The sequence below is a fragment of the Varibaculum prostatecancerukia genome (assembly GCF_943169825.2).
Taxonomy (GTDB): Bacteria; Actinomycetota; Actinomycetes; order Actinomycetales; family Actinomycetaceae; genus Varibaculum; species Varibaculum prostatecancerukia.
The window spans coordinates 1,383,052-1,440,722 of sequence record NZ_OW968402.1; the positions used below are offsets into that span (position 1 = coordinate 1,383,052).

General features: G+C 53.2%; 48 protein-coding genes, 3 tRNA genes and 1 pseudogene (2 of these 52 only partly in view). 12 read left to right on the top strand and 40 right to left on the bottom strand.

The window, feature by feature from the left end; translation table 11 throughout:
• The 3 genes in view from KO216_RS06025 to KO216_RS06035 are tightly spaced (at most 19 nt apart) and all read left to right on the top strand, a layout consistent with a single transcriptional unit that may run on beyond the window.
• On the top strand, positions 1-213 hold the 3' portion of the coding sequence (locus KO216_RS06025; protein ID WP_215523351.1) for a dimethyl sulfoxide reductase anchor subunit family protein. 801 nt of this gene lie to the left of the window's left edge; 213 of the gene's 1,014 nt are visible here — the last part of the coding sequence; its start codon lies off the left edge, out of view; the stop codon is at positions 211-213.
• A gap of 10 nt (positions 214-223) precedes the next feature.
• On the top strand, positions 224-955 hold the full coding sequence (locus KO216_RS06030; RefSeq protein ID WP_215523352.1) for a TorD/DmsD family molecular chaperone: 732 nt from the start codon (positions 224-226) through the stop codon (positions 953-955).
• A 19-nt stretch (positions 956-974) separates the two neighbouring features.
• Entirely contained in the window at positions 975-1,958 is a 984-nt protein-coding gene (locus KO216_RS06035; protein ID WP_215523353.1) for a hypothetical protein, read from the top strand.
• A gap of 48 nt (positions 1,959-2,006) precedes the next feature.
• On the opposite strand, the gene KO216_RS06040 is transcribed toward KO216_RS06035, so the two are convergent.
• The 3 genes from KO216_RS06040 to KO216_RS06050 form a co-directional block, all read right to left on the bottom strand.
• A tRNA-Val gene (locus KO216_RS06040) sits at positions 2,007-2,080 on the bottom strand.
• 1 nt (position 2,081) lies between these two features.
• A tRNA-Cys gene (locus tag KO216_RS06045) sits at positions 2,082-2,152 on the bottom strand.
• Between the two features lie 36 nt (positions 2,153-2,188).
• Positions 2,189-2,264 (bottom strand) — tRNA-Gly (locus KO216_RS06050).
• A gap of 229 nt (positions 2,265-2,493) precedes the next feature.
• Here KO216_RS06050 and KO216_RS06055 point away from each other — a divergent pair.
• Both KO216_RS06055 and KO216_RS06060 read left to right on the top strand, forming a co-directional pair.
• Positions 2,494-3,399, top strand: a complete 906-nt coding sequence (locus KO216_RS06055; RefSeq protein ID WP_215523354.1) for an SPFH domain-containing protein — start codon at positions 2,494-2,496, stop codon at positions 3,397-3,399.
• Between the two features lie 89 nt (positions 3,400-3,488).
• Positions 3,489-5,813: a BCCT family transporter gene (locus KO216_RS06060; protein WP_215523355.1), complete on the top strand. Its 2,325-nt coding sequence runs from the start codon at positions 3,489-3,491 to the stop codon at positions 5,811-5,813.
• Between the two features lie 121 nt (positions 5,814-5,934).
• On the opposite strand, the gene KO216_RS06065 is transcribed toward KO216_RS06060, so the two are convergent.
• Positions 5,935-6,924: a hypothetical protein gene (locus KO216_RS06065; RefSeq protein ID WP_215523356.1), complete on the bottom strand. Its 990-nt coding sequence runs from the start codon at positions 6,922-6,924 to the stop codon at positions 5,935-5,937.
• Between the two features lie 39 nt (positions 6,925-6,963).
• On the opposite strand from KO216_RS06065, the gene KO216_RS06070 reads away from it, so the two are divergent.
• Entirely contained in the window at positions 6,964-7,668 is a 705-nt protein-coding gene (locus tag KO216_RS06070) for a DUF4191 domain-containing protein (RefSeq protein ID WP_215523357.1), read from the top strand.
• A gap of 54 nt (positions 7,669-7,722) precedes the next feature.
• Here the strand turns inward: KO216_RS06070 and KO216_RS06075 are convergent, their stop codons facing one another.
• The 6 genes from KO216_RS06075 to KO216_RS06100 form a co-directional block, all read right to left on the bottom strand.
• Entirely contained in the window at positions 7,723-8,430 is a 708-nt protein-coding gene (locus tag KO216_RS06075) for a histidine phosphatase family protein (RefSeq protein WP_215523358.1), read from the bottom strand.
• Between the two features lie 11 nt (positions 8,431-8,441).
• Complete coding sequence (locus KO216_RS06080; protein WP_215523359.1) at positions 8,442-11,576, bottom strand: bifunctional [glutamine synthetase] adenylyltransferase/[glutamine synthetase]-adenylyl-L-tyrosine phosphorylase; 3,135 nt, start codon at positions 11,574-11,576, stop codon at positions 8,442-8,444.
• Positions 11,577-11,578: 2 nt separating this feature from the next.
• Positions 11,579-12,916 (bottom strand): glutamine synthetase family protein, encoded by a 1,338-nt coding sequence (locus KO216_RS06085; protein ID WP_215523360.1) that lies wholly within the window; start codon positions 12,914-12,916, stop codon positions 11,579-11,581.
• A gap of 62 nt (positions 12,917-12,978) precedes the next feature.
• A complete protein-coding gene (locus KO216_RS06090) occupies positions 12,979-13,767 on the bottom strand; it encodes an ABC transporter ATP-binding protein (RefSeq protein WP_215523361.1) in 789 nt (262 codons plus the stop codon).
• A 107-nt stretch (positions 13,768-13,874) separates the two neighbouring features.
• The gene (glgA, locus tag KO216_RS06095; protein WP_215523362.1) at positions 13,875-15,080 is read right to left on the bottom strand and encodes a glycogen synthase; all 1,206 of its coding nucleotides are present in this window, start codon (positions 15,078-15,080) and stop codon (positions 13,875-13,877) included.
• 132 nt (positions 15,081-15,212) lie between these two features.
• On the bottom strand, positions 15,213-16,043 hold the full coding sequence (locus tag KO216_RS06100; protein ID WP_215523363.1) for a hypothetical protein: 831 nt from the start codon (positions 16,041-16,043) through the stop codon (positions 15,213-15,215).
• Between the two features lie 343 nt (positions 16,044-16,386).
• On the opposite strand from KO216_RS06100, the gene KO216_RS06105 reads away from it, so the two are divergent.
• Positions 16,387-17,622 (top strand): glucose-1-phosphate adenylyltransferase, encoded by a 1,236-nt coding sequence (locus KO216_RS06105; protein WP_215523364.1) that lies wholly within the window; start codon positions 16,387-16,389, stop codon positions 17,620-17,622.
• 108 nt (positions 17,623-17,730) lie between these two features.
• On the opposite strand, the gene KO216_RS06110 is transcribed toward KO216_RS06105, so the two are convergent.
• Both KO216_RS06110 and KO216_RS06115 read right to left on the bottom strand, forming a co-directional pair.
• The gene (locus tag KO216_RS06110; protein WP_215523365.1) at positions 17,731-18,141 is read right to left on the bottom strand and encodes a hypothetical protein; all 411 of its coding nucleotides are present in this window, start codon (positions 18,139-18,141) and stop codon (positions 17,731-17,733) included.
• A 209-nt stretch (positions 18,142-18,350) separates the two neighbouring features.
• Positions 18,351-18,839, bottom strand: a complete 489-nt coding sequence (locus tag KO216_RS06115; RefSeq protein WP_215523366.1) for a SixA phosphatase family protein — start codon at positions 18,837-18,839, stop codon at positions 18,351-18,353.
• 51 nt (positions 18,840-18,890) lie between these two features.
• Between KO216_RS06115 and KO216_RS06120 the strand changes: the two genes are divergently transcribed.
• Positions 18,891-19,118, top strand: a complete 228-nt coding sequence (locus KO216_RS06120) for a hypothetical protein (RefSeq protein ID WP_215523367.1) — start codon at positions 18,891-18,893, stop codon at positions 19,116-19,118.
• Between the two features lie 52 nt (positions 19,119-19,170).
• On the opposite strand, the gene KO216_RS06125 is transcribed toward KO216_RS06120, so the two are convergent.
• Positions 19,171-20,835 (bottom strand): ABC-F family ATP-binding cassette domain-containing protein, encoded by a 1,665-nt coding sequence (locus KO216_RS06125; protein WP_215523368.1) that lies wholly within the window; start codon positions 20,833-20,835, stop codon positions 19,171-19,173.
• 146 nt (positions 20,836-20,981) lie between these two features.
• Here KO216_RS06125 and KO216_RS06130 point away from each other — a divergent pair, with 146 nt between their 5' ends.
• Both KO216_RS06130 and KO216_RS06135 read left to right on the top strand, forming a co-directional pair.
• Positions 20,982-21,935: a sugar-binding transcriptional regulator gene (locus KO216_RS06130; protein WP_215523369.1), complete on the top strand. Its 954-nt coding sequence runs from the start codon at positions 20,982-20,984 to the stop codon at positions 21,933-21,935.
• 201 nt (positions 21,936-22,136) lie between these two features.
• The gene (locus tag KO216_RS06135) at positions 22,137-22,925 is read left to right on the top strand and encodes an HAD-IIA family hydrolase (RefSeq protein ID WP_215523370.1); all 789 of its coding nucleotides are present in this window, start codon (positions 22,137-22,139) and stop codon (positions 22,923-22,925) included.
• A 69-nt stretch (positions 22,926-22,994) separates the two neighbouring features.
• Here KO216_RS06135 and KO216_RS06140 read toward each other — a convergent pair whose 3' ends face one another.
• The 22 genes and pseudogenes from KO216_RS06140 to dxs form a co-directional block, all read right to left on the bottom strand.
• The gene (locus KO216_RS06140) at positions 22,995-24,290 is read right to left on the bottom strand and encodes a MurT ligase domain-containing protein (RefSeq protein WP_215523371.1); all 1,296 of its coding nucleotides are present in this window, start codon (positions 24,288-24,290) and stop codon (positions 22,995-22,997) included.
• Positions 24,291-24,363: 73 nt separating this feature from the next.
• A complete protein-coding gene (gene argF / locus KO216_RS06145) occupies positions 24,364-25,362 on the bottom strand; it encodes an ornithine carbamoyltransferase (protein WP_215523372.1) in 999 nt (332 codons plus the stop codon).
• 49 nt (positions 25,363-25,411) lie between these two features.
• Positions 25,412-26,641, bottom strand: coding sequence for an arginine deiminase (locus KO216_RS06150; RefSeq protein WP_215523373.1), 1,230 nt, complete (start codon positions 26,639-26,641; stop codon positions 25,412-25,414).
• 43 nt (positions 26,642-26,684) lie between these two features.
• Positions 26,685-27,056, bottom strand: a pseudogene (locus tag KO216_RS06155) (metal-sulfur cluster assembly factor); the annotation flags it as partial.
• 175 nt (positions 27,057-27,231) lie between these two features.
• Positions 27,232-27,693 (bottom strand): Fe-S cluster assembly sulfur transfer protein SufU, encoded by a 462-nt coding sequence (sufU, locus tag KO216_RS06160; RefSeq protein WP_215523375.1) that lies wholly within the window; start codon positions 27,691-27,693, stop codon positions 27,232-27,234.
• Complete coding sequence (locus KO216_RS06165; protein ID WP_215523376.1) at positions 27,693-28,961, bottom strand: SufS family cysteine desulfurase; 1,269 nt, start codon at positions 28,959-28,961, stop codon at positions 27,693-27,695. Before KO216_RS06165 ends, sufU begins: the two co-directional genes overlap by 1 nt.
• Before the next feature lie 47 nt (positions 28,962-29,008).
• Complete coding sequence (gene sufC, locus KO216_RS06170; RefSeq protein ID WP_215523377.1) at positions 29,009-29,755, bottom strand: Fe-S cluster assembly ATPase SufC; 747 nt, start codon at positions 29,753-29,755, stop codon at positions 29,009-29,011.
• On the bottom strand, positions 29,756-30,100 hold the full coding sequence (locus KO216_RS06175) for a non-heme iron oxygenase ferredoxin subunit (protein WP_215523378.1): 345 nt from the start codon (positions 30,098-30,100) through the stop codon (positions 29,756-29,758).
• Positions 30,097-31,278: a Fe-S cluster assembly protein SufD gene (gene sufD / locus KO216_RS06180; protein WP_215523379.1), complete on the bottom strand. Its 1,182-nt coding sequence runs from the start codon at positions 31,276-31,278 to the stop codon at positions 30,097-30,099. Before sufD ends, KO216_RS06175 begins: the two co-directional genes overlap by 4 nt.
• Positions 31,278-32,732, bottom strand: coding sequence for a Fe-S cluster assembly protein SufB (gene sufB, locus KO216_RS06185; protein ID WP_215523380.1), 1,455 nt, complete (start codon positions 32,730-32,732; stop codon positions 31,278-31,280). The genes sufD and sufB overlap by 1 nt, the downstream gene beginning before the upstream one ends.
• Positions 32,733-32,769: 37 nt before the next feature.
• Positions 32,770-33,462 (bottom strand): helix-turn-helix transcriptional regulator, encoded by a 693-nt coding sequence (locus KO216_RS06190; protein WP_215523381.1) that lies wholly within the window; start codon positions 33,460-33,462, stop codon positions 32,770-32,772.
• Positions 33,463-33,651: 189 nt separating this feature from the next.
• Positions 33,652-34,320, bottom strand: a complete 669-nt coding sequence (locus KO216_RS06195) for an NUDIX domain-containing protein (RefSeq protein ID WP_215523382.1) — start codon at positions 34,318-34,320, stop codon at positions 33,652-33,654.
• Between the two features lie 32 nt (positions 34,321-34,352).
• Complete coding sequence (gene murJ / locus KO216_RS06200) at positions 34,353-36,017, bottom strand: murein biosynthesis integral membrane protein MurJ (protein ID WP_215523383.1); 1,665 nt, start codon at positions 36,015-36,017, stop codon at positions 34,353-34,355.
• On the bottom strand, positions 36,014-36,928 hold the full coding sequence (locus KO216_RS06205; protein ID WP_215523384.1) for a hypothetical protein: 915 nt from the start codon (positions 36,926-36,928) through the stop codon (positions 36,014-36,016). The genes murJ and KO216_RS06205 overlap by 4 nt, the downstream gene beginning before the upstream one ends.
• A 2-nt stretch (positions 36,929-36,930) precedes the next feature.
• Positions 36,931-37,854: a copper transporter gene (locus KO216_RS06210; RefSeq protein WP_215523385.1), complete on the bottom strand. Its 924-nt coding sequence runs from the start codon at positions 37,852-37,854 to the stop codon at positions 36,931-36,933.
• A gap of 16 nt (positions 37,855-37,870) precedes the next feature.
• On the bottom strand, positions 37,871-39,067 hold the full coding sequence (gene steA, locus KO216_RS06215) for a putative cytokinetic ring protein SteA (RefSeq protein ID WP_251451930.1): 1,197 nt from the start codon (positions 39,065-39,067) through the stop codon (positions 37,871-37,873).
• 9 nt (positions 39,068-39,076) lie between these two features.
• Positions 39,077-40,762 carry a DNA repair protein RecN gene (gene recN, locus KO216_RS06220; RefSeq protein WP_215523386.1) on the bottom strand — a complete coding sequence of 562 codons (1,686 nt, stop codon included), beginning with the start codon at positions 40,760-40,762 and terminating at the stop codon, positions 39,077-39,079.
• A gap of 3 nt (positions 40,763-40,765) precedes the next feature.
• Positions 40,766-41,599 carry an NAD kinase gene (locus tag KO216_RS06225; protein WP_215523387.1) on the bottom strand — a complete coding sequence of 278 codons (834 nt, stop codon included), beginning with the start codon at positions 41,597-41,599 and terminating at the stop codon, positions 40,766-40,768.
• Positions 41,592-42,458: a TlyA family RNA methyltransferase gene (locus tag KO216_RS06230; protein ID WP_215523388.1), complete on the bottom strand. Its 867-nt coding sequence runs from the start codon at positions 42,456-42,458 to the stop codon at positions 41,592-41,594. The genes KO216_RS06225 and KO216_RS06230 overlap by 8 nt, the downstream gene beginning before the upstream one ends.
• Before the next feature lie 2 nt (positions 42,459-42,460).
• Positions 42,461-42,658 (bottom strand): hypothetical protein, encoded by a 198-nt coding sequence (locus KO216_RS06235; protein ID WP_215523389.1) that lies wholly within the window; start codon positions 42,656-42,658, stop codon positions 42,461-42,463.
• A complete protein-coding gene (locus KO216_RS06240; protein WP_251451933.1) occupies positions 42,648-45,125 on the bottom strand; it encodes an HAD-IIA family hydrolase in 2,478 nt (825 codons plus the stop codon). Before KO216_RS06240 ends, KO216_RS06235 begins: the two co-directional genes overlap by 11 nt.
• Positions 45,126-45,330: 205 nt before the next feature.
• Complete coding sequence (gene dxs / locus KO216_RS06245; RefSeq protein ID WP_215523390.1) at positions 45,331-47,202, bottom strand: 1-deoxy-D-xylulose-5-phosphate synthase; 1,872 nt, start codon at positions 47,200-47,202, stop codon at positions 45,331-45,333.
• A 96-nt stretch (positions 47,203-47,298) separates the two neighbouring features.
• Here dxs and KO216_RS06250 point away from each other — a divergent pair, with 96 nt between their 5' ends.
• Positions 47,299-49,095, top strand: a complete 1,797-nt coding sequence (locus KO216_RS06250; RefSeq protein ID WP_215523391.1) for a chloride channel protein — start codon at positions 47,299-47,301, stop codon at positions 49,093-49,095.
• A 533-nt stretch (positions 49,096-49,628) separates the two neighbouring features.
• Here KO216_RS06250 and acnA read toward each other — a convergent pair.
• From acnA to KO216_RS06275, 5 genes are all read right to left on the bottom strand, one after another.
• A complete protein-coding gene (acnA, locus tag KO216_RS06255; protein ID WP_215523392.1) occupies positions 49,629-52,331 on the bottom strand; it encodes an aconitate hydratase AcnA in 2,703 nt (900 codons plus the stop codon).
• A gap of 291 nt (positions 52,332-52,622) precedes the next feature.
• Positions 52,623-54,065, bottom strand: a complete 1,443-nt coding sequence (locus KO216_RS06260) for a hypothetical protein (protein ID WP_215523393.1) — start codon at positions 54,063-54,065, stop codon at positions 52,623-52,625.
• A 9-nt stretch (positions 54,066-54,074) separates the two neighbouring features.
• On the bottom strand, positions 54,075-54,866 hold the full coding sequence (locus KO216_RS06265) for a metal ABC transporter permease (protein WP_215523394.1): 792 nt from the start codon (positions 54,864-54,866) through the stop codon (positions 54,075-54,077).
• Positions 54,863-55,528: a metal ABC transporter ATP-binding protein gene (locus tag KO216_RS06270; RefSeq protein ID WP_215523395.1), complete on the bottom strand. Its 666-nt coding sequence runs from the start codon at positions 55,526-55,528 to the stop codon at positions 54,863-54,865. The genes KO216_RS06265 and KO216_RS06270 overlap by 4 nt, the downstream gene beginning before the upstream one ends.
• On the bottom strand, positions 55,521-56,465 hold the full coding sequence (locus KO216_RS06275) for a metal ABC transporter solute-binding protein, Zn/Mn family (RefSeq protein ID WP_251451936.1): 945 nt from the start codon (positions 56,463-56,465) through the stop codon (positions 55,521-55,523). The genes KO216_RS06270 and KO216_RS06275 overlap by 8 nt, the downstream gene beginning before the upstream one ends.
• 261 nt (positions 56,466-56,726) lie before the next feature.
• On the opposite strand from KO216_RS06275, the gene KO216_RS06280 reads away from it, so the two are divergent.
• Positions 56,727-57,671, top strand: partial view of an ATP-binding protein gene (locus tag KO216_RS06280; protein ID WP_215523396.1) — the 5' portion only. Its footprint extends 330 nt past the window's final position; 945 of the gene's 1,275 nt are visible here — the first part of the coding sequence; its start codon is at positions 56,727-56,729; its stop codon lies off the right edge, out of view.

The following is a 57,671-nucleotide window of genomic DNA, read 5'->3' on the forward strand; positions in this document are numbered from 1 at the left end:
TACCTGACAATCAGGCTGATACTGCTGGTAATCACCATTTTGCTGATTGCATTGGTGTTGCGGAATTACCTCTCCAATACCGCCTATCCCAAGAAATTCTTGGTGGTTACCCTGTGGGTAACTTTCTTCCTAGCTTTAGCTACCGAGTTAATCGGGCGGGGTTTGCACTACGAGGGGCTGGTGCGTGCCGGTATCAACACGCTCCTGGGGTAGAAATTAACCTATGGAGCCCAAAGTACTAGATTCTTTTGCTGCTGCTTTTTGCGTCCTGGGAGCGCTGCATCTAAAGCCTCCCAGCAGCTCGGTGGTCAAAGAATTTTTATCCCAATCTAGTCAGTGGCCACTGCCCTTGACTCCCCAGGGTGAGGCCGCGCTGAAAGAGTTACGTTCCTCCCTCCCCAATAATCCCTCTGAAGAGGATGTTTACGCGCTGTGGGCGGATCAAAACCAGCTGTACGGAATCACTGGCGCCGCCCAGCTTTCCCCCTATGAGTCGGTACAACGCGGCGAGGACGGCCTAGTTTTTGATCAAGAGACTATTGAAGTTCGTCGCTACTATGGGGCGATGGGATTCGAAGCTCCCCACCTGGGCAGCGAACCTGATGACCATATCGGTCTGGAGATGGACTTTTTAAGTAAATGCCTCCTAAAAGCCGCCGATGATTTCGCAGCCGGTCAAGAGGAACAGGCCAAACAATCTTTAGGAGTCGCCCGTCAGTTTTGCGGCGAGCATCTTTTAAGCTGGGGACCCGATTTTTTTGCCGAGGGCGCGAAACTGGCTGTAACTCCCTGGCTGCGCGGCATTTGTATCCTATCTGTGCAGGCGCTTTCTCAGTGGCAGCAGGCGCTGATCGATGCCGGCTATCAGTTAGACATAGCTCCCCGTCAACGCCAATCTACCTTGGAAGATTCTTCTGGGGTCGTGCCCCTAGAACTTACCCGCCGTCCCCACTAAGAACAGAGGCGCTAGCATCTTGATTCCTCGTAAATTTTCCGCTTTATTGCGCTGGATCAGCGCCCAAGACCCGATTAACACCCTGGTTATTAGCTGCGAAAGCCTACCGGCGATAACGGTGGGGAAAAAGGATGCCCATCTGTATTGGCAAGGCTGCCTAGGGGAAAGTTTTAGCGCCGATCTGGCTGCTCAGCTGGTGGCAAGCGATATCGAAACTTTGCAAATTATTGGTTGTTCTCAGTGTGAGCGCTCCCTGGAAGAAAAGCTATTAGCGGCCAGGACGCGCCTCGGGAAGTTGTTGGAAAACTACCAGCCTCCAAAGAAAGCGGCGCGCCATCCCCGTGAGGTCACCTTGGAGGCTGTCCCCCTCCCCCGGCGTTTGTTGCTGCCGATTGCTTCTCGCGCACCCCTAGATTTGTCGCTCTCTCATGCGGGGCGTACTTTCCAGGCCTACCATCTTTTAGCCAAAGAACACCGGATCGAAAATCGAGTAGCTAAACCCACCGAGTCTTCCCCTAACAGTCCGGCGGTAGAATCTGCATCCTCCTCAAAGGTAAATACCCAATATGAGGGTACTAGCCAAGATACTGACTTTTTGCCGAAGTGGGAACGGATAGATATTATTCATCTGCTGCGTTGCCCGGATTGTAACGCACAGGTGCGCCAGTGTCCGGCCAATGAAGGTCTTAATCTCAACGCTGCGGGCAGTAACTGGCAACAGCTGTGTCCTGATTGCCGCCTGGCAGTGCGTTACTGTCCCCAGCACTCTGAGGCAGAAATAGCTAGCCAGGCTTCATTAGAGGTTTTCACCGCCCTTAAACACCAGCAAAATTCGGAAGAAATCACCGAATGCCAACGCTGCAAGAATCCCCATCCGGCCAGTGAGGGCGAGCTGTGTGCCCTCTGCAGTTACCAAGAGGAAAACCCGTTTTCTGCGGCCATGCCGCAAGCGGTACTAAAGACTCTCCCTGCCGAGTTACAAGAGAAGCTGCGCGGGGTATAGCCCGAAACTACAGAAAAATAAAAGCCGCTCCCTGGGGAGCGGCAAGAGTGGGCGATACTGGACTCGAACCAGCGACCTCTTCCGTGTCAAGGAAACGCGCTAACCAGCTGCGCCAATCGCCCGAGGTGGGTACGGGATTTGAACCCGTGTACACGGCTTTGCAGGCCGCTGCCTAACCACTCGACCAACCCACCATACCGAAAAGGCGCCGCACAGGCGACGCCCTCTCCTGGAGCGGATGACGAGACTCGAACTCGCGACCCTCACCTTGGCAAGGTGATGCTCTACCAACTGAGCTACATCCGCGTTGCGTATGAAAGTATATCTGGAAAGTTGTAGGTTTTACCAAACCATCTCTGCGTGGGTCTGCTCACAGCCACCTCTAGCTGGGGTTTCAGGACGCAAAATCCCTTATTAGCTAGCGAAAGACAACACAGAGAAAACTCATTGAATAAATTTCAAAGCGCACACCGCAAACAGGGTTGATATTCTCTAAATATCAACCAAGTCAGGATTATCTCTAGAGGAGTTACAGATGATGGGTATTTTAGGTAGCAGCATGATCGTATTTTTACTGCTGCTATTTTTTATTGGATATTTCTTGTTCTCCGCGATTTTTATCGTAAAGCAGCAAACTGAAGCAATCATCGAGCGTTTTGGAAAATATCGCCGGGTATGCACTCCCGGGCTAAACATCAAGATTCCAGTTATTGACCGCATCGCCAAGATCGTAGAACGGCGTATCCAACAGCTGGATCTGGTGGTAGAAACCAAAACTAAGGACAACGTGTTCGTAGCCATTCCAGTTTCGGTGCAGTTCCAGGTGCAAGACTCGGCGGCCTCGTTCTATTCCCTAGCTAACCCTGCCCAACAGATTACCTCCTATGTTTTTGACCGGGTACGTTCTTCCCTTTCCCAGTTGAACCTAGATGAAGCTTTCTCTTCCAAAGACACCATTGCCCAAGAAATTGAGATTTCTTTGGGTGAACAGATGGCGCGTTACGGTTTCAGAATCGTGAACTCGCTGGTAACTGACATTAACCCGGATAAACGGGTGCGGGATTCTATGAACTCTATTAACGCTGCCCAGCGGGAACGGGAAGCTGCGATCCAGCTAGCCGAAGCCGATAAAATCAAGCTGGTGAAACAGGCGGAAGCGGATGCAGAATCGAAACGCCTCCAGGGTGAAGGTATCGCTTTGCAGCGCCGCGCCATCGTAGAAGGACTGGTAGAGCAATACGAATCTTTACGCGATGCCGGTATCGGTGACCAGGCGCAACAGATTTTACTAATGACCCAGTATTTTGACACTTTGGCCGAGGTAGCCAAGTCTTCCAATACCCAAACCTTAATGTTGCCTTCTAATCCCACCGGGGTAACCAACACGATGGAGGAAATTCGCACCTCCCTAGTTGCCGGTCTAAAGGCTGCTGGGCAATAGCAAAACTGACTTCAGCCCGCTCGAGGGGTACCCTGGTAACGGTTCAGTTCCCAAAGATAGATAATAATAACTAAGTATCGTGAATAAGTATGACGAAGAATAATCAGCAAAAACCGACGCCATCAGAACAGGATCCCTCCAAGAAAAATAGGTTTCGCCAGCGCAGACGCCGCGGGCGTGGCGAAGAATTACGCGTCCTCTTAGACAAATACGATCGCCGGATTTCCCACCTCGAGCAGAGCGATCCCGAACGAGCGCAAATAGTAGCTTCCCGCACTCAACATTTACGGCAAGCTCTCGCAAATAAAGTTTCTGCCGAACTAGAAGATTCTTCGACACCCAAATCTGCTGTTTTAGGTGAGGACGCGAGTGTCGCAGATGGCACTAGCGACAGTCCAAGTACAAACGCTCCGGCACATGCCAGTGCTTGGCGACGGGGAACCCAGATTGCCCGGGAGCAAACCCAACATTTGCTGCATAAAGTACCTTACCCACACGGCATGCACCCGGGACTGGTTCGCGGAATCGCGATTGATGAACAGATCATCAAATACCGCACCGATAAAGTGGTGTTCTTGTGTACCGGGGCTTTGGTATTAGCTTTCATCCTTTGGGGGATAATTTCTACCGATTCCCTGCGCACTGTTTCTGATGTGGCATTGCAGTGGGTAGTAGATAATACCGGATGGTTATTCTCAATCCTGGCCGCAGTGATTTTACTGTTTATGCTGTTTGTGGGACTTTCCCGCTATGGAAATATTCCTTTGGGACGCGATAACGAAGAACCGGAATACTCTTATGGCTCTTGGATAGCCATGATGTTTAGCGCGGGGATGGGAATTGGTCTGCTATTTTTCGGCCCCTACGAACCAATGATCTACTTCACCAACCCCGCTCCTCACTCCAGCGCTAAACCCGGAACCTATCAGGCCTTAAATGATGCGATGTCGCAAACTATGCTGCATTGGGGATTAAATGCTTGGGCAATTTATGCCCTGGTGGGATGTGCGATTGCCTACGGCACCTACCGGCGGGGACGGGTACCCCTAATCTCCTCGGTTTTCGCACCCTTACTGGGTCATAAATTTTCCCAGGGTGGGATTGGGCAAGTAATCGATATGCTGGCGATTACCGCTACCTTGTTCGGCACCTGCGCTTCCCTGGGGATGGGCGGCATGCAGATTAGGCGGGGCATCGAATTAGTTTCCGGGATAGGCAGGATCGGTAACGCGGGCTTAATAATCATTATTTCTGTGCTGACCGCGGCTTTTATTGCTTCAGCGGTTTCCGGGATTTCCCGCGGAATCCGGCTGCTGTCCAATATCAATATGGGCTTGGCTTTTTGCTTAATGGCCTTTATTTTCTTGGCCGGCCCCACGGTATTCATCTTGAATCTGGTGCCTTCCACCTTGATGAACTATCTTTCTGACCTATTCGGATTACTGGCGACCTCCCCCTCCTACGGACCGCAGGCCGGCGAGTTTGCTTCTACCTGGACGGTTTTCTATTGGGCTTGGTGGATCTCCTGGTCTCCGTTCGTGGGACTATTTATCGCCCGGATTTCTCGCGGGCGCACTCTGCGCCAATTTGTGACTGGAGTTTTACTGGCTCCCACCTTGGTTTGCCTGATTTCATTTTGTATTTACGGGGGAACCACCATGTATCTGCAGATTCATGGAGCGGATATGCCTTTGCAGGAAGGCGCAGAAGTGATGTTATTTGCCCTTTTGCAGCAACTACCGCTAACAAAAATTACTTCTTTAGTGGCCATGTTTTGTTTGGCGATTTTCTTTATTACCTCCGCAGATTCTGCCTCGGTGGTAATGGGTTCGCTTTCACAACAAGGCAAACCAGTTCCCGACCGTAAAATCACCGTATTTTGGGGACTGTGCCTGGCCGGTATCGCGGTAGTCGGGATGCTGGTAGGGGGACAAGATGCCCTACAGGGGATGCAGAACTTGATTATCGTGGCTTCTCTACCTTTCGCGATTATCATAGCGGGGATGATTTTTGCGTTGCTGCGAGATCTATCTCGCGATCCTTTCACCATTAGGCGTAACTTTGAGCGTTCTGCCCTCTCCAAAGCGGTAATTGGGGGACTGAAGAGTTACGGAGATGATTTCAAGATCGTAGTGGTGCCCACGAAAGAGGGCGAGGGCGCCGGCGCAGATTTTGATTACACTACTCCCGAGATGACCGAATGGTATCGGCGTACTGACACCGAGGGAAATCCCATCGACTATGACTATGCTTCCCAAACCTACCTGGACAAGCAAGGTAACCCGGTGTACTGGAATGAGGAAGAGGAAACCTACGAGGATGCCGCCGGTAACCCGGTTCCCTGGGAAAGCGTGGAAGATACCTCTAAAGACGAGGAATCCTCAAAAGAGATCACAGCCGACACTGAGAAATAGCCGCTAGCGTTTCTCACCTTGCTGACTGCGCCGAGGGGCACTCCGCGACGCCTAGCGGCTCTGTGGCTGCCGTCCCTATTTGCTAGTTGCCAGCTTGGCGAGGCCCTTTTCGCGCGTGTTTTTATAAACCGCCCGCCAGTTGCCAAGATCCCGCAGCTAGTAGCGCGATCGATGCCGCAGGGAGCAGCCGGCGCACCCATAGTTTCCAGGCGGCAGGGGGCTGGGTAAAAATCTCTATATCAGCTGTTCCCGATGCCTCATCTAAATCTGCAGTCTTATGCTTAGTGGCTTTAGCTTTTAACCTTTCCCAGGCCGGTTTGGCTAAATAGGTTTCAGCTGATGCCGCGACCGCTTCCTCTGGCGCAGAAAATTTATCTGGCTGGGAATAGATCCCTTTTGGAGGGGGCGCGGGGGCAGGTTTTTCTTTCTCTATGCGAGGAGCGAACGAGGAAGCGGGAGCCGGAAAGCTGCAGTCCGTAAAAGCTGGAGTTTTCCTGCTCACCAGCGACGCCATCCCCGGATTTTTTGGTTTACCAGCTGCCTGTGGCGGGCGATCAATAGCTTTGATTTTTCCTGGGGTGGCAGTTGAAGTATTGTTTGTCCCTTTTGGGGATAGCTGAAAAGCATCGTTAACTAAAGCAGTATTATCGATCCCGCTTCGCTGCTTTGCTCGCGATTTTAGCGCAGGTTCAGCCGCTAGTTTTAAGCTCTGACCCCTCTTGGGGAATACTGTCCTTGACCCGCTGGCAAGTATCCGCGGTTTTTCTAGATTTTTTGATCCAGTCGCACTTAGGCACATAAATGGACGCACTAACCAGTTTTCCCCATGCTCATCCTTAATCAGATGCGGGCAGGGAAAAGAAGTCTTCCCGCGCGGCACTATCAATTGTAAAACTGGCAGAAGTTCCTCAGTTACTGGAACTGCCACCCAGTTTTTACCTGACTGTTCTTCGATTTTACTTTGCCGGTATCCCCCCGGATCTCCAGCTACTTTTAGGGCGCATTTTGTTTCCATACCTTCACCCAACTCCCCTTTTAGGTCTTTGTCACCTGATTTTCCACAGCCGCCAGTTTCATGTTCCTTAATCACTGCCTGGGGATAATGTCTCAATATACGATTTACGCATTTTTTCGATAGGCTTAGAACATCATGGCTACACAAAATAACCCGCAGAAGAAAAAGCACTGGTGGAACAACATCGCGGATGTTTACCGCGTAACTAAACGCAGCTATCCCTGGATTGGCTGGGCTATGCTGGCTGCCTTATTGGCAGTACCTCTGATAGTGCTAATAATCTGCATCCTGGTTCCCTTCAGCATCGGGCGCAGCATCTTTTACGTAATTGTCGGACTCTCGCTCGGGATGTTGCTGGCCACCACCCTGCTAACGCGTCTGGCTAATAGCGCCATGTATAAGCAGCTCGAGGGAGTTAAAGGCAATGTTTACGCGGTTTTGCGTTCTATTAAACGCGGCTGGATTGTTGAGCAAGAGCCGGTAGCTATCAACCGCAGGCAAGATTTGGTGTACCGCCTGGTTGGACGGCCAGGGATTGTTCTTATTTCCGAAGGCCCCGCCTCGCGGGTTGCCGAGCTGCTGAGCGACCAAGAGCGCAAATGTCGCCGGGTCGCACCCTCGGTACCTATCCATAAAATCCAGTCGGGGCAGGGAAAGAATCAGGTTCCCATCGGGAAGCTACTGAAAACCATTAACCGCTTGAAGAAAGAGATTAGTAAGGACGAGGTTCCGATTGTGGGGCAGCGTCTGCAATCTTTGCAAAGCAAAGCCTATCGTCTACCTGGCGGGGTGGATCCGGCAAAAGCAAAAATGAATCGCCGGATGTTCCGCGGAAAATAATCGCCAAAGGTTACCCTTGGCCTTGAGCAGCCATTTCAACGCTAAAAGTAGCGTTTAATCAGATTTTTCTTCAGGTGTGCCCAGCACTTTATCTAGTAGTGCCTTCGAGGGACGCAGTTCAGTTACACTCTCGTCAACTTCCCATTCCCCTACGGGACGCGAAGACCAAATTTTAGCTGAGAAGTTCCCCGGCTCGCCCTCAAAAACTGATAGTGAAGCATTTGAAACCGGTTTGGTGGCCGCCAGCGCAAAAGTAATCTCCGGAGTGCTCATATAGGACCAGTAGCGGATGATCGCGCCATGAGCCACTATCACTGCACAACCATCCGCGCCCACCTGGTCGGCTGCCGCTGCCACCACCCGGTTAAAACGCGTCAGAGTTTCCGCGCCGCTCTCCCCGCCTTCCATTCGCACCTGGGTATCCCCCTGCATCCAGGCTCCAATAGTGCTCACATATTTTTCTACCGAGGCCATATCGGTAGCCATTTCTAGATCCCCTGCCTGCACCTCATTAGCTTTACCGCTTTGTATCCGAGTGAGGCCAAAATATTCCTCTAAAGGTCGGGCGGTCTGGTGGGTACGAATCAGATTCGAGGTCACAATTAGCTGAGGGTCGGGCAAGCCGAGTTGCTCCCAAGTTTTTACCGCCGCATGTGCCTGTCGCTGTCCCTCCTGGTTAAGCGGGGCACCCGGCTCAGCAGTATCCAGCGCGCCAGTAATATTCGCGCTAGTTTGCCCGTGTCTCATCAAAACCAGTTTCATAGTTCCCTTTCTTAGGAGTTGTAAAAGACTCTCTCCATAACTGTCCGGGCGCGACGCGCCCGACGTAAATAATCTTCCCGCAAATCGTTCTCTTTATCTGGCGGATACCCCAGCAGGCGCGCCAAAGCGTGGGCAGGGGCAGCTGCAGTAGGCAAATAGTCCAATTTATTACCGCTCACCCGGTTAGTTACCAGCACATTTCCGCAGCGGATCCGGCATCCTAACATCCAGGCTTGCTCCAGGGCGCTGCGGCCGGAATCCGATAGCATTCCTTGCCGGGCAGCCACTGCCAAAGCTTGCAAAGTACCAGTTACTCGCAGATCCGGGCAGGAAGCTGCCCCTTGCATCTGCAGCAATTGGGCTACCCATTCTACATCGCTCAGTCCCCCTGGCCCCAGTTTCACGTGCAGGGATGCGTCTTGACCTCCGGGAACTCGTTCGTTTTCCATGCGTGCTTTAAGTAGGCGAATCTGGCGAGTTTCGCCCTCGCTAATGGGACGCTCATAGCGCAGTGGATCTATGGTTTTGGTAAAACGCTCCATTAAATCCTGGTCGCCCCAAAAGGCGCGCGCCCGCAGCAGCGCCTGCAGCTCCCAAGGTTCCGCCCAGCGTTCATAGTAGTCGCGCAAGGCGTCTAGGGAACGAGAAATTACCCCGTCCTCGCCCTCGGGACGCAGGCCGTAGTCGACTTTTAAACTGGGCGCTGCCGCTGGTCGGTTCATTTCTTCTTGCAGACGAGTAGCGAACAGGACAGCAATCCGGGAAGCCTCGGGGGCAGGTAGTTTCGCGTTAGTCCGCAAAGAGGCAGTTTGCGGGGCATTCCCCAAGATCGGAGCAGGCACATTTTCTACCGCTCCCGGGGCACACAATTGCGGATCAAGTAACGGAGAATGTACCACTAAAAGATCGGCGTCGGAAGCATAGGCGGATTCGCGTCCTCCCCCACGTCCCATCGCGACCAGGACAATACGCGGTACAGCCTCCTCGTGTGCTGCAATTTCCCGCATTATCACTTGACTGACTGCGGCGATAGTTGCGTCGTTAATATCGCTGATCGCTGCCTGGGAAGAAATGGGGTCTAAATGATTGATTACATCCCTTAGGGCGCAGCGCAACAATTCGCGCCCGCGAGCTTGACGGATCAGATCCACTGCGGCACTGGTGTCCAGGTGACGCCGGGAAAGTGCCTCCATCTCCGTATAAAGTTGCTTAAAACTGCGGGTAGCCAGCTTTTTATCGTCGTCTAGCCACTGGACTGCTTCCGGTACATGTTCCAGGCGTTCCGCGATATAGGGACTGAGTGACAAGATGGTGCATAAACGGTGGGCAACCCGGGAAGAATCCCGCAGCAGTCCCATATACCAGTGGGAATTCCCGATAGACTCCGATAGTCGGCGAAAACGCAGCAGACCGGCATCGGGGGAAGGCCCTTCTGCCAGCCAGCCGAGCAGCACCGGCAAAATATGGCGTTGAATTTGGGACCGGCGAGATACCCCCGCGGTCAAAGCCGTAATATGCCCGAGGGCTCCGCGAGTGTCCCGGTATCCGGCGAGCCGGAGGCGATCGGCTGCGGCCTGCGGATTCAGGGCAGCTTCCTCTTTGGAGAGCCCCGCGGTTGCCGGAAGCAGGGGACGATAAAAAATATCTTGTTGTAGGGCGCGGATTTGGGGTTTTAGTTTTTCCCAATAGTTAGTGAGTTCCCCGCTTTTCCCAAAACGTTCTACACCGAGTGACCTACCTACCCGGCGTTCGTCTTCGGGGTTTTGGGGGAACAGGTGGGTGCGCGCCATTCGTTGCATTTGCATTCGATGTTCCACTACCCGCAAGAAACGGTAGGCATCCGCCAGTTTCCGCGCGGAGTCCCGGCCGATATATCCGCCCTGAGCCAGGGCATCTAAGGCTTGCAAGGTAGGCCGCACATGCAGGCTTTCATCAGTGCGCCCATGCACCATTTGCATCAGCTGCACCGAAAACTCTATGTCGCGCAAACCCCCAGGACCTAGTTTTAGTTCCCGGCCAGCTTTGGGACCGGGGATTGATTCTTCTACCCGAATCCGCATCGCCCGGGTGTCAGTAAAGAACCCTTCCCGCTCCACTGCTGTCCATACTAAAGGCCATACTGCCTGCATATAGGCTTTTCCTACCCGGGAAGATCCAGCTGCAGGGCGCGCCTTCAAAAGCGCCTGAAATTCCCAGGTTTTCGCCCACTTTTGGTAATACTTGGCGTGCGCGGCTACGGTACGGCAGGTGGCTCCATCTTGTCCTTCCGGACGCAGAGCTAAATCTATTGGCCATAGGGGCATTTCGATTCCCGGCCCGCAGCAGACCTTAGAAATTCCGATCGCTAGACGCGAAGCTACTTTCAGGGCTTCGCCTTCACTTAGGCTACTTTCCGGGCTGGGCTCCGCGACATAAATCAGGTCAATATCGCTGTGATAGTTAAGTTCCCCCGCCCCGGTTTTACCTAGGGCAATCACCGCGAAATCTACCTCGCCAGCCGGGTCATATTTTGCGCGTGCTAGGGCGAGGGCGCCCTCTAAAGTTGCATCGGTAAGGGCGCTAAGTTTGCCGGCCACTACCGAAAAGAAGGCTAGCGGATCGGGGTGGGAAGCGTCCTCGGCGATTATTTGTAATAGGTGAGCGCGATAGGCGCACCGCAGGTCATTGAGGTTGCGATCCTTGGCTAGCCAGATATCTTCCCGGATTTCTTGGGCGTGGACAGCCTGCAAAATTTCTTGGCGCACCCGGGTGCGGTAGCGCGCAACTAGATCTAGTTCTTGGGAAACAAGATAGCGTTTACCATCCCAATAGGCCTCTGGTTCTGCAGCCTGAAGCTGTGACAAAATCTGGGGATGACTAACTAGATAGTCGCCAGCAAAACGAGAAACTCCGCAAATAGCTATTGCGAGGGCACGCTGGCGAGGATTATCTACCAGGTACTTTCCGGTGTTCTCCCCGGCCTCTAAAAGGTTCATTAAACACAGTAATACCTGGTCAGGATGGGCAGAAGCAGATAGCTCCCGCCAAAAATCCTCATTTTGCACCAGTGGGGCGAAAACCGGGGAGCTTACCCAGCTTTCCGCGCGCGCAACTTCGGTAACCCCGCTAGAGCGCAGGCGCGAAGCTAGAGTAACTTTCCTGGCCATGACTATACTCGCAAGAACTTCGCCAGTTCTCCCCGCGTGATTTGCGCCGAGTATTCGCGCCATTCACGATCTTTATTCCGCAGTACATAGGCGAAAACTTCTTCACCCAGCACTTGCGCCATGAACTCGGATTCACGCAGCTCTAAGATAGCTTCTTCTAGGGTCAGCGGCAGCGCAGGGATTCCTTGGGCGCGCCGCTCTTGATCCGATAGCCGCCAGACGTCGTCCTCGGTTTCTAGGGGCAGCTTCATTTCTTTTTCAATTCCATCTAGCCCAGCAGCCAGCAAGGATGCATAGGCTAAATAGGGATTAGCTGCCGGGTCCGTACCGCGATATTCGATACGGGCATCACCGGCTTTTTCTGGTTTATAGAGCGGCACCCGTACCAACGCCGAGCGGTTATTGTGTCCCCAACAAATATAGGAGGGTGCCTCCGAGCCTCCCCATAGCCGTTTATAGGAATTCACGTGTTGGTTTACTACTGCCGAGTATTCGCGGGCATGGGCAAGCAAACCGGCGGTAAAGGCCTGTCCAGTAGCCGAGAGCTGATAAATATCGCTAGAGGCATCGTAAAAGGCGTTGTGTTCGCCCTCGAAAAGTGACATATGGGTATGCATTCCACTGCCGGCCTCACCTGCCATGGGCTTGGGCATAAAAGTGGCCACCATATGGTCCTGCATCGCGATCTCTTCAATCAGGATCCGGAAAGTCATAATGTTATCGGAGCCGGTCAGGGCATCGGAGGCCCGCAGGTCGATTTCGTTTTGCCCCGGACCATTTTCATGATGCGAAAACTCTACCGAGATTCCCATTTCTTCCAGCATCGCCACTGCTCGGCGGCGAAAAGAGTTGTCCCCACCATTGGGAACGTGATCGAAGTAGGAGGCATTATCGATAGGGCGCAGCGGCTCATCTAAGGAAGTAGGCGGTTCTAGCAGGTAAAACTCAATTTCGGGGTGAATATTAAAAGTGAAACCGAGATCGGCGGCACGCTCCAGTTGCCGCTCTAGTACCCGGCGGGGATCGGAACGTGCCGGCTGTAGATCCGGGGTATAGACATCGCAAAACATGCGTCCAACTTCCCCGTCATCGCCCCGCCAGGGCAAGATTTGGAAAGTGGAGGCATCGGGGCGCAGCAACATATCGGATTCGTAAACCCGGGTAAAGCCTTCAATCGCGGAACCATCAAAGCCGATTCCCTCGTTGAAGGCGTCCTCTAATTCGGCGGGGTCAATCGCGACCGACTTTAGAGAGCCAGACACATCGGTAAACCAGAGGCGAATGAACTTTACTCCCAGTTCCGCAATCTTTTGTAGTACATCCTCTTGCGCTGAGTCCACGATTCTTCCTTACTTCTTATCGTTATTTTGGGGTATTAAATCATTAGTTCCCGCTGGGGTAGTTACTTGGCGTGCGCCCACCAACGCCTATCGTCGCTGCGACCGCATTTAAGCGGCAAACTAAACGCTTCTGAAAGATTCTCACTGGTCAGCACCTGGTCAATCTCACCGCTAGCCATGATTCTTCCTTCCTTCATCAGGGCGGCGCGATTAAAAGATGCCGGTATTTCCTCTAAATGATGGGTAACCATCACGATCTGTGGTGATTTTGGATCCGAGCTGAGTTCATCCAGGGCGGACAATAAAAGTTCGCGAGCCTGCAGATCCACCCCCGCTACCGGTTCATCCAATATCAAGATTTCCGGGTCAGCCATGAGGGCGCGGGCAATCAGTACCCGCTGGCGTTCTCCATCGGACAACGTGGATAACCTGCGGTCTTGCAAAGACGCTACCCCGAATAGTTCCATCAGGTTTGCTCGGCGCTGATAGTCGATATCTTCAAAATCTTGGTCACGCCCACGCACCATAGTGCCATAAGCGGCCGAAAGAATCAGCGCCTTCACGGTCTGCGATCCGGGAATCACTCGTAGCACCGCCGAAGAACATAGTCCTACCCGTTCATGTAGTTGTTGGACCGGTACCGCTCCCAGTCGTTGCCCTAAGATTTCTGCTTCTCCACTAGAGGGATAGTTACGAGCCGCCAAGATAGATATCAGAGTGGTTTTTCCCGCTCCATTGGGACCGAGGATTACCCAGTTCTCTCCAAGTTGGGATTGGAAGGAAACATCCTGAAGAATGGGGTTTCCCCCACGCAAAAAACTGACGTGTTGCAATCGGAGCAGAGTATCCATATTTCCCATCTTAACCAGTGTGCCTGCAGATAAGTGGCGGGGGCGAGCATCTTCCCCAAAGTGCTAGCCCCCGCCGCAGCTATTACCTTTCTAGCTGCCTATTTGTCTTATAAGAGGGAGCGGTACAGTTCCACAGTTTTATCTGCGACTGTCTGCCAAGAGAATTTTTCTTCTACCCGTTTGCGTCCGGCTTTACCCATTTTCTTGGCCAGCTCGGGATTCTCCAGCAGGGCGGTAATCCGCTCGGCCATATCCCGATGGAATTTATCTGGATTCGTGGGGGTGCCACTACCGTCAGATAGCTGTTCAATCGGTACTAAATATCCGGTTTCGCCCTCTGCAATGCAATCGGGAATCCCCCCGGTAGCGGTACCCACTACCGGCAGCTCCATGGCGGCAGCCTCCAGATTTACTATCCCCATCGGTTCGTAAATCGAGGGAGTAACAAATACATGTGCTGCCGACAAGATATTTACTAGCTGATCGTGCGGAAGCATTTCTTCAATCCAAATGATTCCGCTGCGCCGGGCAGATAGACCCTCTACCAATCCGCGAACTTCTTTTTCAATCTCCGGGGTATCTGGAGCCCCAGCACACAGCACTACCTGCGAATCTGCCGGAATCTGTTCGATTGCCTGCAAGAAGTGAGGCAGACCCTTTTGCCTAGTTATCCGGCCTACGAAAACCACAGTCGGTATCTCGGGGTTAATCCCGTATTTAGCCAGGGTTTGGGCAACCGCTTCCTGATCGGTAGGAAGCGCCCAATCAGTTAAATCCAGACCATTATGGATAACGTGGACTTTATCCGGATCTATCTGGGGGTAGGCACGCAAAATATCATCCTTCATCCCGTGAGAAACCCCCACCACCGCATCGGCTGCCAAGTAAGCGGTTTTTTCTGCCCAGGATGAGAGGTTATACCCGCCGCCTAGTTGTTCGCGTTTCCAAGGACGCAGAGGCTCTAGGGAGTGAGCGGTCACTACATGCGGGACTTCGTAAAGATTCTTTGCCCAGTGACCGGCCATATTCGCATACCAGGTGTGGGAATGGACTAGATCAGCCTGATCGCAATGCTGCGCCATCTGTAGGTCAATCCCTAGGGTACGTAGGGCGGCATTGGCTCCGTCTTGTTCGGCGCAATAGTCATATCCGGTAACCCGGATCTTCCCGCCATCATCGGGACGCGGACCGTCAAAGCAATGCACTCCCACATCGATTCTCTCTGCCAGCACCTTTGCCAGCTCAGTGACATGGACTCCGGCACCGCCATAAACATGAGGCGGATACTCGCGGCTCAATAAATCAACACGCATTTTGGGGATCCTTTCTTAGGTGACCTTTGAGATTGCTGTTATTTACCAGACTAGTGGAATCGCGGGGGCGCGGGGCAGGAACGAAAAATCCTTCGCTGCCGCCCCGCGCCCAAACATTCCTGACAAAGCGGGTTATTTCCGTTTCTTGTTAGGATTTACCCCTTCGAGTCTATTTTTAGCCAGGCGCATTCCGGCGTTACCAGTTTTTTCGCCCCTTTTCATATAGTAGTAGCGGTACAGGGGGTCTTTGTCGTAACCATTCTTTATTACCTGTTCCCAGATCCATTCATCGGTTATTTCTTTTCCTTGCCTTAACCGGTTTATGACTTCTAGGCTTTGTCCGTTGTAGGGGTCGAACCACCATTTTGGTCCGGCGCTTACTAGAACTCCGCCTTTGCCGTTCCCGCTCCCATCGCGTTTCATCCCTAGGTACTTGGGGCCAAGTTCCTCGATGAGGGCGACTTCTTCTTCTATCTGCCGCAGAACCCCGATATAGAGGAATACCACCAGGATCCGGGCGCAAAGTTTAAGGCAGGCTCGCAGGCATTCTTCCGGGTTTTGCTGGTAAAACATTTCGATAACTTCACCTCCTGCGTTTCCGATTCCCCCATCGATATGGAAGATTTCGTTAAAAAGACCCCTGACTATCGCCGCGACCTCTTTATCCGCATAGGATTCCTCCCATTCGGCGTGCTCCTCCCCCAGGTATTCTCGATACATAGGGGGATTTTCTTCGCGCACCAGACAATCGCGGGTGAAAAACAGTAGTCCCTTAAAGTAACTGGAATACCGAAAATATAAGGGATGCTGGATTTTCGGGAGATCAGGGTCCTCCCCTGTCATTTCCTTCTCGATAACTTCCCCCGCCCACTTTAGATAAGCAATAATCTCTTTATTGCTCTCGTCGTTCTTGGGGTCGTTAATGAAGTCCAGGTACTTACCGGTTACTTCTTCCTTATTCATTTTTCGCTCCTTATCTAAGGTTTCAGCCGAGAACTTTTCCCGACACTTCCTATATAGGGCGCATGCACATTTTTGCTGCTAAAAGCGGAATTCAGCCGTTTTTAACGCTTTTTACCCGCATCGAGAGATGGTCAACGCCTGGATAAAACCGCCTGCCTTTGCGGGGATTTTTCTGGCTTGTACTGACCCCTGACGCCACCAGGTCTTGACCGGGGAATCTGGGGCTGAGTAGATAGAGAAAACCAGTCTCTGTTTTTGAATATTGGGTGAGCGAACTACGACTACTTCGTTAATCCTTCTCAAATCCCCGCGCGAGCACTAGGGGTTGGCATATGCTGGCCATATGGCAAAAAATAACGTATTAGCAATGATTCTGGCTGGTGGCGAAGGCAAGCGCCTGATGCCCCTTACTTTAGATAGGGCGAAACCTGCGGTTCCCTTCGGGGGCACTTATCGTTTGATTGATTTCGCGCTTTCCAATGTGGTGAACTCCGGGTATCTACGCTCGGTAGTGCTCACTCAGTACAAATCGCATTCTCTGGACCGCCATTTGGCGACCACTTGGAAGATGTCCGATTTACTGGGCAACTACGTGGCACCGGTACCCGCTCAGCAGCGGCGGGGCAAACACTGGTACCGGGGCAGCGCCGACGCAGTCTACCAATCACTAAACATTGTGCGTGATGAAAATCCGGAGTACATCCTGATTATCGGGGCGGACAATATCTACCGCATGGACTTTTCTCAAATGGTCGATGACCATATTAAATCTGGATTGCCTTGTACGGTTGCTGGGATTCGGCAACCGATTGAGCTTTCTAGTGCTTTTGGGGTCATTGACCAAACCAACGGAACGATTAATCGCTTCATTGAAAAACCCGAAACCTGCGAGGGTCTTCCCGATGACCCCACAAAGTTCTTGGCCTCGATGGGCAACTACGTATTCACCACTAAAGATCTAGTGGCAGCGCTAGAAGCGGACGCTAACAATGAAGATTCTAAGCACGATATGGGTGGGGATCTGGTTCCTTACTTCGTAGAGCATGGCGGGGTGAACTGCTATGACTTTATTGAAAATGTGGTTCCGGGCGCTACCGACCGTGACCGCGACTACTGGCGAGACGTGGGTACTATTGATGCCTTCTACGAAGCGCACCTAGACCTGTTGTCGGTGTCTCCGGTGTTCAACCTCTATAACTTTGACTGGCCAACCTACACGAAACTAGATGCGTGGCTGCCCCCTGCTAAGAGCACTTTTAGCGATGAGAATCGCCGGGGTATGGCTCTGGATTCGATTGTTTCTCCGGGGGTAATCATTTCCGGTGCGCGCGTGGAACGCTCCATGCTCTCGCCCATGGTGCATCTGCACTCCTTCGCCTCTGTAGATGGCTCTGTGCTGATGAATGGCGTCGATGTGGAACGCTCCGCGGTGATCCACAATGCCATCTTGGATAAGAATGTGCGTGTGGCCGAAGGCGTTCAGATCGGGGTCGATCACGATAAAGACCGCGAACGCGGATTCACAGTTTCCGAGGGCGGGATCACCGTAGTACCCAAGGGGACAGTAGTAACCGAATAGCCTCATCAAAGCTAAAACCAAAGACTGGGGGCGGGAACATGAAGCCATGTTCCCGCCCCCAGTCTTATAGCTATTGGTGGTTGGAAAAACGCGCCGGATTTTTCCTACTTACATACCGGAGTACATCATTCCGCCGATAACCGCATAAAAAAGAACATAGAAAAGCACCGTCACGACCACGCCAGCGATGAAACCGTTACGGCACTGGATTGCCGTCTGAGGCTTGGTATTCTTCCACACCAGCCAAAGAATCAACCCGGCAATGGGGATGAAGAAGCCAAGGACTGCCCATCCAAAACTACCGGTGTCCCCTGGGTTTACACCAGACATTCCCGGGTTTTGATAGTTCTGCATGGGAGCCTGCGGGAAAGGTCGCCCGTAGGCCGGCTGCTGCCCCATTTGTGGTTGCCCATAGCCTGGTTGCTGCCCCACCTGGGGCGGAATCGGAGCCGGCTGCTGCTGATAGGGATAGGGAGATTGGTTAGGGTTGGGGTTGGAGTTGGGGTTAAATTGACTCATTTTTATTCTTCCTTTGAATAGAGAACTTAGAATTATTTTCCTATAACGCCCGGATACGTGGCAAATTTAACCCTTGACTTAATTTTGATACAAAAATTTATTCCCGCACTGCAGACGCGCCTTCAAGACCGTTGTACCCCTTCCAAAACCTCTTTTAACTGCTCAAATAGCTTCTTCACTTCTCTAACGCTTCCCAATTAAACCCGAGACTATTGGCGCAACGAGGCGTGAAAAATCCCGGTTAGCTCCCCGCAGCCGCAGCTAAGAGCACTAAAGCCGGGAACTTGAAAAGCAATAGCGGTAGCGGTGGACACTCCGTAAGGCACGCCCGCGTCCGCGGGAGCTAGAAGCTGGGCGGTCATCGAAATTATGGGCTCATGCCCTACTACTAGGATGGCTTTGCCGCCTGCCGGCCCATACTCCCCCACCAAACGCAATAGCCGCTCCGGGGAACAGTGATAGAGCTCGTCCTCTGCCAGTAGCTGCGCGCCCGGATAAGCCCTGCCGATCTGCTGAGCGGTTTGGGCAGCGCGAGCCGCCGTAGAATGCAATATCAGCTCTACCGCTACCTTCTCTTTAACAAGAAGCGCCCCCAACTCCCGCGCCTGCCGTATCCCCGCCGGAGTTAGAGGACGAGAGTGGTCGCCTCGGCCATAACCAGCCTGGGCGTGGCGCACCAGCGTTAATACGTAGCTCATACCCCCATCCTAGCTAAGCCTCTAGAATGAAAACTAAAGACAAGGAGAAACATGGCTTTAGCTAAAGGACCAGAAGACAATATCTGTTCGGCGCGCGGATGCGAAAACCCGGCAACCAAAGCAGTCCTGTGGCGTAACCCTAAGATTCCTCGTCCCGTACATAAAACCTGGCTGACTTGCGACGAACACGCTGATTTTTTGCGGCAATACCTGGCGTATCGCTCTTTTCCCACTAAAGTGGTTCCTTTTAGCGAGGTCGATACGGCAACTTTGGATTAACCCCGGATTATCCGCTAGCGCCGACAAAGTAGCGACGAAGGTCGGCACCTAGCTAAGTCAGTTCCACCAGATCCAGGTAATCATCACTCCATAAATCTTCATCCCCGTCCGGCAGCAGCAACACCCGCTGCGGATTCAGTGCCTCAACGGCACCCGGATCGTGGGTCACCAGCACCACTGCCCCCTCGTATTGGTCGAGGGCGTGCAAGATTTCTTCCCGAGACGCCGGATCCAGGTTATTGGTAGGTTCATCTAGCAGCAGCACATTGGCGCCGCTTACCACTAGGGTGGCCAGTGCTAGCCGGGTTTTTTCTCCCCCCGAAAGCACACTGGCCGGTTTAAAAGCGTCCTCCCCGGAAAATAGGAACTGTCCCAAGATGTTGCGCACGTGGGTTTCATCCAGGTCGGGAGCCGCCGCAGTCATATTTTCATAAACCGTGCGAGCGGGATCGAGGGTTTCGTGCTCTTGGGCGTAATAGCCCAGTTTGAGGCCGTGACCGGGGACAACTTCCCCCGCGTCTGCGTCCTCGATCCCGTTTAATAGTCGTAGCAGCGTGGTTTTCCCCGCGCCGTTTTCCCCCAAAACCACGACTTTGCTGCCGCGGTCGATTGATAAATCTAGGCCGCTAAATACCTCTAGGCTGCCATAGGATTTCGCGAGGCCGCGCGCATTCAAAGGTACTTTGCCGCAAGCTAGTGGAGTGGGAAAGCGCAGGCGGGCAACTTTTTCAGCTTTGGTTTCACTTCCGGCTTCTTTTACTAGTTCTTCGGCTCTGCGTAGCATTTGTTGCGCCGCGACTGCCTTAGTGGCTTTGGCTCGCATTTTTTCGCCTTGCTCGCGCAATGCCTGTGCTTTCGCTAAGGCGTTTTGGCGCTCCCGGCGTCGCCGTGCCTCATCTTGGGCGCGCTGCTTCAGGTAGGCGTCCCACCCTAGTTTGTATTGATCGATGACCGCCCGGGAGGCATCCAGGTACCACACCTGGTTTACGGTGTCTTTTAGTAGCGCCGTGGAGTGGGTGACCATTACGAAGCCGCCGGCATAGGTGCGCAGGAAATCGCGGAGCCAAATAATGGAGTCATGGTCTAAGTGGTTGGTGGGCTCATCTAGAAGGAGTACGTCTGGCTGGGAAAACAGTACCCGCGCCAGTTCTACTCGGCGGCGCTGCCCTCCGGAAAGGGTCGCCAGCGGCTGAGTGAGTGCGGCCTGGTCTAACCCTAAGTTGTGGGCGATCTGCATAGCTTCCGAGCGGGCAGCATACCCGCCTAGTCGGGTGAACTCTTCATCCAGGCGCGCGTATCTTTCTATCGCCTTCGCCTGAGTTTCCCCGCTGGTAGTGGACATTTTTTCTTGAGCATTCTCGATTGCCCGCAAAGTGCGATCCAGATTCCGCACCGCCATTATCCGAGAAATCCCATCCTTTTGTTTCACCCCCACTGCTGGGTCTTGTGACAGATACCCTACCGACCCCGAGGAAGTAACTTTGCCTTGAAAGTCGATATTGTCGATTAAGTCTTGGGCTTCTTCTTCGCTGAGGGAACCGCTAGAGCGGTGTTTACCTAGCGCCACTAGCGCCGCGATTAAGCGCATAGTAGTGGTTTTACCAGCGCCATTGCGCCCAACTAGGCCGATCCGCATTCCTTTATCGATACGCAAATTGGTGCGGGAAACCAAGAGCCGCTGCCCGATCCGCACTTCCATATCTTGCGCATTAATCACCCCGCGATTCTACCCAGGAGCTACCAGTAGTTAAAACTGATCAGGGTCTTACACGCGGCAATAATGGTTATGGAAGTGCTTCCCCGAGCTAACAGGGAGGTTTACAATAGTGCTTTAGCAAAGGTACCGTAACAAAGGGAAAAGTCATGCCCGTAAATCTGAGCCGCAAAGACATTCAAGCTATCGATGCCGCCAAAGCCTACTATGGGGGTCTCCCCCAAAATGAAGTGGCGGCGCGGCTGGGAATCTCCCGTCCCACGGTTTCTAAACTGCTGCGCTATGCACGTGCCAAAGGATACGTGAAAATCACAGTTAATGACCCTCGACTAGCGGACTCTTCAACCGCTAAAGCTTTAATGACGCGTTTTGGCCTGGAGGAGGCGGTGGTGGTTTATCCCAGTGCTCCCTCCGATATTGAAGTCCGCAAAGCACTGGGGGAAGCCGGAGCTCGAATGGTAGAAAAGGTGATTAAAGATGGCGATACCGTGGGGGTTTCCTGGTCACGAACCGTCGAAGAAATCTCTAAGAACCTGACCGCTCAGCCGCGCAAGAAGGTTGAGATCGTGCAACTGCGAGGGGGCGTAGGCGGATTTGCGCGCGGACAAAGCGAAATCGAGGCCGTTAATCGTTTTGCTGAGGCTTTTAAGGCTGAGGCGCATCTATTGGGAGCGCCCACCGTTTTTCAAAGTGCCGAAGCCAAACAGGCGATGATGAAAGAAAAGCAGGTAGCTGCAGCTTTGAAACGCGGGCGGGATTCCCGCATAGCTGTCTTTACCGTGGGAGATGCGGCAAAAAGTTCCTATCTTTTGACTCTGCCCACCCTCTCGCGAGATGTAAAACTGTTTTTAGAGAAAAAAGCAGTCGGCGATATTTGTTCCCGATTCATCGATACCCACGGCAGGGTGTGTTTGCCGGAACTAAATGACCGCACTATGGCGATATCTTTGGCACAGCTGCGGCGGATTCCCGAAAAGATTATGGTCGCTGGAGGGGGCGCGAAAGTAGCGATTATTAGGGTCGCCCTGGAACATGGTTACGCTAATCGGCTTGTGATTGACGCGGCTACTGCCGCGCAAGTGCTGGATATGCGAGTCAACTAGCTAGCAACCCGGAAACTAGCCTTGGAGGAACCCAAAGAGTCTCCCCTATACGGCACAAACTTAAACCGGAAGTTACATAAATTTAAATAAAAATATAATCGGCTCTCTTGTCTAGGCGAGGTAGGTCTCTAAGGTGTGAAATGCGCGGCTATCAGGGATTTAAAGCTTAGCAATCGCGAGAAACACCGATAGGATGAAGACATGAACAATATTAGTAAACTACGTAAACCCAAAGCCTGGATGACCGATATGGATGGTGTGCTAGTGCACGAATCCAAAGCACTCCCGGGCGCACACGAGTTTATCGAAACTCTAAAAGCCAAAGAAACTCCCTTTTTGGTACTAACTAACAACTCTATTTTCACTAACCGTGACCTAGCTGCGCGTTTGGAGGCCTCGGGGCTTGAGGTTCCCGAAGAACGTATCTGGACTTCCGCGAATGCTACCGCCGAGTTCTTAAACAGCCAGTCCCCTAACTCCACCGCGTTCGTTATTGGGGAGGCCGGGCTGACCACCGCTATTCACGAAACCGGCTATGTGATGACTGAAAGCAACCCGGAGTTCGTAGTCCTAGGGGAAACCCGCTTTTACGATTTCGTCAATATCACCAAGGCGATCCGCCTGATTGAAAAGGGCGCCAAATTTATCTGCACTAATCCGGATACTACTGGACCTTCCGAGGACGGAACTTTGCCGGCTGTAGGATCAGTGGCCGCCATGATTACTAAGGCGACTGGACGCAACCCCTATTTCGTGGGTAAACCGAATCCGGTAATGTTCCGCGCTGGACTCAATAAACTGGGAGCACACTCCGAGGACGCAGCCATGGTCGGTGACCGCATGGATACCGATATTCACGCCGGAGTCGAGAGCGGGATGGACTCCTACCTGGTGTTAACTGGTTCAACTTCCCGCGAGGACATCCATAAGTTCCCCTATCGCCCCAAGGCGGTATTTGAGGGAATCGGAGATCTACTGCCTCTGCTTTAAATCTGATTCCTTTTAAATAATGGGGGCGGGTAGCTTAGCTACCCGCCCCCATTACTGTTTAAAAGCTACTTAACTAATCTGCCCTTTGGCTTCTAGTTCTGCCCGCAAATCCTGGAACGCCGTGTAGTTAGCTAAAATATCGACTTGACCGCTACCAAACATACTGATAGCGCGATAGGCGCTATTTTCAACTTCGCAGGTTACCCCCTGTTTTTGCAAACATGCTTGCACCTTATCGGCACATTCTCCGGAAACGATAACTTTCGGGGTTCCCCGTAGAGGGGTGAAATCAATATCTTCAACCCAAGAAGGATCAGTTCCATCTCCGATACGCGCATTGACCGCTAATATTGCTCCCGCTGCTCCGGCGTGACGCATAGTTAGAGCTTCTCGCCATCCTGCGGGGTTCTTAGCCAAAAGTAAATGCCCTTTTACCTCTCCCACCTGGCAGGAGGCATAGCGTCCTGCCACCTCGGTAACTAGGGGGATTCCCTGGGCAGCGGCCGAAAGTGGCGCTCCCAAAACGCTGGCAGCTGCCAAAGCCATGAGGGCATTGCCGCGATTAACCAGACCCGGCAGATTAACCACTACTGATTGCTTAGCCCCCGGCGCCGACACTTCCATAGCGCTACCTGCCATTACTGCTTCGCCCTCCCCTAGAGCCGAATCCTCTAGGCGGTAGCTCCAATCGGGCTGCGGGCGGCGGAATGTCGGTTCGCCAGTAGAAAACCAATCCTCGCCCTCTCGCTTAATTTCTTTACCTGAACGCGGGCAGACCAGGGAATCGTCAATCCAGCGGGTGCCGACACTAACCCATACCTTTTGATTACCGTCCCAGGCAGCTGAAGTTACCATCGGGTCGTCACAATTAGCTACTACCGTAGCCTGCGGGCTGAGAGCAACTGCCTGCCGTAACCGTGCTTCCACATGGCCGACTGCACCTACCCGATCTAGCTGGTCGCGAGAAAGGTTCAGGTACAGCAACACCTGGGGTTTAACTTCCGCAGCGACCAAGGGAACATGCATTTCATCAACTTCTAAAACCACATAGGGGGCCGAAGGATTTTCCATAATTGCGGCGATTACCCCATTTTCCATATTGTCGCCGCCGCGGTTAGTAGCCACTGATTTTCCCGCTTGCTGTAGGGCATTAACCAGCATTTTCGTGGTAGTAGATTTCCCATTAGTTCCGGTAACTAAAGTTACCTTTTTTCCGGCGGCCAGGCGGCTCATAATATCGGGGCAAATTTTTTGTGCGACTCGCCCGCCAATCATTCCCCCGGAACCTTTCCCTAAAGTACGGGAAGCGAAAGCGGCAGCTTTTCCAACGGTAACTGCCAGATGTCCTTTAAAACCAAAATTCATGGTTTAAGACTACAAGAATTTTTTCTTGGTACCGCTAAGGCAAGCTAGTGAGATTCTTTACGATTTTATTTACCTAAAGATTACCTAGGGTGGCTACCATCACCGCTTTAATGGTGTGCATTCGGTTTTCTGCTTGGTCAAACACGATGGAACGTTCCCCGGAGAACACTTCGTCCGTAACTTCCAGGGCATCTAAACCGGTTTTTTGGTAAATATCCTCCCCCACGGTGGTGTTCCGGTCATGGAAAGCGGGCAAGCAGTGCAAGAACTTTGCCTGCGACCCTGCTTGTTCCATTAGCCTGGCGTTGACCTGGTAGGGCAACAGCAGCTTAATCCGCTCGTCCCACACTTCTTTCGGCTCCCCCATAGAAACCCAAACATCGGTGTACAGGAAATCAGTGCCCTTAACCCCGGCCGCAGGATCATCGGTGTGGGTTATTTTCGCACCGGTTTGAATTGCAATTTCATGGGCTTTATCAATCCAACGCTGCTCATTCCACAGCTGCCGCGGCCCTACAATCCGCACATCCATTCCCATCATCGCCCCGGAAATCAGCAGCGAATTCGACATGTTATTGCGGGCATCCCCCAGGTAGGCGAAAGAAATATCGCTCAGGTCCCGCCCAGAATGTTCTAACATAGTGAGCTGGTCACAGAGCATTTGGGTGGGATGCCACTCATCGGTGAGCCCATTCCAAACTGGGACTCCCGATAGCCGCGCCAAAGTTTCTACGTCCTCTTGGCGGCGTCCTCGAAACTCAATTCCATCATAAAAACGCCCCAGCACTTGCGCGGTGTCCGCCATGGATTCTTTATGCCCAATTTGGGAGGCCACCGGGTCTAGGAAGGTGACGTTAGCACCCTGGTCGTAGGCGGCTACTTCAAAAGAACAGCGCGTGCGAGTGGAAGTTTTCTCAAAAATCAGGGCGATATTTTTGCAGTTTAGATATGGTTTTTCGGTTCCTGCGCGTTTGGCCGCTTTTAGCTGCGCCGCCAAATCCAGCAGATACCGCCACTCCTCGGCGGTAAAATCGAGTTCTTTTAGGAAATGGCGGCCAGATAGTAATGCCACAGTTTAACCTTTCTGTTTACTATATTTACCCAGGTAGATCAGATTTAAACTAGTTATCGATAGCCTCGCGCTCAAGCGGACAAGTCATACACCGCGGTCCCCCGCGTCCGCGTCCTAGTTCCGCGCTGGGAACTTCCAACACTTTGATTCCTTGTGAACGCAAGTATTCAATGGTTTGCCAGTTACGATCATAGGAAGTAACCACGTTTTCACGCAGCGCCAGCAGATTGCAAGCATCATTCCACTGCCCACGCTCTGCCCCACTATCCGATTGGGGGGTCTGCAAAATATTTACTGACGACACCCCACTGGCCTGCGCTAACACCTGATGCATGTCTTCTGCCGGATAGTAGCGCCAGGAAATATTTCCTTGCGGCTCTCGGCGGGCAATGACGCTGGGCAGCATCCCCAGGTTCTTGTATTTATAGAAGGTATCTCGGTTAATCATGGTGATTACCGTGTCCAGGTGCATTTGGGCGCGCACCATCGGCATTAGCAGACCGGTAACCATTTCTACGGAGGAAGAAGCATCCAGCAGCAGACGAGCAGCGAGGCGTTCGAAACCGGCCGGACTGGTGCGCTCCCCCATACCCACCAGTACCGAAGTTGGTGACAGCACTTCCACGTCTCCGCCCTCGCAGGCAGCCGGGCTATCGGCCATCCCCGAACCAAACTGAGTGAAATTATCGTTAAAATCAGGGTGAAAACGATAGATAGCCTGCAGGTTTAAAGTTTCACGGCGGCGAGCAGTCTTGTTCATGGCTGAGAGCATTACTCCCTTACCGATCCAGGCGGAAGTATCCCGGGTGAACAGGTGGTTAGGCAGCGAATCCAAAATCAAATCTTCGCTGCCCACGCGCGCCAATACTGCGGAGGCCACCGACCCCAGCTCTGCCACGATTTCGGAGCGGGTGAGCCCACTAATCAGAATCTCGGCCAGCTGCTTGCTTGCTTGCCCCACCAGATATTCCCTGAGCGGAGGGCTAAGCACTACCCCAAAATAGCGCTCATCAATAGTCTGTTCCAGCAACCATTTTCGTGCCGGCTCCAAGTCTAAAGTTTCGGCTAATAGGTCTTGCAGATACACGATCTCGGCACCTTCAGAGGAAAGGGTGGCACTAAAATGATCGTGATCTTCGCGTGCCTTTTCCAGCCACAAAATATCGTCAAAAAGCAATTCTTCACGGTTAGAAGGAGTCAGCCGGTCAAGCTCCCTGCCAGGACGGTGTACTAAAACCTTTTGTAGTTTTCCGATCTCTGACCAGACTCCACGCACCATGGATTTCCCCTTGCTAGTTTTTCTGCAAGCCTATGTTATCCCATTAAACGTTGAAGCCGAGAGCTCGCAGCTGTTCGCGCCCTTCCTCGGTAATCCGATCCGGTCCCCAGGGAGGCATCCATACCCAATTGATGGCAACGCTGGTAGCCATAGCGCTCAACACCCAACGGGTTTGTTCTTCCAACATATCGGTGAGCGGGCAGGCCGCAGAAGTTAGCGTCATCTCGATAGTCACTGCCCCGTCGGAATGGATTTCCGCCCCGTAGACCAGCCCCAAATCCACGATGTTGATCCCCAATTCGGGGTCGATAACATCCTTGAGGGCTTCGAATATGTCCTCTTTAGTTACCTTTGCTTCAGAGGGGGTAAGTGGCGCAGAGGGGTCAGAAAAAGTTTGTGCTTCTGGCGGCTCTTCGCCAGATTCTTGCTTATCTTCCGCGCTTAAAGCCTCCGCTACTGGTGCTTGAGGCGAAGCAGACTCCCCATGCTGATGCTCTTTAGAGGGCTGATAGGGACCGGCATTTTCATTTCCGGCAGCCACTTCCTGAAATCGCTGCGGTACTTCAGCGGGGTTTTCCCAAGGACGTTCTTCACTCATTTTCTTGCCTCGCTTGCGTTTTTGCGATTGATTCTCTCAGTGCCATCCACCCTAAAAGGGCGCATTTAACCCGGTTGGGAAATTTGGAAGTTCCCTGCAGGCTAGCCGCATCTTCCAGGGGATCTAACACTTCATCGGGAACTTCTTGCCCTCGCGAATGCATCATTTGGTCAAAATCATTCCAAAGCTGCTCGATTTCGGCGAGAGATTTTCCTGCTACCAGGTCATTCATCATTGATAGCGATGCCTGAGAAATAGAACAGCCCTGCCCCTGCCAGGCGAGACCGGCTAGGGTATCGCCCTTCAAAGTAACCTCTAAAGTAACCTCATCCCCGCAGGTAGGATTAACTTGATAGGAGGAGGTATCCGAGGGTTCTACCTGAGCGCTGCCGTGTTTTTCGGCGGCGTGATCCATAATCACCTGCTGATAAAGCTGATCAATAGCCGAAACCATTACTTCCCCCTAAAAAAGAAACTACGAACTACTTCTAGGCCTTCGATTAGACGATCGATATCGCCGCGCGAAGAAGTAAGCGACAGCGATGCCCTACAGGAGGCTCGCAAGCCGTAGTGGGCGTGCAAAGGTAGGGCACAGTGATGACCCACCCGAATCGCCACGTCCTCGGCATCTAATACCTGACCCACGTCATGGGGATGAATCCCCGCGAAATCGAAAGCCGCCAGCCCTACCCGTTCCCGGTAGTCAGCCGGGCCTAAAAGCCGCAAGCCTTTTACCGTCGCCAGCCCTTCCAGCAGATACTGAGTCAAAGCCAGTTCGTGGCTACGAATCCGCTCCATTCCTACTTCCTGCAGGTAATCCAGCGCCACTGCCCAGCCGTGAATCTGGGCGACTGGCTGCGAGCCTGCCTCAAAACGCTCCGGGGCAGGTTGGAAAGTGGTCTTGTCCATGGTGACGTCGGCAATCATGGATCCACCTGCCAAGAAGGGCGGCAATTGCTCTAGCAATTCGCGGCGCCCATATAATGCCCCAATTCCGGTAGGACCAGCCATTTTATGCCCGGAAAAGCAGGCAAAATCGGCTCCCAGAGCTTTAATATCTAACGGCATATGAGCGCTGGACTGGCAGGTATCGAGCACTACCCAGGCTCCCACATCGTGGGCAGCTTTAACAATGGGCGCAATATCGGTTATCGCCCCGGAAACATTAGAGGCGTGGGTTACCGCCACTACCTTGGTGTTCGGGGTAATTGCATCCAGGGTTTCCAGGTCAATCCGCCCTTGCGGATCTAGATCCAGATAGGCGAACTCACATCCAGTGCGCTGGGAAAGCAGCTGCCAAGGCACCAAGTTGGCGTGATGCTCCGCCCGGGTAGTAACTACCCGATCCCCTTTTCCTACCAGCGAAGCCCCGCCCTCTATCCCGGGATTCGAGAGGGCGTAGGCCACCAGGTTTAACGCCTCGGTCGCGTTCTTCGTCCACACGATTTCTTCCGGGGAGGCCCCAATAAAGGTAGCCAGTTTAAGGCGCGCGTCCTCGAAATACTGGCTAGATTCATCGGCCAGCAGGTGGGTACCCCGATGCACAGCCCCGTTAGATTTTTCGTAAAAAGAGCTTTCGGCCTCGATAACGGAACGCGGTTTTTGCGAGGTGGCCGCCGCATCTAAATAAACGATCGGTTTTCCTCCCCGGCCAGGGCGGGAAAGAATCGGAAAATCGGCGCGCAGACGCGTCAGTTCCCTATCGGTAAATGGCGAATCCATTAGCTTTTCCTCTCAAAAACCAGCAGGTATTGATACAAAAAGGGAGATTACAGGTAGGAGTCGTATCCTTCCGCTTCCAATTTGTCAGCCAGTTCGCTGCCGCCGGAATCTACAATCCTTCCATCGGCGAATACGTGCACGAAGTCCGGTTTAATGTAGTTCAAGATCCGCGAATAGTGGGTGATTACCAGCAGGCCGCAGCCTAGTTTTTCATGGGCATGGTTAACTCCGGCAGACACGGTGCGCAAAGCATCAATGTCCAGACCGGAGTCGGTTTCATCCAGAATGGCGAACTTGGGATGCAAAATCTGCATCTGCAAAATCTCTAGGCGCTTCTTTTCCCCACCCGAAAAACCAGCATTAAGGTCGCGGTTAGCGAACTGGGGGTCTACCCGCAGGTCTTCCATCGCTTCTTTAAGTTCTTTTACCCAGGTACGCACCGGCGGAGCCTGACCGTCAATCGCAGTGCGGGCAGTGCGCAAGAAGTTAGATACCGTTACCCCGGGAACTTCCACCGGGTACTGCATCGCCAAGAACAGACCGGCACGAGCACGATCATCTGGAGAGGATTCCAGAATATTTACGCCGTCCAGCAGCACTTCCCCGCCCTCGATATGGTAGCCGGGGTGACCGGCAATCGAATAGGCCAGGGTGGATTTACCGGAACCATTCGGTCCCATAATCGCGTGCTTCTCCCCCGAATTCACCGTTAGGGAGGCGCCCTTTAGGATGTGCTTTATCCCTTCGGGAGTTTCTACCGAAACTTTCAGGTCTTTAACTTCTAGTTTCCCCATTTATTCATTTCCTTTACTGCGGCTGCAGGCGTCAACGTAAACCGCCTGTCCTTTGATTTCAAGCTGATAACAGTTCACTGGCTCGGTGGCCGGCATTGTCGGTTGTCCGGTGTTGAGGTCGAATTGGGCTCCATGTCCCCAACATTCAATCGCACACCCCTCTACATCGCCCTCTTCTAGAGGGATATCGCCATGGGTGCAGAGGGAGTCGATGGCGTGCCAACCGCCGTCCTCGTCCCGCACCACCGCGATTGGGATCTTATCCCCCCGCTCGTCGGTTACTTCGGCGCGCAGTGCCTCGGCGGGCTCCAAGGCGCTGATCTCGCAAACTTTTTCTAGGCTCATAGCGGATCCGGGCCTTTTTCTAGTCGGGCATCAACCGCTTCCAGCAGATGGTTTTCAATTTCATCGATTCCGATCTGGCGAATGACTTCCGCAAAGAACCCGTGGACCACCATTTTGCGAGCGATATCTTCGGGGATCCCTCGTGATAGCAGGTAGAACAGTTGTTCTTCATCGAAGCGCCCGGTAGCGGAGGCGTGTCCAGCTCCCGCAATCTCTCCGTTTTCAATTTCCAGGTTCGGTACCGAATCGGCTTTCGCGCCCTCGTTCAACACCAGGTTGCGGTTTTGTTCATAGGAGTCGGTGTTGAAAGCATTCTTGCCAATCAACACATCCCCGATCCAGACCGCATGTGCCTGCTGACCTTGCAGCGCCCCCTTGTAATGCACATCCGAACGGCAATTTTCGGCGCTGTGGTTAACGAATAAGCGATGTTCCTGATGCTGTAGGGTGTCGGTGAAGTAGACACCGTACATCTCTACTTCCCCTCCAGCTTTATCCAAGTCAATATCGGGACAAATCCGTACCAGGTCGCCGCCTAAGGTAATCGCAATATGCTTGAGCTTCGCGTCTTTTTCTACGCTCATGCGATGATTACTGGCGTGAACTGCCGCTCTGTCCCATTCTTGGATAGATACGAACTCTAACTCGGCACCGGATTCCACATCGATTTCGATCCCCTGGTTCAGCTGGGCATCGCCAGCGTGTTCCAGGATTACTAACGCTTTCGCGTCAGGTTTTACATCGATACAGATATGTTGGGCAGCCGGCTGGCGGCTTTCCCCGATCACTTTGATGCGTAGCGGTTCGCTAAGCTGCTCGGCGATTACTACGTTTACCAGGTCACGGTGGTTATTCCACTCTACAACCGCAGCGCGATCTCCTGGCGCTCCGATTTTTCCGTGAATATCGCTATCAGTAGCTATTTCCACATAGGAGGAAGCACCCAGATTTATCCGGCTATCGACCCCTAAAATCTCTCCGCCGACCTCGACCCGGGGAGCTGACCCCTCTAAAGTATCCGTAAGCAGCATCTTTATCCGCTCTAGCGGGGTGAATCGCCAATCTTCCTCGCGTCCGCCCGGCATGGGGATATCGGCGAGGTTAAAAGAGGTGGGACGATCCGCCCGGGAAGGAGCCGCGACTACTTTATGGCCTGTCTGCTTTACCATCTCGGCCATTAACCCACCGATCCTTCCATTTGTAGTTCAATCAGGCGATTAAGCTCTAGGGCATACTCCATCGGCAGCTCCCGAGCAATCGGCTCGATAAATCCGCGCACGATCATCGCCATAGCTTCAGTTTCGCTAAGCCCCCGACTCATTAGATAAAACAGCTGGTCAGCACTTACTTTAGAAACCGTAGCCTCGTGCCCCATCTCTACGTCATCAGTTTGAATATCCACATAAGGGTAGGTGTCGGTACGGGAAATCTGGTCTACCAGCAGCGCATCACAAACCACCGAAGCCTTGGAGTGTTTAGCCTCGGGAGCGATCTTCACCAGTCCTCGGTAGGAGGAACGCCCCCCGTTACGCGAAATAGATTTCGACACGATCGAAGAGGAAGTGTTCGGCGCCAGGTGCAGCATTTTCGCCCCGGTATCCTGGTTTTGTCCCTCACCCGAAAACGCTACCGACAGAGCTTCTCCCCGGGCGTTCTTGCCGGTCAAATAGACAGAGGGGTACTTCATATTAGTTTTTGACCCCATATTGCCATCCACCCATTCCATAGTGGCGCCTTCTTCGCAGATTGCCCGCTGGGTCACCAGGTTATAGACGTTAGTGGACCAGTTTTGAATAGTGGTGTAGCGCACCCGGGCATCTTTGAGGCAGAAAATCTCTACAATCGCGGAGTGCAAAGAATCCGATTTATAGATCGGTGCAGTACAACCTTCCACGTAGTGAACGTAGGAGCCCTCGTCAGCAATAATCAGGGTGCGTTCAAACTGCCCCATGTTTTCGGTGTTAATCCGGAAATAGGCTTGCAGTGGAATCTCTACATGTACTCCTTTTGGCACATAGATGAAAGATCCCCCGGACCACACGGCGGTGTTCAGAGCCGCGAACTTATTATCCCCGGCAGGCACCGCTTTGCCGAAGAACCGTTTAAAGAGGTCTTCGTGTTTGCGCAGGGCAGTGTCGGTATCTAGAAACACTACCCCTTGTTTTTCCAGGTCACCACGGATCTGATTATAAACCACTTCCGATTCATACTGGGCGGCTACCCCGGAAACCAGGCTTTCGCGTTCGGCCTCGGGAATCCCTAAGCGGTCATAGGTTTTCTTAATATCTTCGGGCAAGTCTTCCCAGGAGTTGGCCACTTTGTCGGTGGAGCGCACGAAGTATTTGATCTGATCCATGTCCAGATCTGATAAATCCGGCCCCCAGTTGGGCATGGGTTTGCGTTCAAAGACCTTCAGCGCTTTCAAGCGGCGCTTAAGCATCCATTCGGGCTCGTTCTTCTCTGCAGAAATAAAGCGCACCACGTCCTCGTCAAGACCGCGCCTAGCGCTTTGTCCCGCTGCATCTGAGTCGTGCCAGCCGTACTCGTATTGAGTGCCAATCGAGTCAATAACCTGCTGGTCAGCAGCCTCTTTCTGCTCTTTTGTGGCAATCACCGGTGGTGATGATGTCATTTGTGTTTTAATCCCTCTTTTGTGTTTTCTTCCTGCCCTAGTCTGTCATGTTCAACGGTTTACGAAGAATTTTCGGGTTGGGTAACGCTACCGGCACCGAGGTGGTGCAAACATGCTCCCCATCCGCCAAAGTCGCTAGCCTTTGCACATGGACATTTAAAAGACGTGAAAAAGCTTGGGTTTCAGCTTCACAAAGCTGCGGGAACTCGCCAGCAACTTCTTGCACCGGACAATTTCCTTGACAAAGCTGTACCGCGAAACCGCCATTACCTACTTCGCGAACCGTCGCCGCATATCCATCGGCAGTTAAAGCATCGGCGAGAGCCCGAGCCCGGGCTTTAGGGTCAGAGCCGGCCTCTTTAATCATGGGCGCATAGCGGCGTTCAATATCGCGAGAATGCGCAGCCGCGAAAGTATCAATCCCGCCCGGACCTGCCACCTGCTCAATAAAACCAAGAGCCCGACTAGCCAGTTTGGAGTAATCTTCGCTGAGGCCTTCGCGTCCTTTGCCAGTTGCTATATAGTGACGAGCCGGGCGACCTCGACCCCGTTTAGCCTGGGGAGCAGTTTCATAGACCGCGATCATCTGCCCGGATTCTAAGGCGGTGATATGCCGCCGGACAGCGGCAGTGGTCAAACGGAGGATCTTCGCCAAGTGCGCAGCGGTAACCGGCCCTTTTTCGACGATCAAGTCCAAAACTGTTTGTCGAGTCGGCTCCGTATCGCTCACGTTTCCCCCTCCTTAAAAATAGACCTAAGTTAGTCTAACGCATTTTAGTAACGGCTGTCTTTCTAAAATAGCAGACGGGAGATAAATGTGGTGGGTGATACAAGTAGATTTGGTGCTATCAGGGGCAGTTAGTGAGGTTGCGACGGCAAATTATTTCCCGGGATATGTTCGCGGCTAGCGGATTTTCTCTTAGCTTTCGATCTCTAGGGGATCGGGAGCGAAAGGCGCGGACACTTCCCGCAGCCCTTGCCATCCCTGCCGCAAAGATTCAATCACCGACAAAATAGCAGCCATTGCCGAAGGATTATGGATCTTCCCAGCTAGCAGGGCATCGCGAGCCTGCTTTAAAGTAAACCAAGCGGTGACCATATCGCGTTCTTCTTCACTAGCCTCAAAACGCTGGCCCCTAGCAGCGGAAACCTCGCGCGCTAAAAACACTCGTAAATGTTCGCTGCTTCCTCCCGGGGAAGTAAAGAAATCCACCAGCACCTGCCAGGTTTTGGCCTCTAGATTGGCTTCTTCCCAGAGCTCTCGCTTAGCTGCTTCTAGGCGATCTTCTCCCTGGTGATCTAAAAGTCCAGCAGGTACTTCCCAAAGTAAGGCGCGCACCGGATGTCGGTATTGACGTACTAATAAGATTTCCCAATCTGAGATTTCCCGGGAGGAGGAATCCGCCCCAGATACTGGACGCACCGCCGCGATAGCGACTGCTCCCGGATGAGCAAGATAGTCACGCTGGACAGCCTCCTCATCCGCATGGAGACGCACGCTATCGGTGACAAAATCAAACACTTTCCCCTGGTAGATAAGCTGGTGATCTTCCACTGGGAAACTAGAGTTTTCATCGCGCAGTTCCATGCTTCTCCTTTTCATCTCTGTCTTGATAGTAGTTAGTCAGGGAGGTTTCCTTCAGGGTTTTCTCCGTCCTCTTCCCCTGCAGAAGCAGCCGCCGGTGTCGATCCTCGCTTTTGCTGGCGAATTTCCTGGATCAATAAGGGGCTCATAATCGCGATGGTCACTATTCCGGCGATTGCGGCCGCAGCGAAAGTACCGATTATGCTCGGCCACAACCCCATAAAATATCCAGACACGAACCAGCCGGCTACCCCGGCTATCAGCGCCAATAGCGCGGATTTGCATGCCGAGAACGCGACTCCGCTAACTGCCTGCTGACCTGCTAATTGGCGCAAACCAATCAATAATCCCAGCGCCCCTACGCTCATCCCGACTGATTGCGCGATTCCCAGGGCTAAGAGGATTCCGTTTGCCCGGCTGCCAAGCAGTCCGGGCAGGGTGGCCCCCAGTCCCCAGGAAAAAGCTGCTACGGTTAACCAACCGGCGGAAGCGGCAATCACCGCTTGCCGGGCGCCTCCCAAGGCATAAAGCACCCGAGAAACATGGTAGACCAGCCCGTATCCTACGATTCCGGGAGCCATAGCCACTAGCGCCCAGAGCATCCCCGGTACCGGATTGATGCGAGTGAAAATATCGGTAACCGGAAGCGCCACGGCCCCCAGGAGTGCCGACCCCAGCATGCCCACCACGGTTACCAGCCGAGTAGAGGCTGCACATTCGGGATTGAAGACCGTTTTCCCTCCCCGGTGCAGCAGGCTAGACAGCCGCGGAAACATGGCAGTAGCGATCGGTACCGCTAGCACCGCATAGGGCAACATATAAACCGATTGCGAATACTGATAGATAGGAAGGGAACCTTCCGCGCCATAGGTGCGAGTTACCAAAATGATTACTAACACTGAGAATTGCTGGGCGATTAAAGACCCCACGCCCGCTCCTGCCAGCCGGAGTGCCTGACGCCCGCGTCCTTCCCCTAATTTCAAAGTTGGACGCCAGCGAATCCCTAGACGATATATAGGGATAAACAGGGGCAGACTCATCGCCGCCACCCCGGCAGTAGTCCCCCAACCAAGAATCAAGATAGCGTTATGTGCCACCTGTGCAGGATCGGCAACCGAAGGAGTAAGATAACCAAAAACCGCGTAGGTAGAAATAACTACCAGGGAATTTAATAGCGGCCCCAGGGCTGGTAGCAGAAATTTCTCATGCGCCTGCAGAATGCCGGTACCCACTACACACAACCCGTAAAGCGGAACTTGTAGGGCAAACATCTGTAAGAAAACACTGATCAAATGGGCTTGCAGCTGGGGATCGACCCCTCGCGGACAGGGCATCACCTGCCCGATCCAGGGAGCTAGTAAGAACACTGCCACCCCTACCGGAGTCAGCAGCAGTAAAGCCCAAGTAATCAGCGCAGATGAAACCCGCTGAACCTCTTTGTGCATCCGATCGGCAATAGGACCAGCCAAAATAGGGATAGTCACTCCCGCGAGCGCCCCACCGGCAACTACCTCAAAAAGTACCGTGGGTAGCTGATTAGCCGTGGAGTAGGCATTCGCGAAAGCACCGGTTCCTACCCAGGCGGATTGGGTTAACCAGCGCCCAAAACCAAAAATTCGCGATAGTAAGGTAAGAACAGAAATCAGCCCGACAGCCGAAGCCAGGGCGGGCAGCCTGCTACTTACCCCCGCTTTTTTCAACGTCGGCGCCCTAGATTATCGATGGTTTTCAAACCCGGAGTATTCGCTATCACCTGTGAAAACGATATTTTTTCACTGGCAGCAGTCAGCCCGACGACTCCCAGGACACCCAGAATTTTTCCAACTGTACCGGTCTTTTGCGCCCAGGCACTTCCCAGCAGTGCCCCCAGCGCATTGGCTCCGGTATCGCCTAGCATTTCCCGCTCCCCCAGGTCGTCCGGTAAAGCTAGCAAACTGGTAGCCAAGGCACCGCCGGCTAAAGGAGCTGCTGGCCCTGGCTGGCCGCTAAGGGGCAGCGCGCATAATGCCCCTACCTTTAGGCAGCGCCCCGGTCGCAAGTCAAATAGGTTGGCAAGGTTCGCGCTGCCCGCAATCAGAACCGTATCTAACACCCAGGAAACCAGCCCGGTTTTTCGCGAGCGTCCAATCCCAATTGCTCCTAGTGCGGCTCCAGTTCCAATCCCCACAATCTTTAGGGTGCCGGTGGTAACTTTACCTTCTGCTAAGGCTTGCAGATGCCCATGAAACCCCTTAGCAACAGCGGGTTTATCTGATTTATTTACTGAAGATTGCGAGGGCTCAGTTGGGTTTTTATCTAGCGAGTTACTGGCTTCTGCACCCTGGTTAACCGGGGTTTCGGCTCTAGTATCATCTAAATATCCGAGGGCGGCTCCCGCAGCTACCGGCAACATCGCCCCCATTTGACCGCCGCGATTACCCGCCAAGCATAGACCAGAGGCCAGGCAGGCGGCAGCAACTTTTATTCCCCCGGTCAGACTCACGGTTTCCCCATGAAAGTTTTGCCGTTCATAACGCTTACGAGTCTGGGGAGAAAGGTGGCGCCGCAAGTAATTTCTGGCCAATAAATACCCTGCTCCCGAGACTAGCGCCCCCTGGATTGCCCGGGTCATAGCTAGCCCTCCTTCGCAGGAGCAGGAACCGGCGGAATCAGTTGCGTCGCATACTGCTGGGTTCCGTAGGCCTGATTGGTGCCGGATTGATCAGCTAAGAGCGCGAAGGGAGTAGAAACTTTACTCATTACTGATCCCAGCCCATCGACCGTGGTAACTGCCAGTTTTTCGGAGCGGATCTGGGTCAGGTAGCTGGTTTCATCTTTGGCGCTACCTACGACAACCGTTCCCTTGGGCAACATCTTATCGATACCTTTTACGAACTCTAAGTCCAGTTTCAGGGCGGAATCCTTAGTGTCCTTTTCGCTGCCAGCAGGGCTAATCACCAGTATGAATTCAGCAGGATCGCTAACAGCCGAGGCACTAATTAGGGGAACATCTCCCGCAGACAGATTAGCTACCAAAGCCTGCACCTCTGCATCATCACTGGTTAAACCAGCAGCTAGGGCGGTCGAAAGCACCTGCTGGGTAGATACTTTAGCGTCGACCTTATCGCCCAGTTTGCTGGCCAAAGTAGGCGCCAGACTATCGCGATAAGATTTGGAATCATCATTAAACCAAGCATCTTTTACGGTCACTGTGTTCACTACCGCAGCTCCCGCAACCTTAATCTGGCTGTTAAGCCCGGTTACAGTTTCCTCTTTAACCCCGGGCATCCTGATAACCGCGACCTTTTTACCGGTCATAGTCCCCGGAGTGACCTTACTTCCTAGAACCCCGATATATTCGCCGCTGCTATTTGCTTGTTTCACCAGGTCTTCGTTGGATTCTCGTAGCTCGGCCTGCTGTTTAGATAGCTGCGATACCTGCCCGGTGAGGGTGTCGGAAATCTTGCCTTGCAAAGGACCAGCCCCTAACACCACCCCCATTGTGAGGGCGACCAGTACGGCCATCAACGATACTAAGTGATAGCGAAAATCAATCATTTTTCTCCTGCCTTAGTTAGCCCTTTAGTGAAGGAGCAACCCCAAATAGTTGTCGGAAAAAGTCAATTAAATCATTTAGATAGATACCGGCAATCCCGTAAAAAGTTTGCCCCACCGGGGTTACCGCCAGGGAGACTGCTATCGCGCCTATACATACTAGGGCGAGCAGCATAGTTTGCCAGGTGGATACCCGCGGCTGATAGAGCTGGGAGACTCCTTTGGCGTCCACCAGTTTGGAGCCCACTCGCAAGCGGGTCAAGAAAGTAGAGGCCATCCCAGAGCGTCCTTTGTCTAAGAACTCCACCAAAGTGGCGTGAGTTCCCAGCGCCACAATCATTTCGGCGTCCTTATCATCAGCCAGTAGCATCGCTACGTCCTCGGAAGTGCCGGTAGCCGGGAAGAGTACGTAGGGAATCCCTTCGCGTTTAAGCCGTTCAGTGCCGGGAGCCTTGCCATTGCGATAGGCGTGTACCACGATTTCGGCTCCACAGCGCAAGGCCTGGTCGGATACGGAATCCATATCCCCGATAATCATATCGGGGGTGTATCCCTGTTCCAGAATGGCATCGGCTCCCCCATCGACCCCCACCAGGACTGGCTGGTATTCACGAATATAGGGGCGCAGGGAACGTAAATCTTCTTGATAATGGTAGCCACGCACCACGATTAGGGCATGTTTACCGGCGAATTTAGTTTTTACTTTAGGTACGCCCACCCCATCTAGTAGCAAATCCCGCTCGCGGCGCAAATACTCCATAGTGTTCGCCGCGAACGCTTCTATCTGGGTAGATACCCCTTTGCGAGCCTCTTCTAGGTCGGCAGCGATAGTTCCGGAGGTCTGCAAGATACCCTCGGCAATTACTTTGCCATCTCGTTGGACTTTATTGCCCTCAACCGTTACCTGACTGCCTTCTTTAAGGTTCATAATCCCGGTACCTAGATCATCAATCAAGGTAATTCCGGCATCGACGATAATGGAAGGCCCCATGTTCGGGTAACGACCAGTGGTTGATTTAGCGGCATTAAGGACTGCGCTGGGCCCGGCGGCTACCAGAGTTTCTGCTGCTATCCGGTCGATATCGGCATGGTTAATAACCGCGATTTCACCGGCTTGCAGGCGTTGGGTGAGATGCTTAGTTTTCTTATCCACTCGCACCCGGCTGCTAGAGGCTGGTGCCACTGCGTTTGCTTTACGGCGTTTAAAAAATCCCACGAATCCACATTACCCCACGCAGCAGGCACTAATCAGCTCCCGAGCGTGGTCAAGGGCAGATTGTGAATCAGCTTTCCCGGCTAGCATCCGCGCAATTTCGCGTTCTCGCTCACTACCTGCGACTTCTCTCACCTGGGCGTTCTCGTTATTTTTTGACACTACCAGTTGTTTATCTGCCCACGCCGCCACTTGTGGCAAGTGGGTTACCACTATTACTTGCGCATGCTTAGCTAATCGAGCCAGCCGTTGCCCCACTGCCAGAGCAGTTTGCCCCCCGATTCCCGCGTCTACCTCGTCAAAAATAAAAGTATGGGTGCCCTCAGCTAGATCACGCGTAGCTAAACTGACTTCTAGCGCTAACATGATGCGAGAAAGCTCGCCCCCGGACGCTCCCTGCGCCAAAGGACGCATCGGCGCGTCCTGACTCTGACGCAACCCGAAAGTTACCTGGTCATAGCCATTTACGGTGGGCTCATCCAAAGTATCTACCTGGATTTCAAAGCCGGCATCTGGCATTTGCAGCCCGCTAAGCTCTCCTACAACTTTCTTTTTTAAATCTTTGGCGAGGGCGTGGCGGGTATCAGTGAGCTTCCTGCCCAAGCTTTCCATTTCTGCGCGGGCTTGTTCTAGGTGTTCCTTGAGCTGTTTACCTTGGTTTTGGGGACCAGAAAGCAGCGCGATTTTCTCGCGAGCTCCCTCTCCCCAGGCCTGCCAGCTATCTAAATCTTCGGCGTAGGAGCGATAGGCATGGCGAAGTTCAGCCAGGCGTCGCTGACTGCGTTCCAGTTCTGCGGGGTCAGCCTCCAAGTTAGCCAAATAGGCTCCGGTCTCGGCGGCAATATCCAAAATAATCGAGGAGGCATCCCTCAGCCCCTGTGCCAGCTCCCCCAGCTCTTCATCGCTTTGCGATCCCTTTTCCAAGGCCTGGACGGCCGCGCTTACCAGAGAAGCCGCATCGTTACCATCCCCCAAGGAATCGCTGGACAGATAGCTATGAGCCTGTTGGGCAGCTTCTCGTAAATCCTCTACATTCCCCAGCCGTTCAATTTTGCGCAGCAGCTGGTCTTCCTCCCCTGCCTGGGGCTGCAACTTTTCCAGCAAAGCTACCCCTTCGCTAAGGCGGGAAACTTCCTGTTCCCGCGCTTGCGTCTGCTTTTCCCACTGCTCTAGCTGCGCCCCTAAATCGCGCCAAACAAAATATTTTTCTCGGAACTGTTTGACGAGCGCTAAATGGGAAGCAGCTCCAAAGGAGTCCAACAAGACCAATTGCCGTCCGGAAGTGCGCAGACTGAGCTGTTCCGACTGGCCATGCACAGTAACTAACTCGGTTCCGATCTTGGCTAATACGGCGCTGGGAATGGTGCGCCCTCCGCCGTGGCAACGTGAACGCCCCTGGGCTGGAACCGTACGTGCCAAAATAATTTCGCCGTCCTCGACTACCCCACCTGCATCTATTACGGCTGCGGCCGCGGTTGAGGAAGGCTCGGAAATAAAAATGCCTTCTACCGCCAGTTCTTTTTCCCCGTGTCGCACCAAAGAAGAATCAGCTTTTTGTCCCAAAAGTAGCCCGATTGAGGAAAGCACCATGGTTTTCCCCGCTCCGGTTTCGCCCGTAAGCACGGTTAATCCCGGCGAAAAATTCAGCCTAGCCTCCGGGATTACCCCCAGGTTAGTGATGGAAAGCTGATCGATCATGACTTACCCTAGCGAACGCCAACCCTTAACCGGCAACTGGAACTTGTGAACCAAGCGCCCAGAGAAAGGAGTGTCAAGAATTTGGGCTAGCAGTACCGGTGATTTGCCTTTGGTGGCTCGCATCGAAGATCCCGGCGGGACTTCGTGGCAGCGCAGACCATCTAGCCACAGCTCCATAGGGGTACGCTGATCAGGCAATACCGAGATTTCCATCGTGGATTCCGGGGAAACCACTAGCGGACGGGTAAACAAACCATGCGCTCCCAGGGGAGAAACCACTATCGCCTCTACATCTGGCCACACGATTGGGCCGCCGGCAGAAAAGTTATAGGCGGTAGACCCAGTCGGGGTGGCCACAATCAAACCATCGGCTCCATAGGTGGTGATGCCGCGTTGATCGATCCCTAGGCCGAGGTGGGAAGGATGGGCGCGGTCAGTGGACAAAATAGCCGCCTCGTTAAGCGCCCAATCGGTTATCTCGCTGCCATCCGGCAAAGAAACCGTCACATCCACCGTCATGCGGGACTGCACAGTATAGGAACCGGCCACAATATGATTGATAACTTCCGAGATTTTATCTGGTTCCACTTCGGTTAAGAAGCCGGTGTGTCCCAGGTTGATTCCGATGAGCGGTACTGCTTGGGCGCGGGCATAGCGGGCGGCTCCTAGCAGGGTTCCGTCCCCACCTAAAGCGATTACGATTTCTACCGCTCCGGGATATTTTTCATCTACCGGGGTTATCCCATGATTTCGCAGCTCAAGTGCCACATTATCAGCAGTTTTATCTAAATCAGGGCGTGAAAGGTGCCGGATTACCATTACCCGCCGCTCACCCATGAGTTTCTCCCTCTGCTTGGTTGGTTTTATCACTTTGTTGTTGCCCCGCTGGCCCGGCCGCGATTGCATCTCTTAGCATTTTCTCAACCGCGTCCTCTGCTGGCATCCTTGCCCCGCGAACTAGGTAAACAAAGTACTCAACATTACCTGCCGGACCAGGCAGCGGTGAGGCCGCGACTTTCTGTAATCCTAACCCGTTTTCTTTAGCTGCCGCGATTACTCCCATAACCGTGTGGAAATGGTCTTCCGGGTCACGTACCACTCCCCCGGAGCCTAAATGTTCGCGCCCAATCTCGAACTGGGGTTTGACCATCAACAAATATTCGGCGTCAGCAGTAGAGGCACGCACTAGGGCGGGAATAACCAGTTTTAGGGAGATAAAAGATAAATCCCCGACTACCAGCTGAGCCGGTTCCCCGATTTCTTGGGGGTCAAGGTAGCGGATATTGGTGCGATCATGAACTTCCACCCGCGGGTCTTGTTGCAAGTTCCAACGCAGCTGGCCGTACCCTACATCTACCGCCATTACCGAGGCTGCACCGCGCCGCAATAAAACATCGGTAAAACCCCCGGTAGAAGCTCCGGCATCCAGGCAGCGTTTACCCTTTATGACGGGTGCATCCTCCCCTAAAATATCGAGGGCGCCGGCCAGCTTATATCCGCCACGGGAAGCGTATTCCACATCTGGGGTTTCGGCTACTACCACCGCTTGCGCGGGATCTATCTGGGAGGCAGGTTTAGGCATTACTTGGCCATCGACACTGACCCGGCCGGAGGTGATCAGCCGAGCCGCATGAGCGCGAGAAGTTGCTAGATGCCTACGCACCAATTCGCGGTCTAGCCGACGCAGCCTCCCCACAACTATTTCCTTTCTACCTGCGCATTCAGAGAATCTAGGGCGGCAGATAGCTTAGTAGCTGCGGCCTCTAAATCGCTTAAAGTAACTTGCGGATAGATACTGTCCCCGCCCTGCGGCCAATTGGCAGTTAGCTGATCGATATCGGATTTTCGCGCAGCTAGTTCCAGGTCTTCCGGGGAGTCCTGACCCTTATTCGGCATTTTCACTGTCACCCTCACCGGGAAGCAGCAGCTCTAGTTGCTGATCTTCGCTGTCCGCTGCTTCATCGCTTTTCGTTTCCGCTGCAGGTTCTGTTTCGCTGGCAGTTTCTTCCGCTACGGCTTCCACCTCGCGTACTACCTCCAAATCCGGCAGGTGCACGAATACGCCCCGATCCCGGGCATCCCAAACTGCCGCCACCAGGGCGCGGTAGTCTTCTAGGCTGAGGACCTGGCCATTATCGACCGGTTCATCGTCGCGCATGACCCGTCCATCTTCGGCCACCATAAATCCGGCTGATTCTCCGCTGGTCCAGGCGCCGGTAGGCTGATGCACCGGACCGGGATGTTCTCGCAGCAAGTCAGTAAGATCTAATCCCAAATAGGAGGGACGCCGATCCGGATAGGCTAAAGCTACCGCTTTGGCATCGGATACCCCGGTGAGGACATGCAAGCTGAGCATATCGGCAGCCACAGCCCCCGCAATATCAGTATCCAGGCGATCTCCTACTGCCAAAGGTTTAGTAGATCCCGCGTGAGCTGCGGCTTTCCGGAAAATCCCGGCAAAAGGTTTTCCACCTGCGAACGGCTTTTGCCCGGTCGCATGTTCTACCGCAGCCACCAGAGAACCGTTTCCCAGGGCAAAACCATCTTCCGTGGGCAAAGTAGCATCCAGGTTGGTTGCCATAAACAAGGCACCGGCACTAATGGCGTAGGCAGCCTCGGAAAGTTGCTTCCAGCCAACTTCCGGCCCGTAACCTTGAATAACGGCCACCGGCTGCTCACTGGCCTTGCTAACTACTTCAAATCCGGCCTGTGCAACTGTATCGATTAGCGCCTGAGTTCCAATCACCAGCACTTTAGATTCCGGTTCAATCTTTTGAGTAAGGATCTCTACCGCGTCCATCGCCGCAGTCATGACTTCAGCCGGATCAGCTTCGATCCCGTGACCTTTAAGTTTTTCCGCAACCTGCTCGGGAGTGCGGGAAGCATTGTTAGTTAGGAACTGGAACTTGATTCCGCTTTGGCGCGCCGCCGCTAAACCGGCAGCCGCATTGGGAATGTCGCGGGTGCCGGCATAGCACACGCCATCCAAATCGATTAGCAGCGCATCGGCAGTCTCTACTAGCGGTTTGCGGCTTCCATGCAGGTCAGAGGGTACATAGGGGTTGTCGGCTTCCAGAACTTCTTCCAGATCCACAATGGCCACCGTGTCCGGAATCTCTGGGGTTTCCTCTGCGACTTTATCCGCCTCTTCATCCCTTCCCAGTTCGCGCAACAAATCAGTCTTATAGGAAAGGATCCGCGCCAACATCACCGGATCTTCTAGGGGGTGATTTTCTAAGAATTGATCAAGTAGCAGCAATGCCGCATCTGACTCACCTAGGTCATGACGGGCTCCTGCCTGCACTATCACCAGCTCTACCAGGTCTAATAGTTCAAAGTCCGAGGTGTTCGTCTCAGCGATAATCTCTAGGGCTTTTTCGGGCTTGCCGAGGCCGCGTTCACAGTCAGCCTCGATGGCTCGCAAACTGTCGGTGCCACTTAAGCGACGAGCAGCTCGCACCTCCCGTAAGGCTTCACTATATTTTCCACATCCGTAGGCGGCGAGGGCGCAGGCTTCCCGTGCCGCAGCGATCCGCCCCGCGCGGCTAACTGCCGCTTTGGCATGCAAATAGGCTTCTTCCGCATCTACATCCAGTAAAGATCCTGCCATCACCAGGTGGCGAGCAACTATTTCTGCGTTATTGGGATCCAGCGAAGATAAAGCTGCCCGGGATTCTCGATCCAGGTCAGATGCTTTTACTCCCGCAGGAATCTGCGGTTCATTCTCGTGGCGCCATTCTTTTGCACGATACCTAGAATCGCGCACCCCGTAGGAATGCTTGCCCTCTCGGGGTGCTTGTGCTTCCCGCTCCCGGCGTTCATCACGGCGTTCATCACGGCGATTATCCCGGTCAAAGCGGCGCCCGCCCCGGTTATATCCCCGATCGAAACCTCGATTCCCGCCGCGATCATTGCGACCAAAGGATGAGCGCCCCGAGCGCTGCCCTCCCCCGCGGTATTCCCGGCGATCGTCACGATATTCGCGCCGATCATCGCGCCGTTCCCCGCGATTATCCTCACGCTGCCCCCGGTAGGAGCCCCGGTCATCACGGAAGGATCCACGGCGATCATTACGTTCATAACGGGAGTTACCTCCGCGGCGGTCGCCGTGATCATTGCGGGAATTGTCTCCGCGCCGATCCTGCCATTTACCACCTGAACGGTTGTTCTTGCGATATCCTCCGTCGCGGTATCCGCCTTCGGATTGTCTACGCCCACGATAGCCATCCCGATCGCCTTGCCGCTCGTCTCTAGACCTAGAGTAGTCGCGTTGATTAGAGGAGTTACCTCCGCTGCCCGACTCAGAGCGCCGCTTGCGCCATTGGGGTTCGCGTCTGCCGCCTTGCTGATTAAAATTACTCAACTCTAGATCCTTATCTTTTTGTTAGTCTGCTGCCTTCTATTCTAGACGTAAAGGTAGCGGTAAAGCTGCCTGCAAAAGGTTGTCTATCCTCACTATTTCGCAGGTCTTTGTGACCGTAAGAGCCAGTTTTTTGAAAAGCCGCGTCTTTTCTCACTAACTCTGTCGAGGAATGGCTCCGGCAGTGCTGGCTAATCTAGAAAAATAGTTAGTCAATCAGTAACGCCAACTCATCTAGCATGGTTTGTGGCGTCATATGCGAGTTTTCCAGCAGGTGATCACGGGAATCCGTGGGCAGGAAGGCACGGGGAATCCCAAAAGATTTAATCGGGGTGAAACAGTTTTCACCGGCGCAGGTGGTGCGTAGCAGCGCTCCTACTCCGTTGGTTACTTCCCCGTCCTCGATAGTGATTGCCAAATCAGCGGCAGCCACCTGAGTTATAAGCGCGGGAGAAATGGGGATAACCCAACCGGGATCCACGCATCTAACCGCGTGACCGCGCTCGGCGAGCTCCTTTGATAGCACGATGGCCTGCCCTGCCATAGCTCCCACTGCTAGCACCAGAATGTTTTTGCCCTGGCCTGAACTTTGGAATAAAACATCGAGGCCGTCTACGGTTGTTTCTGCCTTAATATCTGGGGGCACGCTGCCCTTGGGGTAGCGCACTATGGTCGGCCCGTCCTCAATTGAAACTGCCTGCCCTAGAAGTTTACGTAAGGTACTTGCGTCTCGAGGCGCGGCCACTCTGATTCCGGGAGTCATGGCCGCGATCGCCAAATCCCACATTCCGTTATGGCTAGCCCCATCAGCTCCGGTAATACCCGCGCGATCGAGAATCACAGTTATTCCCTGTTTATGCAGGGCAGCATCCATTAACAGCTGGTCAAAGGCGCGATTTAGGAAGGTGGCATAGAGGGCGAGTACCGGGTGACAGCCAGCAAAAGATAGTCCGGCGGCCATAGTCATCGCGTGTTGCTCGGCGATTCCTACATCAAAAACTCGGTGTGGGAATTGGGCTCGCAGCGGCTTTAACCCTACCGGCTCCATCATCGCCGCCGATATCCCTACAATTTTGGGATTCCGCTTAGCCAGTTGCACGATTTCTTCCGCAAACACCGCTGTCCAGCCAAAACGTTCTTTCTTTACCGGCAACCCAGTCTCGGGATGGATCGGGCCCACCGTGTGAAAATGGTCGGCATCATTTTCTTCCGCCGGAGTGTAGCCACGTCCTTTCTCGGTGATGGCATGCACGATAATCGGGCCGGAAAACTCTTTCGCTCGGGCGAGCTGGAACTCGGTAGCCACAATGTCATGTCCATCTACCGGGCCGGTATATTTAATTCCCAGATCGGAGAACATTACTTGCTCGGGAGAGACCATATCGGCCATTCCCCGTTTTATCCCATGCAACGCCTCATAGGTGAGTTCACCTGGTTTGCCGCGAGATTTCAGCTGCTGTTTGCCCCACCGCAAGGCTCGTTCATAGGCGGGAGAGGTACGCAGCGCATCCAGGTGATGAGCAAGACCCCCGATTGTGGGTTCATAAGAGCGACCGTTATCGTTGACCACAATAATCAGGCGTAAGTTGGGGCGCTCGGAGATATTATTTAGTGCCTCCCAGGTCATGCCGCCGGTCATGGCGCCATCGCCGATCACTGCCACCGTATAGGAGTGGTCACCTTTTAAGGCTTTGGCTTCCGCGATTCCCTGCGCCCAGGACAGTGCAGTAGAAGCATGAGAATTTTCCACCACGTCATGTACTGATTCCGCGCGGGAAGGATAACCCGACAGTCCTTGCGCCGTGCGCAGATTAGTAAAGTCCTTACGCCCCGTCAAAATCTTGTGGACATAGGCTTGGTGTCCGGTATCGAAAATAATGGTGTCACTGGGGGAAGAAAACATCCGGTGGAGAGCGATAGTTAGTTCCACTACCCCCAGGTTGGGTCCCATATGCCCCCCGGTTTTTGCCACGTTCTCTACCAGGAATGACCGGATCTCACCGGCCAGATCCGCCAGTTCCAAGCTGGAGAGCTTCTGCAAATCTGCCGGGTTATTTATCCGATCGAGTATTTTTGCCACCCAGCCAGTTTAGCCGCATTTTAGATCTATAAGAGCAAAGATGGATTTATCGGCAGTTACTTGCGCGTGAGCCGCCCAGCGCGTCAAACTAAAGCCATGGGTAATAAGCAGTCAGGTTTTGCCAGCTCCTTAGGGAGCTCGCGCGCGGGACTGACCGCACTTTCCATCGCTATCGGGGCGCTAGTTGGTCTGGTTTCAGTGGGCTTTTACTATCTAATCGAAAGCTGGAGTTATCTGGTCACCGGTTACACCGATTACCCTGCCCACGCAGGTGCCCCCCACGGATTCCTCGGTTTAGCACCAGCATTTATCATTGCAGTTCCGGTGATTTCAGCTTTGCTTTATGCGCCGGTAGTTGAATATTTCACCCCCGGTTCTCGCGGGCATGCTGTCCCGGAAGTAATGTTCGCCGTCCGCCGCAAAGGCGGGAGGATTCCTGGACGCAACGCCCTGGTGAAACTTTTTGCCGCTTCTCTGACCTTGGGAGGAGGGGGAAATGCGGGCAGAGAAGGCCCGATTGTGATGATTGGTGCCGCGATTTCTTCTTGGGTAGGAACCCGCCTGGGATTAAGTAAACAACGGCTGATGTTCCTGTGTGCTTGCGGAGCTGCTGCCGGGATTGCCGCTACCTTTAATGCTCCCCTGGCTGGCGCTTGTTTCGCGCTCGAAGTAATACTCGGTACCCTCAGCGCCGAGGACTTTGTCTTCATCGTGTTTGCCTCGGTATCTGCCTCCCTGGTTTCCCAACAGTTTCTTCCTGACCGTGCCAGCGTGCCCCTCAGCCAATCTCTTGACTTGTTTTCTCAGAGCGATTACCTGCTAGTGGCAGTGGCGGCTTTGGTAGCAACCCTGGCGGGAATCGGATTTTCTAAACTTATCTACCTGGTTTGGGATGGGATCGACCTGGTCTATCGCTGGAAAGCTTGGTTTCGCCCTGTTGCTGGTTCAGTGTTGTTGGGGATTTTTCTCTACTGTTGTCCCTTGCTTTACGGTACCGGGGAGAGCGTGCAGTTGCGGGTACTTTCGGGTGATTTCCCGCTCGGGATGGTGGTGGCACTGCTACTAGGGCGCGCTCTGAGTGCCGCTTTCACTATTTCTATGGGGGGAGCCGGCGGAGTCTTCGGACCTACATTATTTGTGGGCGCCTGCGCGGGTATGGCGGTGGGAGAGCTAGTGCAACCCTGGTCGGCCTCTTCAACTGCTATTTATGGAGTAATCGGGATGGGGGCAGCTTTCGCGGCAGCCTCCCGCGCTCCCCTAACCGCGGTTTTCATCATCATCGAAATGACCAGGCAGTATTCCCTGATTCTCCCGATGATGCTGGCAGTGGCCATCGCCACCGGAATTTCCCTGTTTATGACCCGTTCGACTATCTACACCCAAAAACTGCACCGCCGCGGCGACCGGCTGTCTGACCCGGTGTCGTCTACTTTGCTCGGGCACAGTACGGCGGCGGATTTAATGCATCAGCCACCACAAGTGTTAGGTGCAGATATTACTTTGGGTGAGGCCGAAAAGACCCTAGAAACCTCGGGAGAAACTTCGCTGTCAGTAGTCGATTCTGCGGGAACATTCCAAGGCTCAGTGAGCGCCCTACTGTTGCGCGAAGAAATCGAAAAGCGTGGCGAGGATGCGCCCTTAACGGATGTCTCCCTGTCCTCAGCCTATTGTTCCCCGAACGATCGCCCCAGTCAGCTACTCAAAGAACTGGCAGAATCTTCTCTTTCTAACCTGCCGGTGGTGGGGCGCTCCCAAAAAGTTTTGGGGTATGTGCGAGGACGCGACTTGATCGTCAAGCTGTACCGCCAGCAAACCCAGGCGCTCAGCCAACGCGACTTGGGAGATTCCCTGGGCAAGCGCATCCGCAAACACTGGAAACATCGCCACCGCTAACGAAGTAACTCTCATATATACAGCGCACAACGACAATCCGGGGTAGCAAAACATACGAGAGACAGGCTGCATCCGCTAGCCTCCAAATCGGGTACCGGGCTTCTGCAACTCTGCGTTGAATTTTATCTTTACCTAACCCCTATTACATGTGCTTATAGTCGGTCACGTGTTATTACTACACTCTACGAAAACGGTATACAGCAAAAATCCGGGGTGGCAAAAGATGCGAGAGACCGGTTGCAATCTCTAACCGAAAGATCGGAAACATACCTATTTATCTCAGTGAGATATTGCCCCTAGCCGAGCGAAGTAAGGCTAAACGGATTCCCCGAGCGCTTTTACCGCTCCAGATAATGTGCTCGCAACCTTGATTTAAAGACTTGAATATTCTGCTCTTCGGCGAGATACGGAGTACTAGCATAACTCTGGGCACGGTAAAAGATGCGAGTGGGGGCTTGATTCGAGCGAAGCAAGAATCACCGGGGTCCCCCGAGCGCTTTTACCGTGCCCAGAGCACTACATTTATTGCGTTATCAGGCAACTAGGTTGCGCAGCACGTACTGCAGGATTCCACCGTTGCGGTAGTACTGAGCTTCACCGGGAGTGTCGATCCGCACTGTGGCGTCGAACTCTACGGTGGAGCCATCGGTCTTAGTCGCTTTCACCTTCATGGTCGGCGGAGTTACCCCCTCATTCAGCTGGGTAATCCCGCTGATGTCGAAGGTTTCAGTCCCGTCGAGCCCTAGGGAATCGGCGCTTTCGCCTTCGGGGAACTGCAGCGGGAGAATTCCCATACCAATCAGGTTGGAGCGGTGAATACGTTCGAAAGACCGAGCGATAACCGCTTTTACTCCCAGCAGCAAAGTTCCTTTAGCAGCCCAGTCACGCGAGGATCCGGTTCCATATTCCTTGCCGCCTAGCACTACCAGTGGGACGCCTGCCTGGGCGTAGGAAACCGAAGCATCGTAAACCGGTACCACCGGGGCATCAGCTTTGGTGAAGTCCTTGGTGAAACCGCCCTCAACATTGTCGAGAAGCTGGTTACGGATGCGGATATTAGCGAAGGTACCGCGCATCATCACTTCGTGGTTACCGCGCCGCGAACCATAGGAGTTGAAGCTGCGCCGTTCTACTCCGTGGGAGCTTAGATATTGACCTGCCGGGGTCTTTTCAGCGAAAGCACCCGCCGGGGAAATATGGTCGGTAGTTACCGAATCTCCCAGTTTCAGCAGCACCCGGGCTCCGGAAATATCTTTCACCGGGTTCGGGGTTTCCGGCATTCCTTCAAAGAAGGGTGCCCGGCGCACATAGGTGGAGGCATCGTCCCACGCGAAGGTGGGTGAATCGGGAACCTCCAGGGATTGCCAGCGGTGGTCACCTTCAAAGACGCTCTGGTAATCATGCAGATACATATCGCGATCGATAGCCTGGCCGATTACTTTTTCTACTTCTTCGGCAGCCGGCCAAATATCGCGCAGGTAAACTTCGTTACCTTGGCTATCTTTGCCTAGCGGCTCGGTTTCGAAATCGAAATCCATAGTACCGGCCAGCGCATAGGAAATCACCAGCGGCGGGGATGCTAGATAGTTCATCTTTACATCCGGGTTAATCCGCCCCTCAAAGTTACGGTTACCAGATAGGACGGATACGACCGTGAGATCAGCGCCCTCTACCGTGTTGTGTACTTCTTCGGGCAGCGGGCCGGAGTTACCGATACAGGTGGTGCAGCCGTAACCGACAATATCGAAGCCCATCTGCGACAGATAGGGCATCAAACCAGCTTTTTCGTAGTAGTCCCGCACCACTTGGGAGCCGGGAGCTAGCGAGGTTTTCACCCACGGCTTGGGTTTTAGTCCCTTTTCGGCGGCGTTCTTGGCGAGCAAACCAGCCGCCATCATCACCGAGGGGTTCGAGGTGTTAGTGCAGGAAGTAATGGAGGCGATCACCACGTCACCGTGATCCATCGCGACCTCTTCTCCACCAGCTAGTTTCACCTGAGTGGGGCGGGTAGGACGCATCAGTTTCGGATCAATGGTCTTATCGCCGGCCACATAGTCGGGCAGGATCTTCTTGAAGGAATCTTTCGCCATTGCCAGCTCGATGCGGTCTTGCGGACGCTTCGGACCAGCAATCGAGGGCACTACGGTGGACAGGTCCAGTTCCAGATATTCGCTGTAACGTGCCTCGTGAGAGGGATCATGCCACAGTCCTTGCCGCTTGGCGTATTCCCGCACGAGGGCGCAGGCGTCTTCGCTGCGGCCGGTCAGATGCAGGTAGTCAATGGTGACGTCATCGATCGGGAAGATAGCGGCGGTCGAGCCGAACTCGGGCGACATATTGCCGATAGTGGCGCGGTTGGCCAGAGGAACTGCACCCACGCCCTCGCCATAGAACTCTACGAATTTGCCGACTACTCCGTGGTCGCGCAGCATCTGAGTGATGGTAAGTACCACATCGGTGGCGGTAGCGCCGGGAGCGATTTCGCCGGTGAGCTTGAAGCCCACTACCCGCGGAATCAACATCGATACCGGCTGGCCAAGCATGGCCGCTTCGGCCTCGATTCCGCCAACGCCCCAGCCGAGGACGCCTAGGCCGTTAACCATGGTGGTGTGGGAGTCGGTTCCTACCAAAGTGTCGGGGTAAGCCAGCGCGCCGTCCTCGTCCTTATCGGCGAAAACTACCCGCGCCAGGTATTCGATATTTACCTGGTGGACAATGCCGGTCCCCGGGGGGACTACCCGGAAGTTTTCGAAGGCGCCCTGCCCCCAGCGTAGGAACTGGTAGCGTTCCTGGTTGCGCTGGTACTCGATATCCATATTCTTTTCGACAGCATCTTTGGTGCCAAATACGTCGATCTGCACCGAGTGGTCAATAACCATTTCCGCTGGTACCTGCGGGTTGATCAGGTCCGGGTTTTTGCCCAAATTCACCACCGCATCGCGCATAGTCGCCAGGTCAACGATGCAGGGAACGCCGGTGAAGTCTTGCATCAAGACTCGCGCCGGGCTGTACTGGATTTCCTTGCTGGGCTCAGCATCGGGATCCCAATTCGCGATCTGCGTGATCTGCTCCTTGGTGATGTTTTCCCCATCCTCGTTACGTAGCAGGTTCTCTGCCAAGATTTTCAAGGAGTAGGGCAACTTTTCAGTGCCGGGTACCGCCTTTAGGTCATAAATTTTATAGCTCTTATCGCCGACACTTAGCTGTGTCGCCGCGCCAAAGCTGTTTAAGCTCATTGCCGCCTCCCATATGGAATCGAGATATTTTCTCTTGACATCAAGATACTTTGCGAGCTGCGCAAGCGCCAGTATTTACAACCTCGATTTTTTCTTCCGCGTATAACCGTTGCATTTTATGAGCTATTTTTCCCTCTTACCTGCAAAGACAATAGTGGGAGCTTAGACGAGACCGTTGCGGATCGTCAGAGCAAAATCAAGTATTACTCCCCAAAAACGTGGAATTTATAAAAGAATTTCGTTACCTAATTTTCTTTTACGTTACTTTCTTCCAAACATTTCTAGAACTTTCTAGGGCGCAATCTCCGCGGCGCTCCCCCACCCGTTTTCTCCTTGGGGACGCGCCTCGGGATGCAAAACCATATACTTCAAAGTGGCCACTACTTGCCGGGCACTGTAGCCGTGGAACATATTATCCTTGCCCCCGCGGGCAAACTGGATAATCGTATCCAAACTCATGTAGTGGTAATGATCGTAATGCGGAATCACAAAACGCTGATTTTCCTGGTCATAGCGGGTGGCATGGGTGACATTACCGTAAGTGATGTACTCCAAGGGGACGATTAGTTTCGCTTCTACCTGGTCATAGGTAAACTTTTCGTCTTCGTTAACCTCGGTAGTATCATGCGGTTTTTCTTCTTCATATTCGGTGATTTCAATATCGGGATAGAGCTCAGAAGGATCGGTATAGCTGATTCCTTCATGACCATCGGCGAAGTGTAGATGCCAGTGGTCCCCGTGGCGCTCAATTTTCACTACCCGTTCAGAATCATCAATTTGATTTTGGCCTGAGTGGTCACCAGGTTTCGGCTGCTGCTCAGTTGGCGGTTGTGCTTGACCAGGCTGGTTAGGTTTATCGCCGCCGTTCGGCTTGGACACTCCCCCATTCCCACCATGCGAACCGGAGTACTGCCCTATCTTTATTTGTGGAAAGACTTGCGCGGGATTTTCGTAGGTAATATACTCTTCCCCCGCCTGTGTATAGGCGTGATAGTGATCCGCGTGCTGCAGAATTTTCACAATCGGCAGCTTGGCCAGTTGCGATAAAGAAACCACCCGCACCAGTGGCAACCCACCTCCAGGGATTGGTTTCCCACTCGGATGAGGCTTAACCGTACTACCTGGTACTCCGGAAGGATTAGTTTTCCCACCCGCGGGAACTACTTGGGGACGCCACGGCCGATAACTGGGAACGGTATTTTTTCCGCCCCCGTGGCTGCCGGTATAAGTTCCGATAGCTATCCCGGGATAAAGGCCGCTGGGATTAGTGTAGGTAACAAACTCTTGGCCATCTGCGGTGTAAATATGGTAGTGGTCACCATGTTTTAAGATTTTTACTACTCCCTGCGATGCCACCTGTCCCAATTGTCCCGCAGATAGTACTTTCGCAGTGCTGCGCAGCTGCCCCGCGCTCTTGGCTTTGGCCGGATCAGTGTAAGTGATGATTTCGCGTCCATCTTTGGTAAACACATGCCAGTGATCACCATGTTTTATTACTTTCACGATTTCATCGCTAGCTACTTCCCCGTCCACTAACACTTGGGTGGTTTCGTCTAGTTTGAACTTGGGTCCTTGAGGACGAGGCATTATTTTCCCTGCAGCCGAGGGAGTTTTCCCGGAGACACCGAGGGCGTCCTCACCGTCATTAAAAGCTCCCCCAAATGCCAGCGCACTGGAAGTTAGCAATAGAGCAGCGGCTACCCCCGCTCCTACTATTAGCTTAGTTTTAGCCATGTTTTCTCCTTACTTTTTTCTAAAGACTAAGGCTGCTAGCAGCCCAAATACCGATATGAGGACGATTACCGCGCCGGGGCGCAGATTTTGATAAAACGAAAGCACTAGCCCCGCATAAACGAAGAGCAAAGACATAATCACTGACAGCAGCAAGGTGCCGCGATAGGTTCGCGCGAACTGCATAGCCCCAATCGCGGGGATTACCAGAATCGAGGAGACTATCAGAGATCCGATAGTTTTTGCCGCTACCGATACCGCTAGTGCCACCAACAGCGCGAACACAAAATTGAGGACGCGAATATTTATCCCTAATAGCCGAGCTGCCGGAGGATCGAGTATGGTTAAAAAGAGGCGGCGATAAAGGACACTGTAGACTACTGCCACAGCCAACCCCACCCCTAGCACCAGATATAATTCCAAGTCGCTTAGGGTAACGATGGAGCCAAAAAGATAGGTGGTAATGGCACTGGAGCCACCGGAAAAACTGGTAAAAATCCCAGCGAGCCCAATCGAGGCGGCCAGCACGATAACCGTAGAAATCTCTTGGTAGGCGTGCAAACGTACTCGCACTGCCTCTATACATAGAGCTGCAATTACGCAGGCAATAACCGACCCCACTAAGGGGTTAAAACCGAAAGCTAGCCCGGCGGCCACTCCCGCCAGCGAAGAATGTGAGAGTGTATCCCCCATCATCGATAGGCGTTTAAGTACAATCGGCAAGCCGATTAAGGGCAAGATTACCGCCAGCACTGTTCCTACCAGGAAGGCACGTTGCATGAAGTCGTAAGCAAAGAGGCTCATCGGCTAACCTCAAGTTTTTCTAGCTCGAGGGAAGTCATTTTTCCTGCAGACAAGCGATAGGCAGCATCTAAGAAAGGAGCAACTTCTGCCAGTTGATGGGTAACCATCAAAACTGTTTTTCCCTGGTCGCATTGCTCCCGCAGGAGGCGGTAGAGATCAAGCGAAAACTTTTGATCTATGCCGCCGGTAGGTTCATCCAAGAGAATCAGACGCGCCTGTTTCAGGAGAGCCAGTAAGACGCCTACTCGCTGTAACTGTCCGCCCGATAGCTCGCAAAGACGATGGGTGCGCACCCCGTTTAACCCCACGGTGTCTAGCAGGGCGGTAGGCTCGCTTTTTCTTTTTAGTTGTCTCAGATAGACCCGCACTAACTCCGCCACGGTGGTCGGAAAGTTGCGGTAGCCGCTGGCCGCGTTTTGGGAAAGATAGGCGAGGTCGCGATAGTGGTTATCTTCGCTACTCAGGTCACCAAAAAGGCGAATTTGACCTTGCGAGGGATGCAAATTTCCCAAAATCAGGTTCATCAGGGTGGATTTTCCTGCCCCGTTATCACCGCTCACCGCCACAAACTGTCCGGCAGTGAGAGATAAATCCACTGACTGCAGCACCGGGACATCCCCGTACGCGAAAGCGATTTTATTTATTTCCAGTACCTTATTCACCGAAGGATTCCATCAAGTTAGTTAAGTTTTTCTCCATCAACCCCAGATACCCGAGCGCCTCTTCCTGCCTAGTTAGGTGCTCCATGGTGTAGAGGGTGCCGGTTTTAGCTCCGGTAGTGCGTGCTAGGGTTTCTGCAACTTTCGGAGTGGCTTTCCCTTCAAAAAAGATCGTGCTGATCTGATGTTTCTTCACGAAATCAGCAATGGTAGCCAATTGGTTAGCCGAAGGTTCGTCCTCGGGTGAAATCCCGGTGACGGCTACCTGTTTAAGCCCGTAGTCATCTGCCAGATAGTTAAAAGCCGCATGGGAGGCAACAAAATAGCGTTTCTCAGCGGGAACTTTAGAGATTTCCCGAGCAAATTTTTTGTCTAACACCTGGAATTTTTCTTGGGCTTTTTCCAGATTTTCCTGGTAATAGCTAGCATTTTTAGGATCTAGGGCGCTAACTTTTTCGCAAATTGTTTTCAGCTCGGCCTGAGCATTTTTAACGCTGAGCCAAGTGTGGGGGTTAACTGCGGTGATATCAGTGCGGGCCGCATCTTTATTTCTTAGTAGGGTTAGTCCCTGTGATAGATCTAGGAATTTTTCTTCACTCCCAAGGCTCTCGCGGAGGTCTCCAATAAAGCCCTCCATTCCGGCGCCGTTGTAAACAATCAGATCGGCTTTTGAGAGTTCAGCACGATCACTGGTTTGTAGTTCAAAGTCGTGGGGCTCTTGAGTGCCTTTAATAATGGTTTTTACTTCCATCTTGTCACCGACGATCCGGTTGGTCAGATCAGCTACCGGGAAGAAAGTTGCATACAGGAGGGGTTTTTTCGACTCAGATTTGCTACCCACATTCGCGCTTTGAGAGTTGGTTACACATCCGACCGTAGACAGCAGAAAAACGACGGCCATAACGGAAGAAACCAGCAGTTTTAGTCTATTTTTTTGCACTATATTCCTAACGGTTCTCTAGTTTGGTTTTGTCTGACTTTTACTAACCCACAAATCTTAACCGTAATGAGAACGGTTATCAATTTAGGAAGGCTGCGGATACTCACAAACCGGAGGGCGAGGTTACTTCGCTCCCCCATTGCCGCCAATCGTCGGAACAGATTACCGCCAATCGTCGGAACAAAATAGCGCCAATCGTCGGAAAGCAATGGTAGAATCAATAACTAGATAGGCAGTGAAAGCAGAAACGGAGCGACTGACTTGAGGAAGTACAGAGAGAGAATTGCTGACGATATTTTAAAAAGGAAGCTGGAGGGCAAAGGTGCGGTCGTGATTGAAGGCCCAAAGTGGAGCGGGAAGACCACCACCGCAGAACAGATCGCTGCAAGCGTTCTATATATGGACGACCCGGAACGCAAAGAACAAAATATTGCCATGTCAGAGCTAAACGCGAAGAGATTACTACAGGGAAATACCCCTAGATTGATTGACGAATGGCAACTTGCACCAAAACTTTGGGACACAATCCGTTTTGAGGTTGATCACCGCAGCGAACTTGGACAATTCATTCTCACTGGTTCTGCTGTTCCCGCGGACAGCAAGGACATTACCCATTCCGGCACTGGACGCTTTACTTGGCTAACAATGAGACCTATGAGCTTGTATGAATCGGGGGATTCTACAGGTGAAGTCAGCTTGAGAGACTTATTTGCTGGAATGCCAGAAATTGATGGCGGCACAACCCTAAGTATTGACCGTCTGGCTTTCCTTGCGTGCCGTGGAGGATGGCCACAAGCGGTTGATATGCGCGAAGCGATAGCTTTAGATCAAGCTATTGACTACTACGATGCTGTTGTTCACTCCGACATTAACCGCGCTGACAACGTACAAAAGGATGCTGAGAGAGTTAAACGCCTTATGCGTTCCTATGCAAGAAATCAAGGAGGTCAAGTACCAAATACCGTGCTTGCCCAGGATATTTCCATAAACGAAGCAACTACAATCAACGAGGAAACTGTCGCTTCTTACGTTAATGCACTTCGCAAAATCTTTGTCGTAGAGGATTTACCTGCTTGGAATCCAAATTTGAGGTCAAAAACCGCTATTCGTTCTGCCGACACGCGCTACTTTGTAGACCCTTCTATTGCGACAGCAGCTTTGGGAATAGGGCCAAACGACTTATTAAATGATTTAAAGACTTTTGGA

Excerpts from the sequence above, each read along its gene's own strand:
- KO216_RS06030 (WP_215523352.1), top strand. The coding sequence starts at position 224 with ATGGAGCCCAAAGTACTAGATTCTTTTGCTGCTGCTTTTTGCGTCCTG.
- KO216_RS06055 (WP_215523354.1), top strand. The coding sequence starts at position 2,494 with ATGATGGGTATTTTAGGTAGCAGCATGATCGTATTTTTACTGCTGCTA.
- KO216_RS06060 (WP_215523355.1), top strand. The coding sequence starts at position 3,489 with ATGACGAAGAATAATCAGCAAAAACCGACGCCATCAGAACAGGATCCC.
- KO216_RS06070 (WP_215523357.1), top strand. The coding sequence starts at position 6,964 with ATGGCTACACAAAATAACCCGCAGAAGAAAAAGCACTGGTGGAACAAC.
- KO216_RS06075 (WP_215523358.1), bottom strand. The coding sequence starts at position 8,430 with ATGAAACTGGTTTTGATGAGACACGGGCAAACTAGCGCGAATATTACT.
- KO216_RS06080 (WP_215523359.1), bottom strand. The coding sequence starts at position 11,576 with ATGGCCAGGAAAGTTACTCTAGCTTCGCGCCTGCGCTCTAGCGGGGTT.
- KO216_RS06090 (WP_215523361.1), bottom strand. The coding sequence starts at position 13,767 with ATGGATACTCTGCTCCGATTGCAACACGTCAGTTTTTTGCGTGGGGGA.
- glgA (WP_215523362.1), bottom strand. The coding sequence starts at position 15,080 with ATGCGTGTTGATTTATTGAGCCGCGAGTATCCGCCTCATGTTTATGGC.
- KO216_RS06100 (WP_215523363.1), bottom strand. The coding sequence starts at position 16,043 with ATGAATAAGGAAGAAGTAACCGGTAAGTACCTGGACTTCATTAACGAC.
- KO216_RS06105 (WP_215523364.1), top strand. The coding sequence starts at position 16,387 with ATGGCAAAAAATAACGTATTAGCAATGATTCTGGCTGGTGGCGAAGGC.
- KO216_RS06110 (WP_215523365.1), bottom strand. The coding sequence starts at position 18,141 with ATGAGTCAATTTAACCCCAACTCCAACCCCAACCCTAACCAATCTCCC.
- KO216_RS06115 (WP_215523366.1), bottom strand. The coding sequence starts at position 18,839 with ATGAGCTACGTATTAACGCTGGTGCGCCACGCCCAGGCTGGTTATGGC.
- KO216_RS06120 (WP_215523367.1), top strand. The coding sequence starts at position 18,891 with ATGGCTTTAGCTAAAGGACCAGAAGACAATATCTGTTCGGCGCGCGGA.
- KO216_RS06130 (WP_215523369.1), top strand. The coding sequence starts at position 20,982 with ATGCCCGTAAATCTGAGCCGCAAAGACATTCAAGCTATCGATGCCGCC.
- KO216_RS06135 (WP_215523370.1), top strand. The coding sequence starts at position 22,137 with ATGAACAATATTAGTAAACTACGTAAACCCAAAGCCTGGATGACCGAT.
- KO216_RS06140 (WP_215523371.1), bottom strand. The coding sequence starts at position 24,290 with ATGAATTTTGGTTTTAAAGGACATCTGGCAGTTACCGTTGGAAAAGCT.
- KO216_RS06150 (WP_215523373.1), bottom strand. The coding sequence starts at position 26,641 with ATGGTGCGTGGAGTCTGGTCAGAGATCGGAAAACTACAAAAGGTTTTA.
- sufU (WP_215523375.1), bottom strand. The coding sequence starts at position 27,693 with ATGGTTTCGGCTATTGATCAGCTTTATCAGCAGGTGATTATGGATCAC.
- KO216_RS06165 (WP_215523376.1), bottom strand. The coding sequence starts at position 28,961 with ATGGATTCGCCATTTACCGATAGGGAACTGACGCGTCTGCGCGCCGAT.
- sufC (WP_215523377.1), bottom strand. The coding sequence starts at position 29,755 with ATGGGGAAACTAGAAGTTAAAGACCTGAAAGTTTCGGTAGAAACTCCC.
- KO216_RS06175 (WP_215523378.1), bottom strand. The coding sequence starts at position 30,100 with ATGAGCCTAGAAAAAGTTTGCGAGATCAGCGCCTTGGAGCCCGCCGAG.
- sufD (WP_215523379.1), bottom strand. The coding sequence starts at position 31,278 with ATGGCCGAGATGGTAAAGCAGACAGGCCATAAAGTAGTCGCGGCTCCT.
- sufB (WP_215523380.1), bottom strand. The coding sequence starts at position 32,732 with ATGACATCATCACCACCGGTGATTGCCACAAAAGAGCAGAAAGAGGCT.
- KO216_RS06195 (WP_215523382.1), bottom strand. The coding sequence starts at position 34,320 with ATGGAACTGCGCGATGAAAACTCTAGTTTCCCAGTGGAAGATCACCAG.
- KO216_RS06205 (WP_215523384.1), bottom strand. The coding sequence starts at position 36,928 with ATGACCCGGGCAATCCAGGGGGCGCTAGTCTCGGGAGCAGGGTATTTA.
- KO216_RS06210 (WP_215523385.1), bottom strand. The coding sequence starts at position 37,854 with ATGATTGATTTTCGCTATCACTTAGTATCGTTGATGGCCGTACTGGTC.
- recN (WP_215523386.1), bottom strand. The coding sequence starts at position 40,762 with ATGATCGATCAGCTTTCCATCACTAACCTGGGGGTAATCCCGGAGGCT.
- KO216_RS06225 (WP_215523387.1), bottom strand. The coding sequence starts at position 41,599 with ATGGGTGAGCGGCGGGTAATGGTAATCCGGCACCTTTCACGCCCTGAT.
- KO216_RS06235 (WP_215523389.1), bottom strand. The coding sequence starts at position 42,658 with ATGCCGAATAAGGGTCAGGACTCCCCGGAAGACCTGGAACTAGCTGCG.
- KO216_RS06250 (WP_215523391.1), top strand. The coding sequence starts at position 47,299 with ATGGGTAATAAGCAGTCAGGTTTTGCCAGCTCCTTAGGGAGCTCGCGC.
- acnA (WP_215523392.1), bottom strand. The coding sequence starts at position 52,331 with ATGAGCTTAAACAGCTTTGGCGCGGCGACACAGCTAAGTGTCGGCGAT.
- KO216_RS06260 (WP_215523393.1), bottom strand. The coding sequence starts at position 54,065 with ATGGCTAAAACTAAGCTAATAGTAGGAGCGGGGGTAGCCGCTGCTCTA.
- KO216_RS06265 (WP_215523394.1), bottom strand. The coding sequence starts at position 54,866 with ATGAGCCTCTTTGCTTACGACTTCATGCAACGTGCCTTCCTGGTAGGA.